Source organism: Azoarcus sp. TTM-91, assembly GCF_012911025.1.
GTDB lineage: Bacteria > Pseudomonadota > Gammaproteobacteria > Burkholderiales > Rhodocyclaceae > Azoarcus.
Genome location: NZ_WUEI01000023.1, coordinates 1 through 53,908, shown reverse-complemented (window position 1 = coordinate 53,908; position 53,908 = coordinate 1). Strand labels below are relative to the sequence as shown.

Annotated in this window: 60 protein-coding genes, 1 other RNA gene and 1 riboswitch (1 of these 62 cut by a window edge); of the genes, 20 read left to right on the top strand and 41 right to left on the bottom strand. The window is 68.1% G+C overall.

The features are described from left to right. Nucleotides 1-931 carry the 5' portion of a serine/threonine-protein kinase gene (locus GRF61_RS09285; protein ID WP_169150379.1) on the bottom strand. 434 nt of this gene lie to the left of the window's left edge, so the window shows 931 of its 1,365 coding nt (coding positions 1-931); it begins with the start codon at nt 929-931; its stop codon lies off the left edge, out of view. Nucleotides 932-1,105: 174 nt separating this feature from the next. Here GRF61_RS09285 and GRF61_RS09280 point away from each other — a divergent pair, with 174 nt between their 5' ends. From GRF61_RS09280 to GRF61_RS09245, 8 genes are all read left to right on the top strand, one after another. After that, nucleotides 1,106-2,425 carry a TRZ/ATZ family hydrolase gene (locus GRF61_RS09280; protein ID WP_169150378.1) on the top strand — a complete coding sequence of 440 codons (1,320 nt, stop codon included), beginning with the start codon at nt 1,106-1,108 and terminating at the stop codon, nt 2,423-2,425. A gap of 103 nt (nt 2,426-2,528) precedes the next feature. Beyond that, complete coding sequence (locus GRF61_RS09275; RefSeq protein ID WP_169150377.1) at nt 2,529-3,248, top strand: OmpA family protein; 720 nt, start codon at nt 2,529-2,531, stop codon at nt 3,246-3,248. 114 nt (nt 3,249-3,362) lie between these two features. Next, nucleotides 3,363-4,067 carry a bifunctional 2-polyprenyl-6-hydroxyphenol methylase/3-demethylubiquinol 3-O-methyltransferase UbiG gene (ubiG, locus tag GRF61_RS09270; protein WP_169150376.1) on the top strand — a complete coding sequence of 235 codons (705 nt, stop codon included), beginning with the start codon at nt 3,363-3,365 and terminating at the stop codon, nt 4,065-4,067. Then, on the top strand, nt 4,048-4,734 hold the full coding sequence (gph, locus tag GRF61_RS09265; RefSeq protein WP_169150375.1) for a phosphoglycolate phosphatase: 687 nt from the start codon (nt 4,048-4,050) through the stop codon (nt 4,732-4,734). The genes ubiG and gph overlap by 20 nt, the downstream gene beginning before the upstream one ends. A gap of 48 nt (nt 4,735-4,782) precedes the next feature. Next, nucleotides 4,783-5,160: a transfer-messenger RNA gene (gene ssrA / locus GRF61_RS09260) on the top strand. A gap of 319 nt (nt 5,161-5,479) precedes the next feature. Then, nucleotides 5,480-6,838 carry an MBL fold metallo-hydrolase gene (locus GRF61_RS09255; RefSeq protein WP_169150374.1) on the top strand — a complete coding sequence of 453 codons (1,359 nt, stop codon included), beginning with the start codon at nt 5,480-5,482 and terminating at the stop codon, nt 6,836-6,838. Nucleotides 6,839-7,284: 446 nt separating this feature from the next. Then, a complete protein-coding gene (locus tag GRF61_RS09250) occupies nt 7,285-8,067 on the top strand; it encodes an alpha/beta hydrolase (RefSeq protein WP_169150373.1) in 783 nt (260 codons plus the stop codon). A gap of 256 nt (nt 8,068-8,323) precedes the next feature. Beyond that, nucleotides 8,324-9,016: a DUF3334 family protein gene (locus GRF61_RS09245; protein ID WP_169150372.1), complete on the top strand. Its 693-nt coding sequence runs from the start codon at nt 8,324-8,326 to the stop codon at nt 9,014-9,016. Between the two features lie 270 nt (nt 9,017-9,286). Here the strand turns inward: GRF61_RS09245 and GRF61_RS09240 are convergent, their stop codons facing one another. Genes GRF61_RS09240 through flgB form a run of 12 tightly spaced genes read right to left on the bottom strand, consistent with a single transcriptional unit; the run spans nt 9,287 to nt 19,154 of the window. Further along, nucleotides 9,287-10,345, bottom strand: a complete 1,059-nt coding sequence (locus GRF61_RS09240) for a hypothetical protein (protein ID WP_169150371.1) — start codon at nt 10,343-10,345, stop codon at nt 9,287-9,289. A gap of 18 nt (nt 10,346-10,363) precedes the next feature. Further along, the gene (gene flgL / locus GRF61_RS09235; protein ID WP_169150370.1) at nt 10,364-11,275 is read right to left on the bottom strand and encodes a flagellar hook-associated protein FlgL; all 912 of its coding nucleotides are present in this window, start codon (nt 11,273-11,275) and stop codon (nt 10,364-10,366) included. An 11-nt stretch (nt 11,276-11,286) separates the two neighbouring features. Then, nucleotides 11,287-12,666, bottom strand: a complete 1,380-nt coding sequence (gene flgK, locus GRF61_RS09230) for a flagellar hook-associated protein FlgK (protein WP_169150369.1) — start codon at nt 12,664-12,666, stop codon at nt 11,287-11,289. A gap of 14 nt (nt 12,667-12,680) precedes the next feature. Continuing rightward, a complete protein-coding gene (locus tag GRF61_RS09225; RefSeq protein ID WP_169150368.1) occupies nt 12,681-13,121 on the bottom strand; it encodes a rod-binding protein in 441 nt (146 codons plus the stop codon). Nucleotides 13,122-13,130: 9 nt separating this feature from the next. Then, entirely contained in the window at nt 13,131-14,252 is a 1,122-nt protein-coding gene (locus GRF61_RS09220; RefSeq protein ID WP_169150367.1) for a flagellar basal body P-ring protein FlgI, read from the bottom strand. A 14-nt stretch (nt 14,253-14,266) separates the two neighbouring features. Beyond that, nucleotides 14,267-14,929 (bottom strand): flagellar basal body L-ring protein FlgH, encoded by a 663-nt coding sequence (flgH, locus tag GRF61_RS09215; protein WP_169150366.1) that lies wholly within the window; start codon nt 14,927-14,929, stop codon nt 14,267-14,269. Nucleotide 14,930: 1 nt separating this feature from the next. Beyond that, nucleotides 14,931-15,719: a flagellar basal-body rod protein FlgG gene (gene flgG, locus GRF61_RS09210; protein WP_169150365.1), complete on the bottom strand. Its 789-nt coding sequence runs from the start codon at nt 15,717-15,719 to the stop codon at nt 14,931-14,933. A 24-nt stretch (nt 15,720-15,743) separates the two neighbouring features. Next, nucleotides 15,744-16,469 (bottom strand): flagellar basal body rod protein FlgF, encoded by a 726-nt coding sequence (locus tag GRF61_RS09205; RefSeq protein WP_169150364.1) that lies wholly within the window; start codon nt 16,467-16,469, stop codon nt 15,744-15,746. Nucleotides 16,470-16,491: 22 nt separating this feature from the next. Further along, nucleotides 16,492-17,679 (bottom strand): flagellar hook protein FlgE, encoded by a 1,188-nt coding sequence (gene flgE, locus GRF61_RS09200; protein ID WP_169150363.1) that lies wholly within the window; start codon nt 17,677-17,679, stop codon nt 16,492-16,494. Between the two features lie 28 nt (nt 17,680-17,707). Continuing rightward, nucleotides 17,708-18,373, bottom strand: a complete 666-nt coding sequence (locus GRF61_RS09195; RefSeq protein ID WP_169150362.1) for a flagellar hook capping FlgD N-terminal domain-containing protein — start codon at nt 18,371-18,373, stop codon at nt 17,708-17,710. A gap of 2 nt (nt 18,374-18,375) precedes the next feature. After that, the gene (gene flgC / locus GRF61_RS09190) at nt 18,376-18,792 is read right to left on the bottom strand and encodes a flagellar basal body rod protein FlgC (RefSeq protein WP_169150361.1); all 417 of its coding nucleotides are present in this window, start codon (nt 18,790-18,792) and stop codon (nt 18,376-18,378) included. Nucleotides 18,793-18,794: 2 nt separating this feature from the next. Continuing rightward, nucleotides 18,795-19,154 carry a flagellar basal body rod protein FlgB gene (gene flgB, locus GRF61_RS09185; RefSeq protein ID WP_133587934.1) on the bottom strand — a complete coding sequence of 120 codons (360 nt, stop codon included), beginning with the start codon at nt 19,152-19,154 and terminating at the stop codon, nt 18,795-18,797. Between flgB and flgA the strand changes: the two genes are divergently transcribed. Next, a complete protein-coding gene (flgA, locus tag GRF61_RS09180; protein ID WP_169150360.1) occupies nt 19,153-19,884 on the top strand; it encodes a flagellar basal body P-ring formation chaperone FlgA in 732 nt (243 codons plus the stop codon). The genes flgB and flgA overlap by 2 nt on opposite strands. Here flgA and flgJ read toward each other — a convergent pair. The 17 genes from flgJ to GRF61_RS09095 form a co-directional block, all read right to left on the bottom strand. After that, nucleotides 19,869-20,663 carry a flagellar assembly peptidoglycan hydrolase FlgJ gene (gene flgJ, locus GRF61_RS09175; RefSeq protein WP_169150359.1) on the bottom strand — a complete coding sequence of 265 codons (795 nt, stop codon included), beginning with the start codon at nt 20,661-20,663 and terminating at the stop codon, nt 19,869-19,871. The genes flgA and flgJ overlap by 16 nt on opposite strands. Next, on the bottom strand, nt 20,650-21,075 hold the full coding sequence (gene flgN, locus GRF61_RS09170; protein ID WP_169150358.1) for a flagellar export chaperone FlgN: 426 nt from the start codon (nt 21,073-21,075) through the stop codon (nt 20,650-20,652). Before flgN ends, flgJ begins: the two co-directional genes overlap by 14 nt. Continuing rightward, nucleotides 21,072-21,353 carry a flagellar biosynthesis anti-sigma factor FlgM gene (flgM, locus tag GRF61_RS09165; RefSeq protein ID WP_169150357.1) on the bottom strand — a complete coding sequence of 94 codons (282 nt, stop codon included), beginning with the start codon at nt 21,351-21,353 and terminating at the stop codon, nt 21,072-21,074. The genes flgN and flgM overlap by 4 nt, the downstream gene beginning before the upstream one ends. Nucleotides 21,354-21,402: 49 nt before the next feature. Next, nucleotides 21,403-22,413, bottom strand: coding sequence for a flagellar motor protein MotB (locus GRF61_RS09160; protein ID WP_211165853.1), 1,011 nt, complete (start codon nt 22,411-22,413; stop codon nt 21,403-21,405). Then, on the bottom strand, nt 22,400-23,269 hold the full coding sequence (gene motA, locus GRF61_RS09155) for a flagellar motor stator protein MotA (RefSeq protein WP_169150356.1): 870 nt from the start codon (nt 23,267-23,269) through the stop codon (nt 22,400-22,402). Before motA ends, GRF61_RS09160 begins: the two co-directional genes overlap by 14 nt. Nucleotides 23,270-23,302: 33 nt before the next feature. Then, nucleotides 23,303-23,995 carry a FliA/WhiG family RNA polymerase sigma factor gene (locus GRF61_RS09150; protein ID WP_169150355.1) on the bottom strand — a complete coding sequence of 231 codons (693 nt, stop codon included), beginning with the start codon at nt 23,993-23,995 and terminating at the stop codon, nt 23,303-23,305. 2 nt (nt 23,996-23,997) lie between these two features. Further along, on the bottom strand, nt 23,998-24,459 hold the full coding sequence (locus GRF61_RS09145; RefSeq protein WP_169150354.1) for a flagellar basal body protein: 462 nt from the start codon (nt 24,457-24,459) through the stop codon (nt 23,998-24,000). Between the two features lie 6 nt (nt 24,460-24,465). Then, on the bottom strand, nt 24,466-25,596 hold the full coding sequence (locus GRF61_RS09140; protein ID WP_211165852.1) for a flagellar hook-length control protein FliK: 1,131 nt from the start codon (nt 25,594-25,596) through the stop codon (nt 24,466-24,468). Then, nucleotides 25,593-25,904 carry a hypothetical protein gene (locus GRF61_RS09135; RefSeq protein ID WP_169150353.1) on the bottom strand — a complete coding sequence of 104 codons (312 nt, stop codon included), beginning with the start codon at nt 25,902-25,904 and terminating at the stop codon, nt 25,593-25,595. Before GRF61_RS09135 ends, GRF61_RS09140 begins: the two co-directional genes overlap by 4 nt. After that, nucleotides 25,897-26,283, bottom strand: coding sequence for a flagellar export chaperone FliS (gene fliS, locus GRF61_RS09130; protein WP_169150352.1), 387 nt, complete (start codon nt 26,281-26,283; stop codon nt 25,897-25,899). The genes GRF61_RS09135 and fliS overlap by 8 nt, the downstream gene beginning before the upstream one ends. A gap of 37 nt (nt 26,284-26,320) precedes the next feature. Beyond that, nucleotides 26,321-27,694: a flagellar filament capping protein FliD gene (fliD, locus tag GRF61_RS09125; RefSeq protein ID WP_169150351.1), complete on the bottom strand. Its 1,374-nt coding sequence runs from the start codon at nt 27,692-27,694 to the stop codon at nt 26,321-26,323. Between the two features lie 87 nt (nt 27,695-27,781). Then, entirely contained in the window at nt 27,782-28,216 is a 435-nt protein-coding gene (locus tag GRF61_RS09120) for a flagellar FliJ family protein (RefSeq protein ID WP_169150350.1), read from the bottom strand. Continuing rightward, complete coding sequence (fliI, locus tag GRF61_RS09115; RefSeq protein ID WP_169150349.1) at nt 28,213-29,523, bottom strand: flagellar protein export ATPase FliI; 1,311 nt, start codon at nt 29,521-29,523, stop codon at nt 28,213-28,215. The genes GRF61_RS09120 and fliI overlap by 4 nt, the downstream gene beginning before the upstream one ends. Continuing rightward, nucleotides 29,520-30,206 (bottom strand): flagellar assembly protein FliH, encoded by a 687-nt coding sequence (fliH, locus tag GRF61_RS09110; protein ID WP_169150348.1) that lies wholly within the window; start codon nt 30,204-30,206, stop codon nt 29,520-29,522. Before fliH ends, fliI begins: the two co-directional genes overlap by 4 nt. Continuing rightward, the gene (locus tag GRF61_RS09105; RefSeq protein ID WP_169150347.1) at nt 30,203-31,231 is read right to left on the bottom strand and encodes a flagellar motor switch protein FliG; all 1,029 of its coding nucleotides are present in this window, start codon (nt 31,229-31,231) and stop codon (nt 30,203-30,205) included. The genes fliH and GRF61_RS09105 overlap by 4 nt, the downstream gene beginning before the upstream one ends. Continuing rightward, on the bottom strand, nt 31,206-32,921 hold the full coding sequence (gene fliF / locus GRF61_RS09100; RefSeq protein ID WP_169150346.1) for a flagellar basal-body MS-ring/collar protein FliF: 1,716 nt from the start codon (nt 32,919-32,921) through the stop codon (nt 31,206-31,208). Before fliF ends, GRF61_RS09105 begins: the two co-directional genes overlap by 26 nt. 25 nt (nt 32,922-32,946) lie before the next feature. Continuing rightward, nucleotides 32,947-33,300, bottom strand: coding sequence for a flagellar hook-basal body complex protein FliE (locus GRF61_RS09095; protein ID WP_248281169.1), 354 nt, complete (start codon nt 33,298-33,300; stop codon nt 32,947-32,949). A gap of 565 nt (nt 33,301-33,865) precedes the next feature. Next, nucleotides 33,866-33,966, bottom strand: a riboswitch (cyclic di-GMP riboswitch). Between the two features lie 387 nt (nt 33,967-34,353). Between GRF61_RS09095 and GRF61_RS09090 the strand changes: the two genes are divergently transcribed. From GRF61_RS09090 to GRF61_RS09060, 7 genes are read left to right on the top strand one after another with little or no spacing between them, the layout of a single operon-like run. Continuing rightward, on the top strand, nt 34,354-35,211 hold the full coding sequence (locus GRF61_RS09090; protein WP_169150345.1) for a FliM/FliN family flagellar motor C-terminal domain-containing protein: 858 nt from the start codon (nt 34,354-34,356) through the stop codon (nt 35,209-35,211). Between the two features lie 4 nt (nt 35,212-35,215). After that, nucleotides 35,216-35,587, top strand: a complete 372-nt coding sequence (locus GRF61_RS09085; RefSeq protein WP_169150344.1) for a FliM/FliN family flagellar motor switch protein — start codon at nt 35,216-35,218, stop codon at nt 35,585-35,587. Beyond that, nucleotides 35,584-36,423 carry a flagellar type III secretion system pore protein FliP gene (fliP, locus tag GRF61_RS09080; protein ID WP_169150343.1) on the top strand — a complete coding sequence of 280 codons (840 nt, stop codon included), beginning with the start codon at nt 35,584-35,586 and terminating at the stop codon, nt 36,421-36,423. The genes GRF61_RS09085 and fliP overlap by 4 nt, the downstream gene beginning before the upstream one ends. A gap of 19 nt (nt 36,424-36,442) precedes the next feature. Beyond that, entirely contained in the window at nt 36,443-36,715 is a 273-nt protein-coding gene (locus GRF61_RS09075) for a flagellar biosynthetic protein FliQ (RefSeq protein ID WP_133587976.1), read from the top strand. A 14-nt stretch (nt 36,716-36,729) separates the two neighbouring features. Beyond that, nucleotides 36,730-37,509, top strand: coding sequence for a flagellar biosynthetic protein FliR (gene fliR / locus GRF61_RS09070; protein WP_169150342.1), 780 nt, complete (start codon nt 36,730-36,732; stop codon nt 37,507-37,509). A gap of 3 nt (nt 37,510-37,512) precedes the next feature. Then, nucleotides 37,513-38,640 (top strand): flagellar type III secretion system protein FlhB, encoded by a 1,128-nt coding sequence (locus GRF61_RS09065; RefSeq protein ID WP_169150341.1) that lies wholly within the window; start codon nt 37,513-37,515, stop codon nt 38,638-38,640. A gap of 13 nt (nt 38,641-38,653) precedes the next feature. Then, the gene (locus GRF61_RS09060; RefSeq protein ID WP_169150340.1) at nt 38,654-40,741 is read left to right on the top strand and encodes a flagellar biosynthesis protein FlhA; all 2,088 of its coding nucleotides are present in this window, start codon (nt 38,654-38,656) and stop codon (nt 40,739-40,741) included. Between the two features lie 250 nt (nt 40,742-40,991). On the opposite strand, the gene GRF61_RS09055 is transcribed toward GRF61_RS09060, so the two are convergent. From GRF61_RS09055 to GRF61_RS09045, 3 genes are all read right to left on the bottom strand, one after another. Continuing rightward, nucleotides 40,992-41,984 carry a hypothetical protein gene (locus tag GRF61_RS09055; protein WP_169150339.1) on the bottom strand — a complete coding sequence of 331 codons (993 nt, stop codon included), beginning with the start codon at nt 41,982-41,984 and terminating at the stop codon, nt 40,992-40,994. Between the two features lie 121 nt (nt 41,985-42,105). Continuing rightward, nucleotides 42,106-42,987: a flagellin gene (locus tag GRF61_RS09050; RefSeq protein ID WP_169150338.1), complete on the bottom strand. Its 882-nt coding sequence runs from the start codon at nt 42,985-42,987 to the stop codon at nt 42,106-42,108. Nucleotides 42,988-43,219: 232 nt separating this feature from the next. After that, nucleotides 43,220-44,104, bottom strand: a complete 885-nt coding sequence (locus GRF61_RS09045) for a flagellin (protein WP_169150337.1) — start codon at nt 44,102-44,104, stop codon at nt 43,220-43,222. 253 nt (nt 44,105-44,357) lie between these two features. Between GRF61_RS09045 and GRF61_RS09040 the strand changes: the two genes are divergently transcribed. Together GRF61_RS09040 and GRF61_RS09035 are read left to right on the top strand one after the other, a co-directional pair. Continuing rightward, on the top strand, nt 44,358-44,642 hold the full coding sequence (locus tag GRF61_RS09040) for a hypothetical protein (RefSeq protein ID WP_211165851.1): 285 nt from the start codon (nt 44,358-44,360) through the stop codon (nt 44,640-44,642). A 98-nt stretch (nt 44,643-44,740) separates the two neighbouring features. After that, on the top strand, nt 44,741-45,019 hold the full coding sequence (locus tag GRF61_RS09035; RefSeq protein WP_169150336.1) for a hypothetical protein: 279 nt from the start codon (nt 44,741-44,743) through the stop codon (nt 45,017-45,019). On the opposite strand, the gene GRF61_RS09030 is transcribed toward GRF61_RS09035, so the two are convergent. Continuing rightward, nucleotides 44,988-46,190 carry a lytic murein transglycosylase gene (locus GRF61_RS09030; protein ID WP_169150335.1) on the bottom strand — a complete coding sequence of 401 codons (1,203 nt, stop codon included), beginning with the start codon at nt 46,188-46,190 and terminating at the stop codon, nt 44,988-44,990. The genes GRF61_RS09035 and GRF61_RS09030 overlap by 32 nt on opposite strands. A gap of 148 nt (nt 46,191-46,338) precedes the next feature. Here GRF61_RS09030 and GRF61_RS09025 point away from each other — a divergent pair, with 148 nt between their 5' ends. Together GRF61_RS09025 and GRF61_RS09020 are read left to right on the top strand one after the other, a co-directional pair. Next, a complete protein-coding gene (locus tag GRF61_RS09025) occupies nt 46,339-46,641 on the top strand; it encodes a hypothetical protein (RefSeq protein WP_169150334.1) in 303 nt (100 codons plus the stop codon). After that, on the top strand, nt 46,638-46,928 hold the full coding sequence (locus GRF61_RS09020; protein WP_169150333.1) for a type II toxin-antitoxin system RelE/ParE family toxin: 291 nt from the start codon (nt 46,638-46,640) through the stop codon (nt 46,926-46,928). Before GRF61_RS09025 ends, GRF61_RS09020 begins: the two co-directional genes overlap by 4 nt. A gap of 132 nt (nt 46,929-47,060) precedes the next feature. Here GRF61_RS09020 and cynS read toward each other — a convergent pair whose 3' ends face one another. The 7 genes from cynS to GRF61_RS08985 form a co-directional block, all read right to left on the bottom strand. After that, complete coding sequence (gene cynS / locus GRF61_RS09015) at nt 47,061-47,504, bottom strand: cyanase (protein ID WP_169150332.1); 444 nt, start codon at nt 47,502-47,504, stop codon at nt 47,061-47,063. Nucleotides 47,505-47,515: 11 nt separating this feature from the next. Beyond that, nucleotides 47,516-48,457, bottom strand: a complete 942-nt coding sequence (locus tag GRF61_RS09010; protein WP_169150331.1) for an ABC transporter ATP-binding protein — start codon at nt 48,455-48,457, stop codon at nt 47,516-47,518. 5 nt (nt 48,458-48,462) lie between these two features. Further along, a complete protein-coding gene (gene ntrB, locus GRF61_RS09005; protein WP_169150330.1) occupies nt 48,463-49,305 on the bottom strand; it encodes a nitrate ABC transporter permease in 843 nt (280 codons plus the stop codon). Nucleotides 49,306-49,308: 3 nt separating this feature from the next. After that, a complete protein-coding gene (locus GRF61_RS09000) occupies nt 49,309-50,670 on the bottom strand; it encodes a CmpA/NrtA family ABC transporter substrate-binding protein (RefSeq protein WP_169150329.1) in 1,362 nt (453 codons plus the stop codon). A gap of 20 nt (nt 50,671-50,690) precedes the next feature. After that, nucleotides 50,691-51,410, bottom strand: coding sequence for a DJ-1/PfpI family protein (locus tag GRF61_RS08995; RefSeq protein ID WP_169150328.1), 720 nt, complete (start codon nt 51,408-51,410; stop codon nt 50,691-50,693). Nucleotides 51,411-51,548: 138 nt separating this feature from the next. Then, nucleotides 51,549-52,262, bottom strand: coding sequence for a response regulator transcription factor (locus tag GRF61_RS08990; RefSeq protein WP_211165850.1), 714 nt, complete (start codon nt 52,260-52,262; stop codon nt 51,549-51,551). 13 nt (nt 52,263-52,275) lie between these two features. Next, a complete protein-coding gene (locus GRF61_RS08985; RefSeq protein WP_169150327.1) occupies nt 52,276-53,439 on the bottom strand; it encodes a PAS domain-containing sensor histidine kinase in 1,164 nt (387 codons plus the stop codon). Nucleotides 53,440-53,908: the final 469 nt, after the last annotated feature.

Genomic DNA, 53,908 nt, shown 5'->3' with positions numbered 1-53,908 from the left:
CCACATCCTCGAACTCGGTGAAGAAGGCCATCTTGCGCAACATGGAGAAGCGGCCGGTATCGGGCACCACTTCGGAGTCGTCCACAATCTTGTAGCGCACCGCGGCCAGATCCTTGGCGAAATCTGCGCCGTTCTTGTAGCGGGAATAGAGATCCTTCTCCAGCGCCTTGCGGATCACAGCATCCATCTGCTCCGGCACGTCGGGATTGAGCTGCGACACCGAGGGGGGATCGGCATTGACGATCTTGTACACCAGTTGCGCCGGATTCGAGGCCCGGAAAGGCAACCGGCCGGTCAACAGATGGAACAGCACCACGCCGAGGGAGTACAGATCCGTCTTCTGGTTCAAGGGATAGCCCTTGATCTGCTCCGGGCTCATGTATGCCGGCGAGCCGACGCCCATGATGAAGGTGGAGTCCGACTCGACCTTCTTGCTCACGTTCAGCGCCAGCCCGAAATCGGTGATCTTGACGTTGTCCTGATCGTCTACAAGGATGTTTGCCGGCTTGATGTCGCGATGGACGATGCCCTGGCGATACGCGTGGTCCAGCGCCATGCAGCACTTGAACACGATGCCTATCGTGCGGTGAATGGGCAGCAAACGCTCGAAGGAGCAGAAACGCTCCATGGATTCGCCGGGGAAATACTCCATCACCACGTAAGCCTGGTCCTGCTCAACCACCGCGTCGAAGATACGAATGATGTTCGGATGATCCAGGCGCGAGGCCACCGCCTTCTCGGCCTTCAGCAGCTTCAATAGACGCCGGTTCCACTTCGCCTCATCCTTCACCTTGTCGTCAAAGCGGATGTGCTTCACCGCAACCGGCTCAGGATAGTGGGGGTTCTCGGCAAGATAGACGGTCGCCGTCGCGCCGCGACCGATCTCTCTCACGATCCTGTACTTGCCGATCTTCTCCGGAATCTGGCCCATGGGCACAAGAGGGCTTAGAGCCCTGCTACTGAATGGATCGTGAATTGTGTCACGAAGCAGCAGCTATCGCCCATTTCCCCTCGGCGCGCCGACGCCAGGGCCGTTGCCTGTGCTTAAATCGAACCCTTGCAGCGCCGCCCCACTCCTTCGCCATTTTTTCTCCCGGAGACCGCCTTGAGCGAACGCGCCGACCTGCTCATCCACGCCCGCTGGATCGTGCCCGTCGAACCCGCAGACCTGGTGCTGGAGCAGCACAGCATCGCCATCAAGGACGGCCGCATCCTTGCGCTGCTACCCCAGCAGCAGGCCAGGCAACGCTACCTGGCCACCAAAGAGGTGGAGTTGCCCGATCACGTGCTGATTCCCGGCCTGGTCAATCTTCACACCCATGCCGCAATGAACCTGCTGCGCGGCTACGCGGACGACCTCCCGCTGATGCGCTGGCTGCAGGAGGCCATCTGGCCGGCCGAAGACAAGCACATCTCGCCTGGCTTCGTACGCGACGGCACCCTTCTCGCCGCGGCCGAAATGCTCAAGGGCGGCGTCACCACCTGCAACGACATGTACTTCTATCCGGATGCAGCGGCTGAGGCATTCGACACCATCGGGCTCCGGGCTGTCATCGGCATGACCATCACGGAATTCCCCACCCCTTACGCCAGTGACGCCGACGACTACCTGCGCAAAGGCCTCGCCGCGCGTGACCGTTGGAGAAACCATCCCAGACTGAGCTTCAGCCTTGCCCCGCATGCTCCTTACACCGTAGCCGACACCACGCTGGAGAGGGTCCGCAGCATCGCCGGCGAACTGCAAGCGCCTATCCACATTCACGTCCAGGAGACAGCCGGCGAAGTCAGCGACAGCCTGGTCGCCCATGGTTTGCGCCCTCTGGCCCGGCTTGAAAAACTGGGCGTCCTCGGGCCTGAAACCACTGCCGTCCACTCCGTGCATCTCGACGACAGCGACATCGACCGGCTCGCAAGACTGCATTGCAATGTTGCCCACTGCCCGACTTCCAATCTGAAACTTGCAAGCGGCATCGCACCGGTGGCCCGGCTAGTCGAAGCCGGCGTCAACGTCGGACTGGGCACCGATGGGGCCGCCAGCAACAACCGGCTCGATCTCTTCCAGGAGATGCGCCTTGCCGCCCTGCTGGCCAAAGCCAGCAGCCAGGATGCCGCCGCCGTACCCGCCCACCAGGCCTTGCGCATGGCGACCTTGAATGGCGCACGGGCCCTGGGGCTGGAGGACCGCGTCGGTTCCCTGCTCCCGGGCAAGCAGGCCGATCTATGTGCAGTAGTACTCAACGACCTGAACACCCGCCCCTGTTACGACCCGGTTTCCCACCTCGTGTATGTCGCCGGCCGGGAACAGGTTTCGCATGTCTGGATCGACGGCGAAGCCCGCGTGAATCAAGGCTCTGCGCTGTTGCAAATAAGCGACATTGAATTGCTCAGGCTCTCGGCGGTATGGCAAACTAAGCTCGTTAGTTGAACTAGATAAACTGGTTCAAATCCACGCGAAGACGGCATATAAAGCTGTTTTCTTTTGTTTTTGCAGCGGCATTTCCGATCTCTCGCCCTTCAAAGAGGAAACCATGATCAGACAAACCAAGAAACAAATGCTCATGATGGCCGCCATCGCCTCGATCGGCCTGACCGCTTCTGCTGCCTTCGCCCAGACGAAGGACGTCGTCGTCGATGGCAAGGGCGAGATTCCGTACGCCATCGATGCCCGCAACACCGTCGCTCGCAGCGGCACCGGCCTCTGCTGGCGCACCGGCTACTGGAGCCCCGCGGCTGCCAGCACTGCCAAAGCCGGCGAGTTCCCGGTCGGCTGCGAATGCGATAGCGACATCGTACCGAAGGAAAGCTGCGTGGCCCCGGTCGCCGCCGCTCCGGCTGCTGCCCCTGCCGCCGCTCCCCGTGCCGCTCTGGTTGCCGACAAGGTCAAGCTGTCCGCCGACACCCTGTTCGATTTCGACAAGGCCGTCCTGAAGCCGGAAGGCCGCAGCAAGCTGGACGAGCTGGCTTCTCAAGCCAAGGGCATCAAGCTGGAAGTGATCCTGGCCGTTGGCCACACCGACCGCCTGGGCTCCGACGCCTACAACCAGAAGCTGTCCGAGCGCCGCGCTGCCGCCGTGAAGACCTACCTGGTCAGCAAGGGTGTGGAAGCCAACCGCATCTACACCGAAGGCAAGGGCAAGAAGCAGCCGGTTACCGGCGCCCAGTGCAACAACGTGAAGAACCGCAAGGCCCTGATCGAGTGCCTGCAGCCGGATCGTCGCGTGGAAGTGGAAGTGATCGGCTCCAAGTAAGTCGAAGCCTTCACTGCGAAAAGCCCTGCTTCGGCGGGGCTTTTTCATTTCTGCGACTGGAACGCCGCTGTTGGCCCCTCAGTCAGAACCACCATGCTTTCTCAAGGATGTGAGATGAACGTAACCAACGCCGATCCGGCAGAACTGCAGAAATTCAGCGAGCTCGCCCATCGCTGGTGGGACCCCACTTCCGAGTTCAAGCCACTGCACGAGATCAACCCGCTGCGGCTGGACTGGATCGACAGTTGTGCCGCCCTGTCCGGCAAGAAGGTGCTGGATGTCGGTTGCGGAGGCGGCATCCTGTCCGAGAGCATGGCTGCGCGCGGCGCTCACGTCACCGGTCTGGATCTGTCGGAGAAAGCGCTGGGCGTTGCCAAGCTGCACCTTTTTGAAAGTGGCCAGAAAGTCGATTATCAATTGAGCAGCGCCGAGGCTTACGCAGCGGAGCACGCGGCGACCTTCGATGTGGTGACCTGCATGGAAATGCTGGAACACGTTCCCGACCCTGCCAGCACGATTACCGCCTGCGCACGCATGGTGAAACCGGGGGGCGACGTTTTCTTCTCCACCCTGAACCGCAATCTCAAGGCCTACCTGTTTGCCATCGTTGGCGCGGAGTATGTGCTGAAGCTGCTTCCGCGCGGTACGCACGAGTACGCCAAATTCATCAAGCCGTCCGAGTTGGCCCGCCATTGCCGCAATGCCGGCCTGAGTACACTGGAACTCATCGGCATGAGCTACAACCCGCTCACCAAGATATATTCCCTGGGTACCGATACCGATGTGAATTACCTCATCCATGCTCGTCGCCCCGCCTGACGCCGTTTTCTTCGACCTGGACGGCACGCTGGCCGATACCGCTCCCGACCTCGCCAGCGCCACCAATCGCCTGCTCGTTGAAGAGGGGCGCGAGCCCTTGCCGCTGGCAAAGCTCCGCCCCCACGTCTCACACGGCGCTACCGGCATGCTGCGCGCCGCGTTCTCGATCGAGCCCGGCACGGACGCCCATGCGCACTACTCCAAGCGCTTCCTGGCACATTACGAGCAGGCACTCTGCGTATCGACCCGGCTCTTCGACGGCATGGAGAAGGTTCTGCAGAGCCTGGAGGCCCATGGCATCAAGTGGGGAATCGTGACCAACAAGCGGCAGCGCTACACACTTCCGCTAATGGCCGCGCTGCAGCTGGACACGCGCGCGAGTTGCATCATCAGCGGCGATTCCGCTCCCAGCCCCAAGCCGGCCCCGGACACTCTGCTACTTGCCTGCTCTCAGGCAGGCGTCGCCCCGTCACGCAGTGTCTATGTGGGCGACGACCTCCGGGACATCCAGGCTGCGCGGGCTGCCGACATGCCGGCAATCGCCGCCGCCTACGGCTACCTGGGTGAGGCCCTCCCCGTGGAGCAGTGGGAGGCGGACGCCATCGTCGCCAGCCCTCTCCAGCTCCTTCAAACCCTGGCCCTCGGCGTGATAGACTCGCCCTCTTGAAATCTGGATGCCTAGCCTCATCTAGGTTCCAATGCATCACCGATCACTGGGGCCGACCTGGCTTCGACGTGGGTCGCGAAGCAGCGCAGTGCATACCGAGGACCAGTCACCTCGTAAATCCATCTGGGAAACTACAAACGCCAACGACGAGCGTTTCGCTCTCGCCGCTTAATCCCGGCGGGCGCTGCACCGACATGTCTCTGGGTCGGGTGGTTCCAGCGTAAGCTGGGCCGCTGCAGTGTCATTTACAGAGACTCGCGAGCAGGGCCGGGTTACTTGGCCCCGCAGCTAAAGGTAAGGTAACTCGCTTCTGGCCGGCCTGCTGACCGGCTAAGCCAGGAGTTAAATCCAAATAGGTCGGCTAAGTATGTAGAGCTGTCTGTAGAGGGCTTGCGGACGGGGGTTCGATTCCCCCCGGCTCCACCAGTACCACTGCCAACGCAGTCCGATGAAGGCCGGGACACCGAGAGAAATCGAGGTTCCGGCCTTTTTCTTTGTCCGTGCACATCCAGGGGATGTCCGGTTGGAGAGATGAATTCGGCTGCGCGGCCTGGCGCGCAGCCGCCCGGATCGAGGCAAGCCAGAAGCAGGCAGAATGTGCAGCCGAACCTGCCCGGCGTGGCCGGCAATCCACCGCCCCTCCCCGTCTCGGCAGAGGAACTCGGCGCCCGGTGCGGGCTCAATCAGCCACATCCGCGTGGCGGCCTGGCCGCCCTCCCACAAAGAAAACAAAAGGGAAATTCCAATGCTCACACTGACCAGCCTTGGCGGCGCCGGTACCGTCACCGGCTCCAAGCACCTGCTCACCTGCGGTGGCACCCGCATCCTGGTCGATTGCGGTTTGTTCCAGGGCCTGAAGAACTTGCGCGAGCTCAACTGGCAGCGCCTGCCGCTGTCGCCGCGTGACATCGATGCGGTAGTGCTCACCCACGCCCACCTGGACCACTGCGGCTACTTGCCCCGGCTGGTGCTGGACGGCTTCCACGGCAGGATCTTCGCCACTCCGGCCACCCGCGACGTTGCCGAACTCATCCTGCTCGACAGCGCCTGGCTGCAGGAGAAGGATGCCGAGTTCGCCAACCGCAAGGGCTTTTCCAAGCACAAACCAGCGCTGCCACTGTATCGCGTGCCGGACGCCGAGCAGGCGCTGGAGCGTTTCCGGCCGACACCGCTGCATCGTGAGACTGAACTGCCCGGCGGCGCGAAGCTGTTGTTCCGCCGCGCCGGCCATATCCTGGGTGCGGCCAGCGCGCAGATCGACATCGGCGGGCAACGCATCGTCTTCTCCGGGGATCTCGGCCGCGAGGACGACGCCATCATGCATGCGCCGGAGCAGGTGGCGGATGCGGACTACGTGGTGATCGAATCCACCTACGGAAACCGCCGCCACGACGCGACCGATCCTGTGGAGGCCCTCGGCAAAGTGGTGGAGCGCACGGTGCAGCGCGGCGGCACGGTGGTCATCCCCGCGTTCGCGGTCGGGCGTGCCCAGTCGTTGATCTACGATCTCTGGCTGCTGCGCCGGCAAGGCCGCCTGCAGAACGTGCCGGTCTACCTCGACAGCCCGATGGCCACCAGCGTCACCGAACTGATGCGCCGCCACCAAGGCGAGCACAAGCTCGCCGCCGCAGACTACGAAGCCGCGTGCGCCGCGGTAACTTACGTGCGAGACGTGGAGGCCTCCAAGGCGCTGTCAGCCAACCGCTATCCCAAGGTGATCATCGCCGCCAGCGGCATGGCGACTGGCGGGCGGGTACTGCACCACATCGCAGCCTTCGGCCCGGATCACCGCAGCACCCTGCTGTTCTCCGGCTTCCAGGCCGCCGGCACCCGCGGGCGCAAACTGCTCGAAGGCGCTCGCGAGGTAAAAGCCTACGGCCAGTGGATCACGGTGAACGCCGAGGTGACCGAGTTGCCCATGCTCTCCGCCCATGCCGACTGCGACGGCCTGCTCCACTGGCTTTCCGGCTTCCAGCGCCCGCCCAGGCGTGTCTTCATCGTCCACGGCGAAGCAGAGGCCTCCGAAGCGCTGCGCGAACGCATTCAGCGCGAACTCGGATGGGAAGCTGCCGTGCCACTGCAGGGCCAGGTCTTCGAGCTCTGAGGGTGGAGGGAAGCCGCCGGCGTTCCTTCAACACACGCCTGCAACGGCCGGCGATGGCCGCCAAAAGCCGTCACCCTGAGCAGCCATGCATGACCTGCCAGACGGCTGCCACCCGCTGGGGCAGAACCCCCGGGCTGGGAGCTAGCCCCCGGAGCGCAGCTCCGCCGTCGCCCGCATACCTTGCGTATCGCTTCTCAAGCTGGCGAAGGATGCCACCGAGAGCGTCGCACCGCCCCGAGCACCAGCCTGTCACTTGATTGACGTTAACGTCAACGCAATGCAAGAATCAGCTCCGACCGCAATGCCGCCCCGCCCTTGAGGCGCGGAACGCCGGTTCCCCCGAGCACGAGGAAAGGCCGGACCTTCAGCCGGGCCCGCCCTAGCCAAGCACAGAGAAACAAACCAAGACCAGCCCACAGCCGGCAGCCCACTTCAGAAAATCGACGATGACGCACACCGACACCCTGATCGAAGGCCCCAAGGGCCGCCTCTTTGTCCGTACATGGTCGCCCGAAGCGTCAGTCAGGAAGGCGCCCATCATCCTGCTGCACGACTCCCTCGGCTGCGTGCAGTTGTGGCGCGGCTTGCCGGAGGCCCTCGCACGGGCGACCGGCCGGCAGGTAGTGGCGTACGACCGGCTGGGCTTCGGCGAATCGGCGGCGCATCCGGGCAAGCTGGGCCTGGACTTCATCAACGCCGAGGCCGAAGGCGATTTCGACGCCCTCAGGTCGCAGCTGGGCCTGGAGCGCTTCATCCTGCTCGGCCACAGCGTCGGCGGCTGCATGGCAATCAACTGCGCCGCCCGCTTCGGCACCCATTGCGTGGCCCTGCTCACGCTGGCAGCCCAGGTCTTCGTCGAAGACCTGACCCTGCAGGGAATCAGCGCCGCCAAAACGCTGTTCGAGGATCCGAAGCAGTTGGAGCGCCTGCGCAAGTACCACGGCGACAAGGCGCAGTGGGTGCTGGACGCCTGGACCGGCTCCTGGCTCCACCCCGCCTTCTCGGCCTGGTCGCATGAAGCGGTGCTGCCGCAGGTGAAATGCCCGACGCTGGTCATCCATGGCGTGGAGGACGAATACGGCTCCGCCGCGCATGCCCGCCTGATCGCAGAACGGGTGGCTGGGCCGGTGCAGCTGGAAATCCAGCCCGGCACCGGCCATTTCCCCCACCGCGAGAACGAGGCGGCGGTGGTGGAGACGCTGGCCCGCTTCATTCAGCCGCTGGCCTGATTTCCGCTCGGCAGGAGCCATTGGCGACGCTGCCCGCGCTGGCGCCCCCTGCGCCCCTCACGACGGCGAAGCGATGCGATGAACTGGCGCCCTGCCCCGCCGGGCGAGTCCGGCGCAAGCGCTCTGTTCCCGCCGCGCCGCCACCGGCGAAAGCAGCCGATGCACGGATTTCTCACGCCTCGTTCCAGCTTGCCGCTAGCGCCGTGAGAAGCTGTGATATACCTAGCGCTTCCCACAACCATGGCATGGCGGAACAATGAGCACGCAGGAATATCCGGTGGTTTTCGGCACGGACGACATCCTTCGCAGCCTATGCGATTCGGTGACCAAGGTGCTGACGGTGGCGACGGAGAGCCAGGTCCGCTACGCCAATATGGTCCAGCGCATCAGCAAGACCTGCCTGAAGCCGGACATCGGCTGCTTCGTGCTGTTCGATGGCGGCTTCTCCGGCCTGGTGGTCATCAACTTCTCCGCCCATGCGGCGATGGAGCTGTACGAGCGCTACATGCTGAACATGGGGATGGCGAAGGAGGAGCTGGCGAGCGCCTTCACCTCGGACGAGGTCGGCAATGTGATGGGCGAGCTGATGAACCAGATCGTCGGCGACTTCACCGGCAAGGTATCGCGCGAGCTGCAGACCCACATCACCCAGAACCAGCCGAAGATGCTGGCGCTGACCAAGCAGGTGATCCTCAGCGTGGATACCCACCTGGACCAGCCGGAAGCACGCCGGGTCACCTTCTACACCGGCCGCAACAACATCTTTTACCTGGAGCTGGCGATAGACCGCACCGAGTTCATCCAGCTGAACGAATTCGCCGCCGCCGAAGAGCCGGACCCGGACGCACTGCTGGAGTCCGCCGGCCAGGAAACCGCGCCTTCCGGCCCGGCGACCAGCGCCATCAGCCAGGACGAACAGGACGAGCTGCTGAAGTCGCTGGGCATGTAAGTTCAGGAAGAAGAACGGCCCACCGTCACGCCTGGCGGTGGGCCGTTCTTCTTTCCCAGGGTCAGGAAAGACATCGGTCTGGCTCACCCCCGCCGGACGCAGGCAGGCGGGCAGACCGCTCGCCGTGCAGCAGCCTTCGCTTTGCCACCGCCCTGCATGGCCTGCCGTGGCGGCCTGCCGTGATCCCGGCCCGGCGGCTGCTCGCGCCAGCTTCCACTGGGAAGCGCGCGGTTTCCAGCGGGCCAGAGGGCAGCGCGGCCGCAATCCTGCTCAGGCGGCCATCCCCAGCAGGGCCATCACCCGGTCGCGGCTCACCGCCGTCAGCGCCGGCGCCACGGCGGCGAAGACGTTGAAATCCGGCTTCTCCGCCATCGCCTCGAAACGCTGGACAAAGGACGCCGCCCAGTCGGATTCGTCTGCCTCCGCCGCGCCACTCCCCACCTTATGCCGCGGCTGCATGCGCGCGTCCGCCTCGGCCAGGCCGCGGCTGATGGTGTTCCTGGCCTGGCGGATCAGGTCCAGCGCGGCGAGCACTTCCTGCAAGGTCTGGCGGGCGGCCTCGGTGTCGTCGGCGCGCCAGGACTGGGGCTGGATGGCGTCCGCCTCGGCTTCGGCACGCACCCTGTTGAACTGGCCGGTGGGGAAGCGCTGGCCGCCGCCCTTCACCGCCAGGGAGTCCCTTACCACCGGCCAGTCGCCCTCGGCGACCGAGAACACCAGGCTGCCACCGCTGCGCTCCACGCCCATGCCGATGGGCGCCAGCGCGCTCTGCAAGCGGCGCAACACAGCGGTTTCCCCGGCTGCCGGGTCCACCGCCACGCTCACCTGCTTGCCGGCGGCGGAGAAAGACAGCGTTTCCTTGTCGCCGCTGCGCAGGCTGTCGGCATCCAGGCCGCGGATACGGAAGCGCTGCTGGGCGCTGCCGGCCTGCACCACCTGGAGCTGGCCATCCAGCGTGCCGGCCGAAGCGGCGCCACGCTTGCGCCAGAGGGCGCTGAACTGGCGCAGTTGCTCAGCGAGCCTGGCATCGGCGGCGCTGGGCCCGGCGCCGCCATCGCTCTTCTCCGCCAGCTTGCCGCTCAGCGTGCTCTTGAGCGCCTGCAAGCGATTGCCGGCCTGATCGAGGAAGTTCAGCGCCTGCTGGGCACCGGCCACCTGCCGGTTCAGCTCGAAATCCAGGTTGCGCAGGCCGCCGCGGGTGGAGGGCAGCGAAGCCGCCTTCTGGCCGGCGGAAGTCGCCGGCGCGGTGCTGCGGCCGACTCCACCGTCACCAAAGGCGAGGCGGCGGCCGGAAGTGCTGGTGCCGGAGCCTAGCGCGGGAATCTGCATCGTCTATCCGCCCTCGCTTCAGAGGACGTCGAACAGGGACAGCTGGCTGACCGCGCCATAGGCTTTCTGCGTGGCCTGCAGGGCGACGGTGTAGCCGTTGAGCTTGACCGCCGCATCGCCGTAGTCCAGCTGGCCGAGGTCCAGCGCCGCCTGCTGGTTGGAGAGGCTGACGTTGGCGTGGTTGTTCTCCAGCGTGGCGAGGATGTTCTGCTGGCCGCCTAGGCGGGAGATGGTGGCGGAAACGATGTCCAGCGTGTCGTCCAGCAGGTCCAGCGTGCCGGTGACCTGCGCCCGCACCGCCGGGTCGTTCACGCTGGTGCCCGGGGTGCTCAGCACCTCCACCGTGCCTTCCATCGAGTTCAGCAGGCCGGCCAGTTCGGCGACGGTGACGTTGGCCGCCTGGGTGACGCCGTTGCCCACCATCACCCGCTGTTCGGCAGTGTTGCCGGTGAAGCTGTAGCGGGAGCCGACCGGCGCGGTGTCGTCGTAGGTGATGGTGGGCGTGTCGGTGAGCGTGCCGGAGAAGAGGTAACGGCCTTCCTGGTCCTTGGTGTTGGCGGTGTAGAAAATGCTCTCCGCCAGCGACTTCAGCGAGCTGGCCATGGCGGCGACGTCGTCCGGCGTGTTGGCGCCATCGGCCGCCCACACCATCAGGTCGTGGGCCTGCAGGATGTCGTTGGAGATGGCATCCAGGTGAGTCTCGTTCAGCGTCAGCCGGGACGACAGCGCGCCGATATTGTCGCGGTACTGGTCCAGCGCCGCCTCTTCGCGGCTGAGGCGGGACAGGCGGACGTTGGCGATGGGATCGTCCGAGGGCTTGAGCAGGCGCTGGCCGGTGGCCATCTTCTGCATGATCTCGCCCAGCCGCACGTTGGCGAGCTGCAGCGCGGTGTTCATCGTCGAGTGGTACTGGGTGCTGGCAATGCGCATCATCCTTCTCCTCAGCCCATGGCCGCCAGGGTGTTGTCGAACAGCTCGTTGGCGACGGCGATGACTTTCATGTTCGCCTGGTACATCTGCTGGAACTGGATGAGGCTGATGGCTTCTTCGTCCTCGTTCACCCCGCTGGTGGATTTCCAGCTTTCCTCCGCCTGGTTGCGCACGGTTTCGGCGGTGCTCATGGAGGTCTGGTTCTGCTGGCTGTCCATCGCCAGCTTGCCGACCAGCTGGGTGGCGGCGTCGGAGAAGGACACGGTGCCGATGGAACTCAGCGTGACCTGGCTGGACTGGATGCCGATGAGGTTCAGCAGGTTGCCGCTGTCGCCCGGCAGCGCCGGGTCGGAAGAGAAAGCCAGGTCGGCGGCGAGGAAACCGTCGCTCACCTTGAGGATGGACGAAGTGCTGGTGGCGTCGAACTCGAACAGCGGGCCGCCGGCGGCGCCGGCCGGCGTATAGCCGTCGGCCAGCAGGTCGTTCACCCGGGTGCTGAACTGGTTCGCCATTTCGGTGACGGACTCCATCAGCGGCACCAGCACCGTGTTCTCGAAATCGTTCAGGCCGCCCAACTCGCCGCTGAGTTTGTCGCCCTTCACCACGAAGGACTCCTGGGCGAAGCTGAGCTTCAGCGTCTGCGAGCCATCGAGGTTGCCTTCCAGGCCGAGGGTGCCGGCCAGCGAACCCACCACCAGCGGCTGGCCGCTGCGCAGGGAAATGCTGCGGGTGCCGTCGGCCTGGTCCACCACCTGCACGCCGACCAGCTTGGAGAGCTCATCTATCTTCAGGTCGCGCGCATCCACCAGGCCGGAGGTGTTGCCGCCGGTGGCCTGGGCGGCGGCGATCTGCTTGTTCAGATCGGCGATGCCGGCGCTGAGGCCGTTGATCAGCGACACCGTGGTGGCGCGTTGCTGGAACACCGCCTGGCGCTGGTTCACCAGCACCTGGTTGATGCTGTTGAAGCGCTGCGCCGCAGCGTCGGCGGCGCTGATGACCTGCTGGCGCAACGGGCTGGAGGACGGATCCACGCTGGCGGCGTTGAGCGCGGCGAAGAAGGCGTCCAGGCCGCTGTTGAGGTTGGAGGTGTCGTCGCCCATGACCTGTTCCAGCTGGGTCAGATAGGGCTGGGTGGTGCTGTACTGGCCGAGCGAGGAGTTCGCCTGCCACATCTGCACGCTTTTGTAGCCGTCGCTGAACCGCAGCAGCGAGGAAACGGTGACGCCGTTGCCGGCCGCCAGCACGCCGCCGGCCAGCGGCTGCACCGAGGACAGCAGCACGCCCTGGCGGGTGTAGCCGGGCGTCATCATGTTGGCGGCGTTCTGGCTGGTCATGTTGAGCCCGACCTGGGCGGCGAGCGCGCCGGACAGCGCGTTGTTGATCATGCTCATGGCGGTCTTCCTGTTCAGGGCGCGGGCGCCGTGCTGGCGTTCGCCGGCGCTTCCTGCTCATTCAGGGCGACCGCCGCGGCCGCCGGGTTAAATGCGGTGGCGGCGGCGAGCGCCGCGGTGTTCGTCGCCGCCAGCCGCTGCGGCTCGGCCGGCAGTATCTGGCGCAGGATGGCGTCCGCCACGCCGAAGGCGCGCTGGCCTGCGAGCACGTCCGCCACCACGCCGTCGGCCATGTCCAGCATGTCCTGGTTGATGCGGTTGCTGAACACGCTGTCCTCGCCCGCCATCTCGCGGGTCACCTTGCGCATCTGGCGCATCATCTCGGCGATGAAGAAGCCCTCGAAGCGCTCGGCGGCGTCTTCCGCCTTGGCGCGGTAGGCCGGGTCCAGCACCGGGGCTTCGGTGGTGGCGGTGGAAAGCAGGCCGGCCTTGTTGCCTAGGGTGTCGAGTTCCATGTGCTGTCCTCAGATGACGATGAGTTCGCCATCTATCGCGCCGGCCTGGTCCAGCGCCTGCAGGATGGCCATGACGTCGTCCGGCGTGGCGCCGGTGCTGTTCACCGTGTCGATGATGCTCTGCAGGCTCGCGCCGGCCGGCCACTTGAACATGCGCGGCGCGTCCTGCTCCACCGAGATCTGCGATTGCGGCGTGACCACCGTGTCGCCACGGCCGAAGGGCGCCGGCTGGCTCACCTGCGGCGCCTCCGAGATCACCACCTTGAGCGCGCCGTGGGAGATGGCGGCCGCCCTCACCCGCACGCCCTCGGCGATCACCACCGTGCCGGTGCGAGAGTTGAAGATGACCTTGGGCGTGGCCTCGCCCACGTCCACCTGCAGCCCTTCCAGCGAGGCGACGAAGGCCACCCGCTGGGTGGGGTTCTCCGGCGCCATCACGTCCACGCTGGTGGCGTCGCGGGTGGAGGCGATCTCGCCGTAGCGGCGGTTGATGGTCTGCACGATGTTGGTGGCGGTCTGGAAGTGCGGCCGCTTGAGGCTGAGGCGCACCGTGGGCCGGGTGTCGAAATCGCTCTCGATCTCGCGCTCCACGGTGGCGCCGTTGGGCACGCGGCCGGCGGTAGGCGTGTTCACCGTGACGTTGGAACCGCTGGCGCCCTGGGCGGACAGACCGGCGACCACCAGGTTGCCCTGCGCCAGCGCATACACCTCGCCATCGGCACCGCGCAGCGGCGTCAGCAACAGGGTGCCGCCGCGCAGGCTCTTGGCGTCGCCCAGCGAGGACACGGCGATGTCTATGGTCTGGCCCTTGCGGTAGCCGGGCGGGAACACCGCGCTGACCATCACCGTGGCGACGTTCTTCAGCCGGGTGCTGCTGCCGGTGGGCAGCTTCACGCCGAACTGCTTGAGCATGTTGTCCACCGACTGGCCGGCGAACTTCACCTGGGTGCTGTCGCCGGAGCCATGCAGGCCGACCACCAGGCCGTAGCCGATGAGCTGGTTCTCGCGCACGCCTTCCACGTTGACCAGGCTGCGCAGGGCCTGCGCGGCCTCGGCGGCGGTCGGCACCAGCAAGGGCGCGGCGGCGAGCAGGAGGCCGGCGGCGAGTTGGATGAAGCGTTGCTTGCGCATGGAAACCTCGGGGTTCAGAAGGGCATCCAGGGGCTGTTGAAGAGCCGCGTCAGCCAGCCGGCGGAGTTGGCGTCCGCCAGCGCGCCGCGGCCGGAATAAGCGATGCGGGCGTTGGCCACCCGCTGGGAGGAGACGCTGTTGTCGCTGTCGATGTCGCTGGCGCGCACATAGCCGCTGAGGCGGATGAATTCCTCGCCCTGGTTGAGGTAGAGGGTCTTCTCGCCCTCTACCCGCAGCAGGCCGTTGGGCAGTACCTCGTGCACCACCACGGTGATGGCGCCCTGCAGGGTGTTCTGCTGCGAGCTGGTGGCGGAGCCGTCGAACTCGCGCTCGGCGCTGGCGGAGGCATCGGTGCGCAGCGTGCGGTTGCCCAGGCTCAGCGGCGAGATCGAGAAGCTGCTGTCCTTGCCGTAGCTGGTGTTGGCGCGCTTGCTCGCCTGGGTGGTTTCGCGCAGCACCACGGTGAGCACGTCGCCGGGGCGGAAGGCGCGGCTGTCGGAGGTCATGGACCAGGGCGAATCGGAGATGAACACGCCGCCCGCCTGCCCCTTGCGCACCGGCGGCTGCAGCAGCGCCATGCGCAGGTCCTCGTCCGCCGCGGTGGGCGGCATGGGCTGCAGCGCGGTGCAGGCGGACAGCAGCGGCGGCAGCAGGCAGGCGAGCAGGCGGGTGTTCATGTCAGCGCACCGCCTGGGCGAGGTACTGCATCATGTTGTCGGCGGCGGAGAGCACCTTGGTGTTCATCTCGTAGGTGCGCTGGGCGGCGATCATGTCCACCATTTCCTCCACCACCTGCACGTTGGAGCCTTCGAGCGCGCCCTGCTTCAGCTTGCCCATGCCCTCCTCGCCCGGCACGCCTTCATTGGGCACGCCGCTGGCCACCGTCTCGCGGTAGAGGTTGTCGCCCAGCGCCAGCAGGCCGGCCGGGTTCACGAAGCTCGCCAGGGTGAGCTGGCCCAGTTGCTCCGGCGCGGCGGCGTTGGCGATGGTGGCGGAAACCACGCCGTTCTCGCCGATGGTGACGCCGGAGGCATTGGCCGGGATGACGATCTCCGGCACCAGCGGCAGCCCCTGGGCGGTCACCAGGCGACCGTCCGCATCCACCTGCAGCTGGCCGGCGCGGGTGTAGGCAATGTCGCCATTGGGCTGCTGCACTTGCAGGAAGCCCTGGCCGACGATGGCCACGTCCAGCGCCTGTTCGGTGGTCTGCAGGTTGCCGGTGGTGAACACCTTCTGCGTGCCGACCAGGCGGGTGCCATTGCCCAGCTGCACGCCGGAGGGCGCGGTGGTGTTGTCGTCGCGCTGGGCGCCGGGCTGCACTTCCACCTGATAGAACAGGTCTTCGAACACCACCCGGTCGCGCTTGAAGCCGACGGTGTTCACGTTGGCGATGTTGTTGGCGATGGCCTGCAGCTTGGCGTCCTGGGCCTGCACGCCGGTCTTGCTGATCCACAGTGCGGGATTCATGGTCTTGCTCCGTATGCCTGGTGGTTAATCGCGCATCAGGCGGTTGCCCGCCTCGGCCATGTCGTCGGCGGCCTTGTAGAGCCGCATCTGGATTTCGAAGTCGCGGTTGAGGTTCATGGTCGCCACCATCTCGCCGATGGCGGAGACGTTGCTGCCTTCCAGGTGGCCGCTGCGCAGGGTGACGGTGTCGTCCGCCGGCAGCTCGGCGCCATCGCGGGCGACGATGAGGCCAGCCTCGTTCTTGGTCAGCTCCGCCGCCTCGCCGCGCACCAGCCGCAGGCGGTCCACCGGCTGCATGTCGTTCTGCCCCGGCGGCAGGATGGAGAGGGTTCCATCCACGCCTATGCTCAGGCTGGTGTAGGGCGGCAGCACGATGGGGCCGCCGTCGCCCAGCACCGGGCGGCCATTCACCGTCAGCGCGCCTTCGCCATCCACCGAGAAGTTGCCGCTGCGGGTGTAGGCCTCGCCGCCCTGCCACTCCACCGCGAACAGGCCGTCGCCGACGATGGCGACATCCAGGTCGCGGCCGGTCTGGCGCATCACGCCCTCGCCGCCGGACACCGCGTTGGCCTGCAGCCGGCTCATGTGGCGGGAATCGTAGCCGTAGCCGCCCACCGCCTGGCTGGTGGCCAGTTCCAGGTCGGCGCGGAAGCCGCCGGTGTCGAGGTTGGCGAGGTTGTTGGCATGCACCTGCTGCGCCTTGAGGGCGCGTTCGGCGCTGCTCATCACCGTGTAGATCAAGGCATCCATGTGGGCGCTCCGGCGGGCTGGCTTACAGCGCCTGCATCAGGGTCTGCATCATCTCGTTCTCGGTCGAGATGACTTTGGTGTTGGCCTGGTAGTTGCGCTGGGCGGACATCAGGGTGACCAGCTCGGAGGTCATGTCCACGTTGGACTGCTCCAGCGCGCCGGCGGTGAGGCTGCCGGCGAGGCCGACGCCCGGCGTCGAGTACAGCGGCAGGCCGGAGGCGTTGGAGGTGGTCCAGCTGGTGTCGCTGATGGCCACCAGCGCGTCCTGATTGGGGAAGGTTGCGAGGACGAGGGTGCCCACCTTCAGCTTCTCGCCGTTGCTATAGGTGGCGAACACACTGCCGTCGGCGTCGATCTGCACGCCGCTCTGGGTGCCGGCGGCGTAGCCGTTGGCGGCGTTGGTGGTGGTGGTGGCGTCACCGCCGTACTGGGTGGTGCCGGTGTAATCCAGCGCCAGCGTCATCGGCTCGGCGCCGGTGGGCGTGCCGAGGTTCACGGTGACCGCGGCGGTCGGGCTCTGCAGCCGGCCTTCGGTGTCGAAGGTGAGCACCTCGGAGCCGACCGGGGCGCCGCCGTCGAAGGTGTAGTAGGCGGTGATCTCATTGGTGTCGGTCTTGACGAAGTACTGCGTCACCGTGTGCTTCACGCCCAGCGAGTCGTGCACCACCGACAGCACCGAGCTGTTGAAGGACTGCGGATCGGCCGGGTCGAAGGTGGCGACGGTGGGCACCGTCCAGTCCACCGACAGGTTGCCGACGTAATCCAGCGTGGTGCTGGCCTGGGCCGGGATCTGGCCGGTGGGAATCTGCAGGTTACCCATGGCGCCCAGCGCGTCGCTGCCTTCCACCGCGGCGTAGCCCTGCACCTTGCGGCCGAAGCTGTCCACCAGGTAGCCCTCCTTGTCCTTGGAGAACACGCCGACGCGGGTATAGACCTCGGTGCCGTCGGTATCGCGGGTGACGAAGAAGCCACCGCCGGTGATGGAGACGTCCAGGTCGCGGCCGGTGTTGAGCACGCCGCCGCCTATGCCCAGCGTCTGCGTCAGCGAGGACACCTCGGTGCCGGTGGGCTGGGTGCCGGCGTACATGGAGGCGAAGTTGGCGCGGCTGGACTTGAAGCCGTAGGTGCCGGAGTTGGCGATGTTGTTGCTGATGGTGTCCAGCTGGGTGTTGATGGCGTTGATGCCGGACAGGGCGATTTCGAAGCTCATGGTTGCATCCTCTCGAACCTGGGGTTGTTCAGTTGACGCTGCTGCCGTTGAAGGCGGTGATCGCGGTGCTGGAGATTTCGCCGAGGTTGGCGACGGTGAGCATCACCCCGGTGGTGGGCGACAGCCGCACCTTCTGCACCTGGCCGGTGATGCCGATGGCCGGCGTCTCGCCGCTGTCGGCAACCACGCTCATGGTGTAGCTGCCGGCCGGCAGCCCCAGCGCTTCCGGGTCGATGGTGAAGGCCACCTCGCCCGGCGCGTGGGTGCCCAGCTGCAGCTTGTAGGTGCTGCCGCCCTCGCCGGTGAGCACCAGCGTGGTCGCCGCGCTGGCGTTGCCCAGGGTGAAGCTGCCGCTCACCGGCTCGCCGGACAGGCTCACCGTGTCGGTGGTGACGGTGACCTGGGAGCCGACCTGGCCGCCCAGCGTCAGCACCTGCAGGCTCTCCAGCATGGAAGCGGTGACGCCGCTCTGGCTCACCAGGTTCTGCAAGGCCTCCATCTGGCTCAGCTGGGTGAGCTGGCCGACGAACTCGCTCGGGTCGGTCGGCTCCAGCGGGTTCTGGTTCTTGATCTGCGCCACCAGCAGGGTGGTGAACAGCTCGGACGGGCTGTCGTCCGTCGAGCTCATGGTGATGGCCGACGACGAACTGCTGCCGGTGGTGTTGCTGCCGTTGTTGCTTACCGCTGCTGCCATGATCAGTTCTCTCCCAGCCTGAGCAGCGACTGCTGCATGGATTTCACCCGGCCCAGCACCTCGACGCTGGATTCGAAGGCGCGCGAGGCGGCCATCATGTCGGTCATCTCCGCCACCGAATTGACGTTGGGGTAGAACACCATGCCGTCCTCGTTCGCCAGCGGGTTGTCCGGCTCGTAGGCCTGGCGCAGCGGCTCGGTGCTCTCCACCACGTCCAGCACCTGCACGCGGGCGCCGGCCACCTGTTCGCCGCTGCGCTCGTAGATGGAGGCGAACACCGGCTTGCGCGCGCGGTAGGTCTCGGTCTCGGTGCCGGAAGCGGTCTGGGCGTTGGCGAGGTTGCTCGCCACCGTGTTCAGCCGCAGGGACTGGGCGGTCATCGCCGAGCCGGCAATCTGCGCGATATTCCTGAATGACATGCTTATTGCCCCTCTATGGCCTTGGCCAGGCCCTTGAGCTTCATGTTGAGAAAGGTCAGACTTGTCTGGAAATCCGAGGCGTTCTGCGAGAACTGCGCCTGTTCCGTCCCCAGCTCCACCGTGTTGCCGTCCTGCGTCGGGTTGTTCGGCAGGCGATACAGCAGTTCGGTGTCGGCGGTGCCCAGCGACAGCCCTTCCCCACCGGCCACCTGCCGCAGCGTCGCGGCGAAGTCGATGTCCCGCGCCTGGTAGCCGGGCGTGCTGTCGTTGGCGATGTTGGACGCCAGGATCTTCGTCCGCTCCGCACGCAGCCGCAGCGCATCCGGATGCAGCCCCAAGGCCTTGTCGAAATTTATGCCCATGCGTTTACCTCATTCATCCCGGTTGTTCGAAGTCCTGCTCGGCCTGGCCTGCGCCAGCGCCCTGCCCGCCCTCGCCGCCAGCGAGGATCCGGTGGCCCGCGCCGCGCGCGAATTCCTGCTCGATCGCGCCACGCAGGCCGGGCTGGTGCAGCCGGAGGTGAGCCTCAAGCTCATCGCCGGCGACGGCGCGCCGCTTGCCTGCGCAAGCGCGCCGCGGGTGGAAGCGCTGGACACCCGCCACCCCAGCCGCATGCGGTACGCGGCGGTGTGCCCGGCCAGCGGCGAGCGGGCGGAATACGTGGTGCGCGCCGAGCTGTCGGCGCAGGTGGTGGTGGCGCCCGGCGGCATCGCCGCGCGCCGGCCCATCGCCGGGCACGAAGTGACGCTGGAGCGGCGCCCGCTGGTGGGCAGCGCCGAGGTCACCTCCGACCCGCAGGACGTCATCGGCCAGTCCGCCCGCCGCGCCATCCGCGCCGGGCAGGTGGTGGACCGCAAGCTGCTGATCGAGCCTGTGCTGGTGCGGCGCGGTTCGGCGGTGCGCATCGTGGCGCGCAACGGCCCGGTGCTGGTGACCGCCGCCGGCGAAGCGATGGAAGTGGGCCGCGCCGGCGACATCGTGAATGTGCGCAACACCACCACCGGCAACGTGATCCGCGCCCGGGTGACCGGCAGCAACGAGGTGGAACCGGCGGACATGCCCATCGCGCCTTCTCCTCAGTCCGCCCGCTGAAGCCGGCGGGCAATGCTCACCAGCTTGTCGGCATAGTCGGGATCGGTGGCGTAGCCGCCCTGCGCCAGCCCTTCGGCATAGGCGCGGGCGTCGCCGCCGGCGTTGAGTGCGCCGCGATAGCGCGGGTTGTCTGCCAGCAGCGCGGCGAAATCGCGGAAGGCGCTGGCCGGCGTCGGGTAGCTGCGGAAGCGCTCGGCGCGGCGCACCGCCACGCCCTCTTCGAATTCGGTGGTCTGCGCCTCCACGGTGGCGCCCTGCCAGCTGCTGCCGGCCTTGATGCCGAACAGGTTGTGAGTCTCGCGGCCATCGTCGCCGTGCAGCGGCCGCTGGCCCCAGCCGGATTCCAGCGCCGCCTGCGCGGCGACGATCTCCGGCGCCACGCCCAGCCGCCGGCCGGCCTCCCGCGCCCAGGGCGCGATGCGGCCGAGGAAGGCCTGCTGGTGCCCGGCCATGCCCTCCACCGCCAGGCCGGAAGCCGTGGCCCGCTCGACCGCGCGCAGCGCCGCCGTCTTCAGCGTGGCGGTGCGCTCGCCCTCCTCGTCCACCGCCGCGTTCTGCAAGCGGGCGCGCCACACCTGGCCGGCGGCGCTCAGCTCCAGCTCCTGCGAGCCCTTGGCGATGAAGTGCTGCACCTCGTCGCGCACGCTGCCCATCATGCTGCCGAAGCCGGCGCCGCCCGTCTGCGTGCTCGCTGGTGCGTTCAGTGGCAGCGCGATCTCGTCGCGGGCGGCGGCGATGCCGGCGGCGTAGGCGGAAGCGGCGGCGTCAGCGCGGAACATAGGTGTCGGCCTCGGTGTTCAGCACGCGCTGCATGATCTCGTGCTGTTCCATCAACAGATTGCAGTTGCGCTGGTTCATCGCCTTGCATTCGCGCACCAGCCGCTCCAGCCCCTGCCAGCTGGCCTCCAGCCGTTCGCGCGGGTTGGGCGGCAGCATGGCGAAGACGCGTTGCATGGCCTCGCTGCCTTTCTCCACCGACAAGCGCCCGGCCAGCGCCACCCGTTCCAGCCGCCGCGCTTCCAGCGTGCCGGCGAGGGCGACGATGGCCTCGCCCACCTCGGCGATGGCCCCGCTGCGGTGGCACACCGCGGCCTCGAACTGCTCCTGCAGCAGGCCGCGCAGCCGGTTGTAGTCGGCCACGTCGGCACCGATGCCGGCAGCCAGGCGCAACAACAGATCCTTGCGAGTCACCCGCGGCCTCCGTGGAAGCGCGCTATCAGCCCGGCCAGCTTGCCGGCGTCGAAGGGCACCTCGCCGCGTGCCAGCGCCTCGCGCAGGGCGGCGACCTTGGCCTGGTCGATGTCGGGCATGTCGCGCAGCGCCTGCAGCGCCGGCTGCAGCACGGCGGACTGCAGCTCGCCGGTGGCATTGGCCTGCGGCGTGGCGGCCTTGGCGCCGTCGCTGGCGGCGGCTTCGCTCACCGGCGCGATGGCCGGCGCCTGGGGGCCCGCGGAACCGGAAATCTTCATGGAATGGCCTCTTGCTCTGGTACGCATGTCATGTCCGCTCGTTCGCTGCTCAGCGCGCGCCCGCGCCGGCGCGGAACTGGCGGCGCAGCTGGTCTATCTGTGCGGCATCCGGCAGCGCCGAATCCACGCCCTCGATCAGCGGCGCGACCTTGTCCGGCACGCCGAACATCGAGGCCACCATCTGCGCCTGGCCGGTGGTGAGGATGAGGAGTTCGATGCGGCGGTTGATGCCGGCGGTGGAATCCTGGGTGTCCAGCGGCGCGCGCTCGGCCATGCCCACCACCTGCAGCACGCTGTGCGGGTTCATGCCGCCTTCGAGCAACTGCACCCGCGCCGCCATCGCCCGGTTGCTGGACAGCGACCAGTTGGACGGCGCGCCGAAGGCGCGCGACAGGAAGGGCTTGGAGTCGGTATGGCCGACGACGAGCATCTGGTTGTCGATCTGGGCGAACAGCGGCCCCATCTTGCGCAGCAGCTGCTTGAACTTCTCGCTGGGCACCGCGCTGCCGCGCTCGAACATGCCTTCGCGGTCGGTGTCGTGCAGCATCACCCGCAGGCCGTAGGGCGTCACCACCGTCTGCAGGTTGCCGGCGAGGCCGCTCTGCTCGCTCAGGCGGGCGAGGATGAGGGCCAGCTCCTGCAGGTCGGAGGCGGATTCGTAGTGGCTCTTCAAGCGCATGCGCGCCGGATCGGGGTCGATGTCGGTGTTGCCGATGTGCTTGCTGTTGCTGGTGGTCTCGCCGCGGCTGGGGATGGGCTCGCGCGGGATCAGGCTGCCGCTGGGCGCGCCTATCGGGTCGGGGATGCGGCGCTCGCCGCCCTCCAGCATGCTGGCGCTGGATTCTCGCAGGCTCTCCTCCAGCTGCTCCTTGTCGCGCGCCGCCAGCACCCACAGCACCAGGAAGAGGCACATCAGCGCCAGGCAGAAATCGGCGAAGGCCACCTTCCAGCTGCCGCCGTGGCCGCCATCGTCGTGCTTGCGCGAGACGCGCTTGACGACGGCTTCGCTGTGCTGCTTGTTGTTGTTCGCCATGGTCGCCGGGGCCTCAGCTGCGCGCATCCTGCAGCGCGTCTATCCAGGATTCGAGCTGGGCGAAGCTCGGCTTGATGTTGAGCTGCACCAGCCGGCGGCCGGCGTCGATGGCGAGCAACGGCGGCTTGCCGGAGACGTGGGTGACCAGCACCACCTTGACGCATTCCATGTTGGACATCTCCTGCGTCACCAGCTGCTTCATGACGTTGCTGAGCGGGTCGAGCACACCGTAGCAGAAGAAGATGCCGATGAAGGTGCCCACCATGGCGGCCGCCACCTTGGCGGCGATCTCCGCCGCGCCCAGGCCGTCGCCCACCGAGTTCATCGCCATCACGATGCCCAGCACCGCGGCCAGGATGCCGAAGCCCGGCATGGCCTCGCCGATCTTGTGCAGCGACTTGGAAGGCTGTTCCAACTCGTCGTGGATGGCCTCCAGTTCCTGCTCCAGCACACCCTCCAACTCATGGCCGCTGATCTTGCCCATGGCCATCAGGCGGAAGTTGTCCACGATGAAGGCGAGCAGCTTGGGCTCTTCCAGGATCAGCGGATAGCGGCGGAACAGCGGGCTGTCGTGCGGCGCCTCGACGTGGGCGTCCAGCGCCTTGAGGCCGCCGGCGGCCGTCTGCAGCAGTTCGTACATCAGCAGCAGCAATTGACGCTGGAAGTCCGGCCCCTGCTTGCGGCGCAACATCACCTTGCGCAGCTGGATGACCATCTCGGCCAGCACGTGGCGGGGGTTGCCGAGCACGATGGCACCGGTGGCCGCACCGACGATGATGATCAACTCCACCGGCTCCCAGATGACGTGCAGGGTTCCGCCGCCGAGCATGAAGCCGCCGAAGACGCATCCCAGCACGATGGCGATACCCAGGATCTGCTGCATGAATTGCTCCCGTTTCCTTTCAGTGTTGCGTCTTCATTCCAGGCAGGCCTTCATCTTGCGCAAGGCCCCCTTGTTGATCTGGCACACGCGCGCTTCGGTGAGGCCGAGCACGGCGGCGATTTCCTTCAGGCTGAGGTCGAACTCGTAGTACAGCTGGATGACGCGCTGCTCGCGCTCGTCCAGCGCCAGCAGCGCCTGCTCGATGCTGCGCCGGCGCACCAGCAGGGTTTCCGGCGTGGGGCGGTCGGAGGGCAGCTTGCCCATCTCGTTCATCATCTCGTCGAAGCTGGCCAGCATCTCGGCGCTCTCGGCCAGCTGGTATTCCTGGTAGGCCTCCACGCTGAGGCCCAGCGCCTTCATGATCTCGGCCTCGCTTGGCTCGCGGCCCAGGCGGCGGGTGAGCTCGCGCACCGCGTCGCGGTTGCGGTGGCTCTCCTGCCGCACCGAGCGCGGCCGCCAGTCCTGCCGGCGCAGCTCGTCCAGGATGGCGCCGCGCACCCGCATCGCCGCGTAGGCGCCGAACTTCTCGTCCGGCGTGCCATAGCGGCGCAGGGCGTCGAGCAGGCCCAGCAGACCGATCTGCTCCATGTCCTCGCGGTCTATCGCGCCGCCGCTCTGGGAATTGAGCTGGCGCACGATGCGCTTGACCAGCGGCGCGTAGGCGAGCAGTTGCGTCTGCTCGTCGGCGACGTCCTGGACTTCCGCGTAGCCGGTCTGCATGTCCATGGTCACTCGATGATGAGCTTGCCGATCATGGCTTCGACGAAGGGCTTGCCACCCGGCTCGCGGGCGTAGCCTTCGTCATAGGCCTGGTTGATGCCGGCGGCGAACTGGTCCACCGTCATCTGCCCGGCCTGCTCGAAGGTGTAGGCGGACATTGCCTTCACCGCGATGCTGCGCATCAGCGGCAGATGGGCCTTGGCGGTCTTCTCGCTCTCCAGCGGCGTCTTGAACACCAGGTCCAGCGCCAGGTAGTGGGACAGCGGCTCGCCCTCGCGGCCGCGCAGCATGACGATGACCTTGTCCAGGCTGACGTAGCGGTACTCGCGGGTATCCAGCTGCGGCTTCTGCTCCGCCACCTGCGGGGTGGCGCTGCGCGAGTTCAGCCACCACCAGGCGGCGCCGCCGCCGGCCGCCGCCATCAGGCTGCCGACGAGGATGAAGACGATGAGGAGCTGGGTTTTCTTCATCGCCGCTTACCCCTGCTCACCGCTCAGGGAGAAGCCCTGCGGCGCATGGCCGGCCTCGGCTTCGGCCAGGGCGCGGCCGGGTTCCTCGGCATTGCCTTCGGCCTGGCGCTGGCGCTGGCGGCCATCGCCGTCGCGGCCGGCGTCGGACACCTGCACGCTGACCTCGCTGAACTGGCGCAGCGCCGGGTCTTGCCGCAGGCTGTCGCTCAGCGCGTGCAGCTGGCGCAGCACATCGCCGTGGGTGGCGCTCAGATGCACCTGCAGCGCGCCACCTTCATGACGGACGACGATTTCCACCGTGCCCATCATCGGCGGGTCGAGGCGGATCACCGCCCGCTCGCTGCCGCGCGCGAGCTGCACCTCCAGCCGTTCGCCCAGCGCCTGGGCCAGCGGCTGGCGCCACTGGCTGGCTTCGCCATTGGGCAGCTTGAGGGTGGCGCTCTCGCCGGCGGCACCGCTGGCGCTGGCCGAGGCAACGGCAGCAGACACGGTGGTCGCAGCCGTCGCCGGCAGGCGTTCCACCGCGTTGCCTTCCGGCGCGGCGGCCAGCGCGGCGGCATTCCGTTGCGGCAGGCGTACCGCGGCGGCGGATGGCGGCAGATCAGCGGCCGTCATATTGCGGTTGGCCGCGGCCACCTCCTGGCGCGCCGGGGCGTCGAGGGTGTCCTGCGCCAGCGCCGCTGCGGCGGGCCGGGCGAGCGCGGCTACCGCGCCATCGTCATGGCCGGCGGACACGGTGGCTTCGCCGGTGGGCGCCGCCTGGGCGTTGCCGGTGGCGGCCGCGACCAGGGCGGCGACGATGGCGGCCACCGAGCCATTGGCGTCCATTGCCGGCGTGGCCGGCGTCTGCGCCTGCTGTGCGCCGTCGGCCGGGGTCTCGGCCTGCTTGCCCGCTTCGGCCTCCAGGCTGGCGCCCTGCTCCAGCGCCGGAGCGTCGCCTGCCGCCAGTTGGTCGGCCGCGCCCTGCAGCGCGGCGATGAAATCGCCGGCGGTCGTTGCGCCTTCATTCGCCGCCGTGTCGGGGGCGGTGGATCTGCCGGCGCCCGGCGCGGTCGCCAGCACCGCGCCGACGGCCGGCGCGGCGCCCTGGGCCGGCGCCTTCGCCGTGGCGCTGGCCACGTTCAACAAGGCATTCATGTGCGGCTCCCCTGCCATTCTTCGTTCATCGCGTAGGCCATCCAGCCTTCCTTGCTTTCCCGCATCTGTCCCAGCCGCCGGCCGGTGTCGGCGGTTTCGCGCGCGCAGTCGGCGCGGGCGGCGGCATGGGCGCGCTGCAGTTCATCCAGCGCGCGCTGCTCGGCGCTGCTCCAGGCGCCGTGCGCCGCCAGCTGCGGCAAGGCGGCGGCCAGCTCGCGGTCGACCCGGCCCAGGGTGTCCCAGTCCTTGTCGGCGGCGGCGGCGGCCAGTCGGCGCGCCAGGCGCAGCAGCGCTACCTGTCTATCCATGATTGGCCTGCATGCCTTGCCAGCCGTGGCGCAGGGTGGTGATGAGGCCGATGACCTCGTCCACCGCCACCACGTCCAGCGCATAGCCGGCGTGGTAGAGGCGCTGGGCGCAGTAGTCGTAGAGGCGGCCGAGATTGACGACGAGTTCGCTGCCGGCGTCGAAGTCCAGTGCGCTGGAGAGGCCGTTGAGGATGTTCACGCACTTGTCGAGGCTGATCGCCTTGGCCTCGTAGCGCTTGCTCTCGATGTGGGCGCGGGTGCGCGCCAGCTCTTCGAGCAGGCCGTCGGTGAGGATCAGCACCAGTTGCACCGGCGAGGCCTGGGCGGCCCGGGCGCCCAGGTTGACCTCGTGGTAGCTGCGATAGGCTTCGTGGTTCAAGCTCTTACCCCTCGTTGGATGTCTGCGCCGGCCAGCCTCAGCTGCTGCTGGTCGACAGGCTGCTGAACAGGCCGGATGTCTCGCTCATCTGCGCCGTCAGCGTCTGCAATTGGGTGAATTGGGCGAGGTAGCGCGCGTAGGCGCTGTCGTATTTGCGGTCGAGCTGGTCCTGGCGGGCGCTGAACTGCGACTGCTGCTTGGTCACCGTTTCCTGGCGCCGGGCGATCTGGCCGGAGGCGCTGTTGAGCCAGCTGTCCAGGTAGGTGTCGAAGTTGCCGAGCACGCCGGTCTGGTTGCCGGCGCGGGGGCTGCCGAAGAAGCTGTCCAGCTTGCTCGGGTCGGCCTCCAGCGCGGCTTCCAGCTTGTCGGTGTCCAGCGCCATGGTGCCGTCGCGGCCGATGCTGATGCCGAGCTCGCGCATGCTGACGCCACCGGCGCCGTCGCGGACGATGCCGGCCAGCCGGGTCTTGAGGGTGCGCACGCCGGTGTCGGAGGCGAACACGGCCGAGGCGGAGCCGGCGTCCGGGTCGCCGTAGGCGGTGAGATCGCCCAGCACCTTCATCAGCGCGTTGTAGGCGCTGACGAAGCTCTGCACCTTGGAGGTGGTGCCGCTGGTGTCGGTGCCCACCGTCAGCGTGGCCGGCGCGCTGCCCTCGCTCATCGCCTGGGTGAAGGTGACGCTGACGCCTTCGATGGCGGTGAAGGTGTTGGAGCTTTGCTCCATGCGCAGGCCGGAATCCTTGTTGCCCAGCCACACCACCGCGTCTTCCGCCTTCACCAGTTCGACACCGCCGCCGCCGAGCGCGGTCTTGAGCTCGCTGGCCGGCAGGCCGCTGGTGTCCAGCGTGATGGCGCCGTCGCTGCCGGTGGTGGCGGAGGTGAGCACCAGCTGGCTCTTGCCGCCACTGGTTACGACCATGGCGGAGACCTTGCCGCCGTTGTCCTCGGCGAGGTTGATGGCGCGCGCCACTTCGCTGGGCGAGAGCTTGCCGTCGCCGTCGCGGTCGGAGGCGGCGAGATCCACGGTGAAGCTGCTGCCGTCGCCCAGCTGGATGATCAGCGGGCCGCCGTTGATGACGTCGATGTCCGGCGGAATGTCTTCGAAGGCGAGCTGGTGCGCGGTGGCAACCTTCTCGACGAAGAAGGCGTAGCTGCCGGCCGCCGCGGTGGATGAGGCGGTGGCGGTGCCGACCGGGGAGGAGAAGCTGGCCGAGTACTGGGCCACGCCGGTCTTGACCGAGGTGAGGCCGGCCAGCGCGGTGTCGAAGGTGCTCAGCGCGCTCTTGAGCTTGGTCAGCGCGGTGGTGGTGCTGGTCGCCTTTGCCGTCTGGGTATCCAGCCGGGATTGGGCGTTCTGGGTGTAGTAGGTCGCCAGCGAGGCGGCCATCGAGGTCGGATCGATATCAGCCATGGAACTCTCCTGCCGAGGGGGAAACGGGGTCTGCCTTGGATAAGGCGACCATTTGCCCTCGCGACTGAAATCGGCGATATGCGCGGCTCATGGCTGGCCCCGCAGCCACACCTGGGCGGCCAGGTCGTCCTGCTGCTTCTGTTCCACCGCCCGCTCCTGGCGCTGCGCTTCGCCATGCTTGCGGGCATGCACCTGGTCCAGCACCTCGTGGCGGCGGGCGGCGGCGATCAGCGCCTGCTGCGCCAGCGCCATGTCGGCCTCATGCAGCGCCAGGTCCTCGCGATGGGCGGCGGCGATGGCGGTGACCGCCTGTTTGTAGTCGGCGCAGTTGAGCGCCAGCGCCGGGCTGGCGAGCCCGCTGGCGCCGACGCTGGCGCGCAGCTGCTCCAGCCGCTCCAGGTTGCCCAGGTAGCGGGCGCGCTCGCCCTGCCGGCTCGCCATGTCGGCGCTCAGGCGGTCGACCTCGCGGCTGCGCAGCTCGACCAGCCGCTTCAGGCTGTCCAAGGGCTTGACCATGCTCATGCCATCAACTCCTCGAGACGGGCACGGGTGGCCGCCAGCGGCGCCGCTTCATGCGTGCCCTGGCGCAGGAACTCTTCGATCGCCGGGTACAGCGCCACCGCGCGGTCGGTGGCCGGATCGGCGCCGGGCACGTAGGCGCCCAGCGGCAGCAGGTCGCGCACCTGGGCGTAGCGCGCCGCCATCTCCTTAAGCGCGCGGGCGGCCTTCTGGTGGGATTGCCCCGCCACCAGCGCCATGCAGCGGCTGATGGAGGCGGCGATGTCGATGGCCGGGTAGTGGCCGCGCTCGGCCAGCTCGCGCGACAGCACGATGTGGCCGTCGAGGATGGCGCGGGCGGTGTCCACCACCGGGTCCTGCTGGTCGTCACCCTCGGCCAGCACGGTGTAGATGGCGCTCATGCTGCCCTGCTCGTTCTCGCCGTTGCCGGCGCTTTCCACCAGCTGCGGCAGCAGGCTGAACACCGAGGGCGGATAGCCGCGGGTGGCCGGCGGCTCGCCCAGCGCCAGCGCCACTTCGCGCCGCGCCATGGCGTAGCGGGTGAGCGAATCCACCAGCAGCAGCACGTCGCTACCCTGATCGCGGAAATGGGCGGCGATGGTGTGGCACAGCTCGGTGGCCTTGAGGCGCATCAGCGGCGATTCGTCCGCCGGCGCCACCACCACGATGGCGCGCGCCAGGCCGGCCGGGCCGAGGGAGAGGTCGATGAACTCGCGCACCTCGCGGCTGCGCTCGCCGATCAGCCCGACCACCACCACGTCGGCGACGATCTGGCGGGTGATGAGGCCGAGCAGCACGCTCTTGCCGACGCCGGAGCCGGCCATCAGGCCGACGCGCTGGCCCTTGCCCAGCGTCAGCACGCCGTCGATGGCGCGCACGCCCACGTCCAGCGGCTCGCGCACCGGCCGCTTCTTCAGCGGATTGACGCGCGGTGGGCGCGGCTCCAGCACATGCTCGCCACTGAGGCGGCCGAGGCCGTCCAGCGGCTCGCCCAGGCCATTGACGATGCGCCCCAGCCAGGCGGGGCCGATGCTGGGGCCGGACTGTTCGGCGGCGGGCAGCACGCGGGCGCCGGTGGCCAGCCCGTCCGGCCGCTTGTAGGGCATGAGGTAGGAGACTTCGTTGCGGAAACCCACCGCCTCGGCGGCGATCCACTCGCCGCTGGCGGTTTCGATGCGGCAGCGCTGGCCGGTCTGCAGCGGGCAGCCGACGCTTTCCAGCAGCAGCCCGGAGGCGCCGACCAGGCGGCCGGTGGGGGTCGCCACCGGCACCGCGTCAAGTTCCAGCCGCCGCAGCGCCTCGCCTATCATGCGGCCACCTCGCCATCTTCGCTGGCCGGCAGCAGCTGGCTGGAAACCTGCTCCATGCAGGCTGCCAGGCGCTGGCGGCAGCCGGCGTCGGCTTCGCGGCCATCGGCCTTGATGCGGCATTCGCCCGGCTCCAGCCGCGGATCGGCGATCAACTGCCAGCGCGCCGCCCGCTCCGGGTCCAGCTCCTTGATGCGCTGCAGCTCTTCCGGGTTGAGGAAGACTTCCACGCCCTCGCGCGCCGGCGGCATGGTCGCCAACGTCTCGTCCACCAGCGCCAGCATCTGCACCGGCTGCAGCGCCAGTTCGCAGCGGATCACCTGGCGGGCGACCTTGCCCACCAGGTCGACGACCTCCTTGCGCAATGCGGCCTGGTAATCCGCCTGCAGGTGCCTGAGGCTCTCCAGCATCGCCTCCAGCGGCGCCGCCAGGCGCTCGAAGTCGGCGCGCACCGCCCGCATCGCTTCATCCCTGCCGCTGCGCAGCCCCTCTTCCCGGCCCTGGGCGCGGCCTTCCTCCAGGCCCTGGGCAAGACCGCTGCCGTGGCCTTCGCGGTAGCCGCGCTCCATGCCCTGCTGGAAGCCGTCGGCGAGCGCGGCCTGGATGTCGGCGACGGAGCCGCCGGCCGCCGCGCTGCTGCCGAGCTGCGACAGCGGCGGGAAGCGGTGCAGGCGGTAGCCTTTCATTCCACCACCGCCTCGGCGAACAGTTGGACCTCGATCTCGCCGGCATCCGCCAGCCCCTTCACCGCGTCCATGATCTCGCGCCGCGTCTGCTCGATGCGGCTGATGGGAACCGGGCCCATGCGGCGCATGGTGTCCTCGAAGGTCTGCGCCTGCCGGCGCGGCATGGACTGCAGCACCGCGTTGCGCACCGCCGGCTCGGCACCCTTGAGGGCGATGGCCCACTGCTCCAGCGGCACCTCCTCGATGATGCGGATGATGTTGGCTTCGCTCTGGCGGGAGAGGATGAAGAAGTCGTACATGCTGACCTCGATCTCCGACACCACCTCCGGATCGCGCGCCCGCAGCAGCTCCACCATCTGCTGGCGGTTGCCCGGCAGGCGGTTGAGGATCTCCGCCGCCTGGCGCACGCCTTCCACGCTGGCGCTCTGCAGGCCCAGGCTTTCGAGGCAGCGGTCCACCACCTCGTCCAGTTCTTCCAGCAACTCGCGGTCGATCTCGTTCAGGCGGGCGACGTTGAGCAGCACCAGGTCGCGGCTCTCCTCCGGCAGCGCATCGACCACGTCGCCGGCCAGCGCCGGCGGCAGGAAGGCGAGGAAGACCGCCTGCATGCGCACATGCTCATGCACGATGCGCTCGGCCAGCCACTTGGGCGAGGCCCACTGCAGCCGCGCCATCTTGGGCCGTATGGCGTCGCCGTAGATGGTGTTGAGCACGCTGTTGGCGATGTCGGCGCCCAACGCCAGATCCAGCGAGCGCTTGAGGTAGGAGCGCGAGGCGCCATGCACCCCGCTCTGCTCGCGGTAATCATCGAAGAAGGACTGCAGCGAGTGCTTGACCGTCTCCACCTTGATGCCGCTCATGCGCGACATCACCTGGGTGACCTCCAGCAACTCCTCGCGGGAGAAGCAGCGCAGCACCGCGGCGGCGGGCTCCTCGCCCATGCTCAGCAGCACGATGGCCGCCTGCTCCAGCGGGCTCGGCTTCCCGGGAACGACCAGCTCACCCGGCTTGTTCGGATCGGCCATGATTCTGCACCCATTGTTTGACGACTTCGGCGACGCGCTCCGGCTCCTTGCCGGCGAGCACCTTCAGGTGATCGACCATCACATCCACCGGCGACCCCGGCGGCGGCAGGTCGTAGTCCTCCAGCAGTGGCCGCACCGGCATGCCACCGGCACCGGCCGGCCCTGCCAGCGGAATGGCGGTGCTGCCGGCCAGGGCGGCTGCCGCTGCGCCTTCGGGCGCGGCCAGCGCGGCCGGTTCCGGCGTCACGTCGACTTCGGGCAGCGTGTTGATCGGTGGCGCCCAGCGCTGCTGCGCCAACCGCAGCAGCGGGCGGACGACGAGGAAGAAGGCCAGCAGCGCCGCCAGCGCGTACATCGCGTAGTTGGTGGCGTCGATGACGTTGTCGCGCTCCTGCCACCAGGGCAGCGCTTCCGGTGCCGCCGGGAAGGCCATCGCCGACACCGCCAGGGTGTCGCCGCGCTGGGCGTTGATGCCGAGGCCGCTGCGCAGCAGACGCTCCACGTCGGCCAGGGATTCCTGCGTCCAGCCGGCCCCGCCCGGCGCCGCCGCGGCATTGAGCACCACCGCCACGTTCAGCTTCTCCAGCCGGCCGCGGCTGCGCTGGATCTGGGTGATGCTGCGGTCGTAGGCGTACTGGCGGGTGGTGGCGTTCTTCTGCGCGGTGCTGGCATCCTGCGCGCCGCCGACCTGGCCGTTCTGGTTCTGCGGCGGGTTGCCCTGCACCGCCACCGGCCGGTTGCTGAGCGAGCCGGGCACGCCGACCGCCAGCGGGTCGCGGCCGCTTTCCTCGCGCATCGCCTCATTGGTGATGCGCGGCGTATCGCCATAGCGCTCGTGGGTTTCCTGCACGCGGTCGTTGTCCACCTCGGCGGTGACGCTGACGCGGTAGTTGTCCTCGCCCAGCACCGGCGCCAGCAGGTCACGCACGCCGCGGCGGGTCTCGTCCTGGAAGCGGCGCGCGGCCTCGCTGCCCTGGCTGGGATCGAAGCCATCGCTGAGGTCCACCTGGGCGGACAGCAGCCGGCCGCTCTGGTCCACCAGGCTGACGCGCTGCGGGTCCAGCCCGGTGGCGCTGTCGGCCACCAGCTTGATGATGGCGGCGATCTGCTCCGCCGCCAGTTGCCGCCCCGGCTTCAGCGTGACCACCACCGAAGCGGAACTCTTGCTGCCGTCGCTGACGACGAAGGAGGAGGATTTGGCGATGGACAGGTGCACCCGCGCGGCGGACACCGCGTCCAGCGTGGCGATGCTCTGCGCCAGTTCGCCCTCCAGGCCGCGGCGGAAGCGCACGTCCTGTACGAACTGGCTGACGCCCAGCGGATCGTTGCGGTCCATCAGTTCCAGGCCGGCGGGCAGCTGGGCGGTCACGCCCTTGCCGGCGAGCATCATGCGCACTTCGCCGAGGCGGTCTTCCGGCACCAGCACCTGGCCGGTCTCGGGATGCAGGCGGTAGGCCACGCTGGCGGCATCCAGCACCGCCATCATGTCGGCCACCGCGACCTTTTCGCCGTGGCCGAACACCGGCTTGTAGCTGGACTGGTCGCGCCACATGAACATCAGCACCAGCGCGGTCACGCCCACCGCCAGCGCCACCAGCGGCACCAGGCTGCGCAGCAGCGCGGGCGACAGCACCGGCACGGCGCCGGCCGGCCTGAGCCGGGAGAGTACGGGTTTGAGGGAGGCAATCACGGTCGCTTGTCCAGGTGTAGTGGAGTCAAAGCTGCAGCTTGATGAGCTCGTCCACCGCGCCCACCACCTTGTTGCGCACCTGCATCAGCATGGAGAAGGACAAGCTGGCCTCCTGGCTGGACAACATGGCGCCGACGAGATCGTCGCTGGCGCCGCTGTCCACCGCCTCGGCACGCTCGCCGGCGGTGCGGGACTGATCGTCCACCCCGCGCACCGCCTGCCACATCACGTCGGCGAAGTTCACTTCGGAAGCCGAGCCGAAGCCGGCCGGCAGGGTGGGCTTGAGCACCGGCAGGGCAAGCCCACCGGCGATGCCGGCAGCGTCGGCCCCCATCCGGGCGGCCTCGGCGCGGAGTACCGCATCCAGTCCCAACTGCATTGATCTCTCCTGTAGCGCCGTAATGAAAACCCCGGCGGCAAACAAATCAAAAAAGGCGTTTAAGAAAATCCGCGGATGGTCGCCTTATACCGAAGGCATCAATCGAGGGCGTGACTATATTGGGTCACGAAGTGAATCGGGAGATATATCGAAGCAATGTTAGAGAATCGTTAGAAAAGCAAATCTGCAATTCAATTCCATTCAGAAAACGTCAATCGCGCATCGTGCAAAAAATTGAAGCGCGAGAAATCCCCCTGCGCGGAATATTCATTCCGTGCAACATCCGCGATTCGGATCGCAATAAAAATACAGTGAATTGACCGCAGGGCAATAAACCGGACGGCATTAGCCCTGCCGCGCGAAGTCAGCGCAGCATCGATGCGAACATCAAGTGTATCCGGGTGGTTTCATGACGCTTTCCTTGTCGTGAGCTCTGCGATCCCATCGGGGAGCACACGCACGCGGAGAGGCCTCAGCTTCGCCAGAACGGCGGAATGACAGACTTGAACACCATCAAACCCTTGATTTAAAAAGGATTTGAAGCAAGCCAAGACGGTGGCTCAAGTCCGGCAACCCCGCTATCTTGACCCGCCCGCATGCCGCGGAAGGGTGTTAGACCGGAAGCTTTGCGACCCCGCCTTTCGTGCGGGTGTGCCCTAGTTGTATCTTCAAGTTACATGACGCTTACACATCCCGTCAAGCAGATGGACGAGTTTTTTTGCATTTTTTTCGCAGCGCACCATGACGCACCAATTTGAATCACGAAAATAAAGAACAGCACCAAGCGGGTTCATAAAATTGTCAACTTCCGCACCCCGCCTTTTTAATCTACCGCTTCTTCTTCAATTTCGTCCTATTTTTCCAGAACACGCATTATATTTAATTTTCCGTTATTGAAATTCGATCCAAATCCGAATTCGTGCGTATAGAATCGCGCCGAATCGGATCCGAACTCCAACCGAACGCCCAAGTATCGCTCCGCCGCATTTCGTGGAATCGCGCGAGACGCCCCGTCAACGGCAGGTCCAAAACGGCAGGTCATTACCGACGAGCATGAACACCACGCCTCCCACCGCCTCCGATCACTATCCGGTACTGGACCCGTGCTGCCTGGGGCGGCCGGTGCACTTGCTGGACAAGTTCACCGCGCTGTTGCGGGACGACCTCGCCGAGTTGCTGCGAACCCGGCTCAACCGCCGCTACCGCGCGAGCTTCCAGGTCGGCAAGGTTCAGCTGGCGCAGACGCCCGCCCTGCCGGCACGGCGCTGGCGGGTGTTCGACCATGGCGCCGGCCGCGTCGCCTTCTCGATGGACCGGCGGCTGCTGCTCAGCATCCTTGCTTACCGTTACGGCGCGGCCAGCGTGCCGGAGGCCGATGGCGAGCCCCAGCCGGAGACGGCGACCGAGGAACGGCTGTGCGGCTTGCTGGGCAAGCAGTTCGTCGCCACGCTGGCGCAGCGGGTGGCCCTGCTGCCGGGCGCGGACACCACCTGGAGCGCGGAAAGCGGCGAGCCGGCGGAGATCCCGCTGACTCCGCCGGTGGAGCGCACCTGGCTGCTGCGCGCCGAGCTGGTCGAGCCCGGCCACGGCATCTCCGGCGAGTTGCTGTTCGCCCTGGACGAGGCCTGGATGAGCCGCATCCTGCGCGGCGTCGCCCCCGCCGCCGAGCGCACCCGGCCCGGCAAGCTTCCGCCCAAGCCGCTGGCTGCCCGCCTGCCGCTGGTGCTGGTGGCGCGCCTGCTGGAAAAGGAGTTGCCGCTGGGCGCGTTGCTGGATGCCCGGGTGGGCGACGTGATTCCGATGCAGCTGGGCCCCACCGAAGTCCTCATCGGCAACTCCCTGCTGTTCCGCGCCGCGGTGGCGGAACACAAGGGCAAGCTCTGCCTGACCTCTTTCGAAGATGTGGAGTAATCACATGGAACTCACCGACAACGTCGAGATGGACAAGCTGCTGGAAGACTTCGGCGACGAGGCCGAGGCGGGGGCCGGGGCGGAGCTCCGCCCGGAGCCCGCGCCGGCCCGCCCGCGGCGCGACATGTCGCAGATGATGCGCAAGATCCCGGTGACGGTGACGCTCGAAGTCGGCGCCGCCCGCGTGTCGCTGCAGGATCTGATGGAGCTGGGCCAGGACAGCGTGCTGGAGCTGGACACCATCGCCGGCGAGCCGCTGGTGATCAAGGTGAACGGCACGCCGATAGGCCGCGCCGAGGTGGTGGTGGCGGGCGAGAACTACGGTCTCAAGGTGGTGGAACTCACCGATCTCGACCTGGGCACGCTCGCCCCATGACGCAGCGCCCGCCCGCCGGCGTGGCGCCAGGGCTGGCCCTGGCGCAGGCGCCGGCGCCTTCACCCGCGGCCGCCGGCCGCCCTTCCCGCCTGCCGGCGCTGTTCGCCTGCGCGGCGGCGCTGGGCCTGGCGCTGCTGCCGCAGCTCGCCGCGGCCGCGTCGGTGCCCATCATCGGCACCACGACCCAGGGCAATACCACCGATTTCACGGTGAAGACCCAGGTCCTCATCCTGATGACGCTGCTCGGGCTGCTGCCGGTGCTGGCGCTGATGATGACCAGCTTCGCCCGCTTCGTCATCGTGCTGTCGCTGCTGCGGCAGGCGCTGGGCCTGCAGCAGGGCCTGCCCAACCGCATCATCACCGGCGTCGCCCTCATCCTCACCCTGCTGGTGATGCGGCCCATCGGCGAGCACGTCTGGCTGAACGCTTTCATGCCCTATGACGAAGACCGCATCGGCCTGCAGGAAGCGCTGAAGATCGCCGAGGCGCCGCTGTCCCGCTTCATGCTGGCGCAGACGAGCAAGAGCGCGCTGGCGCAGATCTCCCACCTGGCAGGCGAAGGCGAGGTGGCCGACCCGGCGGACCACGCCTTCACCGTCAAGCTCGCCGCCTTCGTGCTGAGCGAGCTGAAGACCGCCTTCCAGATCGGCTGCATGCTGTTCATCCCCTTCCTCGTCATCGACCTGGTGGTGTCCTCGGTGCTGATGGCGATGGGCATGATGATGCTGTCGCCCCTGGTCATCTCGCTGCCGCTCAAGCTGCTGCTGTTCGTGCTGGTGGATGGCTGGACGCTGACGGTGAACACGCTGGTGACCAGCGTGAGGATGGTGTCCTGATGCGCGCCGGAGGCCGCCCGTGCTGACGCCCGACATCGCCACCGACCTCGTCGGCGAGAGCCTGCGGCTGGTCATGCTGATGGTGCTGCTGCTGATCGGCCCCGGCCTCATCGTCGGCCTGCTGGTGGCGCTGTTCCAGGCCGCCACCCAGATCAACGAGCAGACGATGAGCTTCCTGCCGCGCCTGCTGGTCACCCTGCTCGCCATCATGCTGATGGGGCACTGGCTCACCGGCGCGCTGATGGATTTCTGCGTGTCGGTGTTCCAGCGCGCGGCGCTGCTGGTCGGCTAGGCGCCGGGGCGGCGATGGAACTGGTGATGGGGCAGATGGTGCAGGCGCTGGGCGCGCTGTGGTGGCCCTTCTGCCGCACGCTGGCGCTGCTCAGCGCGGCGCCGATGATAGGCGAGAACATGGTGCCCATCAGCGTGCGCGTGCTGCTGTCGCTGGTGCTCGCGGTGGTGCTGCTGCCGGCGGTGCAGGCGCCGGTGGGGCTGGAGCCCATCTCCCTGGCGGCGGTGGTGGCCACCGCCGAGCAGGCGCTGATCGGCTTCGCGCTCGGCCTCGCCTTCCATCTCACCGTCGCCATCGTCATGGTGCTGGGCTACCTCATCGCCTCGCAGATGGGCCTGGCGATGGCGCTGATGAACGACCCGATGAACGGCACCTCGTCCGACGTCGTCTCCACCCTGCTCTACATCCTGGTGGCGCTGGTGTTCTTCTCCATCGACGGCCACCTGGTGCTCACCGGCGTGCTCGGCGCCAGCTTCCAGGCCTGGCCGGTGGGCGGCGGGCTGGCGGCCTTCATCGGCCAGCCGCTGGAGACGCTGGCCCATGCGGTGGCCTGGGTGTTCTCCGCCGCGCTGCTGCTGGCGGTGCCCATCGTGTTCTCCGCCTTCGTGGTGCAGCTGGGCTTCGGCTTCCTCAACCGGGTGGCGCCGGCCTTCAACCTGTTCTCCCTCGGTTTCTCCATGGTGGTGGTGTTCGGCGTGTTCATGCTGGCCTACCTGGTGCGCTTCATTCCGGCGCATTACATCCGCATGACCGAGCGGGTGCTGGAAATGCTCACCTACAGCATGGGGCGCTGAGCGATGGCCGATCAGTCCACCGGCGAGAAGACGGAAAAGGCCACGCCGCAGAAGCTGCGCAAGACGCGCGAGCAGGGCCAGGTGGCGCGCTCGCGCGACTGGGCCACCGCCGTCGGCCTGCTCATCAGCCTGCAGCTGGTGATGCTGCTGGCGCCCGGCTGGCTGGAGGATTTCCGCATGCTGCTGCGCCAGGGCTTCGCCGACCTCTCCGGCGACGGCAGCGCCATCGACAACGTCTGGTCCAACGCCTTCAGCGCGGCGCTGCTCCTGCTGCTGAAGATGGTGGTGCCGCTGACGCTGATTCCACTGCTGGTGTCGCTGGCCTCGGTATTCCCCGGCGGCTGGGTGCTCAGCGCCAAGAACCTGCAGCCCAAGCTGGAGCGGCTGAATCCGCTGGGCTATGCGAAGCGGCTGTTCAAGCCCAAGCATGTGGTGGAGGTGATCACCACCGCGCTGAAGGCGGCCACCATCGCCACGGTGCTCTACCACGTCACCCGCAGCAGCATGGCGGCCTTCCTGCACCTGCAGTCGCAGTCGCTGGACCAGGCGCTGATCCACGGCATGGGGCTGATGAGCAACGGCATCATGGCCATGTGCGCCGTCTTCGTCGTCTTCGCCCTCATCGATCTGCCGGTGCAGCGCCTGGTGTTCCTGCGCGAGCAGCGCATGAGCAAGCGCGACCTCAAGGAAGAACACAAGACCAGCGAGGGCCGGCCGGAAGTGCGCCAGCGCGTGCGCCAGCTGCAGATGCAGATGGCCCGCCGCAGCGTGCGCAAGGCGGTGCCCACTGCAGACGTGGTCATCGTGAACCCGGAGCACTACGCCGTCGCCCTGAAGTACGACGACCGCCGCGCCGAAGCGCCCTTCGTCGTCGCCAAGGGGGTGGACGAGATGGCGCTCTACATCCGCACGGTGGCCGCCGAGCACGGGGTGGAGGTCGTTCCGCTGCCGCCGCTGGCGCGCGCCATCTACAACACCAGCCAGGTCCATCAGCAGATTCCGGCGCCGCTCTACAAGGCGGTGGCGCAGGTGCTGACCTACGTGCTGCAGCTGAAGGCTTTCCGCGGCGGCCAGCGCCCCGGCGAGCCCTTGCTGCCCGGCGATCTGGCCGTTCCCACGCATCTGAGCTGAAGACGTTTACGCCATGAGCTACCTCGCCCGCCTCCTCGCCGACCTGCGCCGCTACCGCATCGTCGCGCCGCTGTTCCTGCTCGCCCTGCTGGCGATGCTGATCCTGCCGCTGCCGCCGGTGGTACTGGACGTGCTGTTCACCTTCAACATCGTGATGGCGCTGATCATCGTGCTGGTGAGCGTGACCGCCAAGCGGCCGCTGGATTTCTCGGTGTTCCCCACGGTGATCCTCGCCACCACCCTGCTGCGGCTGGCGCTGAACGTGGCCTCCACCCGGGTAGTGCTGCTGCACGGCCACGAAGGCACCCACGCCGCCGGCCAGGTCATCGAGGCTTTCGGCCATGTGGTGATAGGCGGCAACTTCGTCGTCGGCCTGGTGGTGTTCGTCATCCTGATGATCATCAACTTCGTCGTCGTCACCAAGGGCGCGGAGCGCATCTCCGAGGTCTCCGCCCGCTTCACGCTGGACGCGCTGCCGGGCAAGCAGATGGCGATCGACGCCGACCTCAACGCCGGCCTCATCAACCAGGAAAAGGCGCAGGCGCGGCGGCGCGAGGTGGCAGCCGAGGCGGACTTCTACGGCGCCATGGACGGCGCCTCCAAGTTCGTGCGCGGCGACGCCATCGCCGGCATCCTCATCCTGCTCATCAACATGGTCGGCGGCATCGCCATCGGCGCGCTGATGTACGACCTGTCGCTGGGCGACTCCTTCCGCCTGTACTCGCTGCTCACCATCGGCGACGGCCTGGTGGCGCAGATTCCGGCGCTGCTGCTGTCGGCCGCCGCCGCCATCATCGTCACCCGCGTCAGCGACGCCGGCGACTTCGAACAGCAGCTGGGCACCCAGCTGCTGGCCTCGCCCCAGGTGCTGTACGCTGCCGCCGCGCTGATGCTGGCGCTGGGCATCATCCCCGGCATGCCGTGGGCCACCTTCCTCACCTTCGCCGCGGTGCTCGCCTTCGTCGCCTGGCGAGTGAGCAAGCTGGGGCCACGGCCCGCGCCGGCGGACATGGAGGCGGTGGAGACCGCGCTGGTGGCGGAACGCCCGCCGGAGCTGGACTGGCGCGCCCTGCCCTTCGTCGAGCCGCTGGCGGTGGCGGTGGGCTACAAGCTGGTCGGCCTGATCGACCAGGCGCATGACGCGCCGCTGTCGCGCCGGGTGAAGGGCGTGCGCCAGACCATGAGCGAGACCCTGGGCATCCTGCTGCCGCCGGTGGCGATACGCGACGACCTCGCACTCAAGCCCAGCCAGTACGCCATCCAGCTCTCCGGCACCAGCGTCGCCCAGGGCGAGATCCTGGCCGACCGCCTGATGGCGATTCCCTCGCCCCAGGTATATGGCGAGGTGGACGGCATTCCCGGCATAGACCCGGCCTACGGCATGGCGGTGGTGTGGATCGCCGCGCAGGACAAGGCCCATGCGCTGGGCATGGGCTACCAGGTGGTGGACGGCGCCAGCGTGATCGCCACCCACCTCTCCAAGGTGATGCGCGACAACCTGCCGGAGCTGCTGCGGCATGAAGACGTACCAGCGCTGATGGAGCGGCTGGCGGCGCTGGCGCCCAAGCTCTCCGGCGCGCTGGAGAAGGCGCTCAACCACAGCCAGCTGCTCAAGGTGTTCCGCACCTTGCTGGCGGAGAACGTGTCGCTGAAGGACATCGTGCCCATCGCCACCACGCTGCTGGAGAACGCCGAGGCCACCAAGGAGCCCATCCTGCTCGCCGCCGAAGTGCGCTGCACCCTGCGCCGCCAGATCGTCGCCGGCATCGTCGGCAACAGCGGCGAGATGAAGGCCTTCAACCTCGGCGGCGAGCTGGAGAACATGCTGCTGGGCTCCCTGAACCAGGCCCGCCAGGCCGGCAAGGTGGCGCTGGACAACTTCCCGATAGACCCCAACCTGCTCGCCCAGCTGCAGAGCAACATGCCGCTGGCGCGGGAACAGATGAAGCAGCAGGGCACGCCACCACTGCTGCTGGTGATGCCGCAGGTGCGCCCGCTGCTGGCGCGCTACGCCCGCCTGTTCGCGCCGGGGCTGCATGTGCTGTCCTACAACGAGATTCCCGAGCAGCGGGAGGTGAGCATCGTGGGCTCGCTGGGGTGAGTTCGAGGTGCGGCGCTGGCTTGAGGGCGCTCAGCAAGAACGGCTGCGCCGGGTTTGAAGGCCTTCCCCTCTCCCGCGCCCCCTCTCCCACGTTCGGAGAAAACCGCTGCACCTGCAACTCTGCGGCGTTTTTTCGACGAGCTGCATCTGTTTGCAGGACTAGGGACTGGGGGCCGGGCAGAGGGGGCGGCCCGCCGGGATTGCTGCACGCAGCAATCCCGGCTCTTCCTCTCCTTCCCCCTCTACCCGCTCAAGCCCGCGCGCGGTTGTCCTTCGCCATCGCGCAACCCAGCAATACCACCGCCACTTCCGCCGCTGCCCGGAACAGGCCGGGCGCCAGGGCCGCTGCCGCGGTGCCGGGTGACAGACCGGCCAGCGCGGGCACGGTGATCGGCGGCTGGCCGTGCATCAGCGCCACCTTCAGCAGCCGCAGGTCGGCGCTGGCCATGGCGGTGGCGATGGCCGGCAGGGCATCGCGCACCGTCGGCATGCCTTCACGGCGCTCCACGCCCAGGCTGAGCTGCACGCCGCCTCCGCCGCCCTGCACCTGGATGACCACATGGCCGAGGCCGGGCAACACCAGTTCCAGCCGCAGCGCATAAGTGCGCAGCCGGCGCCGCGGCGGCGTGCCCTCCTCCTCTTCCACCGGCAGCACCCGCAGCATCGCCGGCACGCCGCCCCAGGCGAACACCGGGAAGATCCAGCGCTCCACCTGGGCCGGCGCCACGTTCGGGGCGGTGTCCGCCAGGCCGGCGGCGGGGGCGAACATGGCCTGCATGCCGGCGAGCTGCGCCCGCGCCAGCGGCTCGTCCATGCCTACACCCAGCACCAGGTGGCGCCAGCCCTGGGCCAACGTTGCCGGATCGGGCACATGCCAGGAGATCTGCCGCAGCGCGGCCTGATCCAGCCGCATGGCCGCCGGCTCGGCGTTCGCCGCCGGCGGGGCCGCCGCGCCGCCGCGTGCGCCGAGGTTGCCGAACAGCTCCAGTTCCAGCCGCGGCGCGGTCGAGAGCACTTTCAACATCAGCACGTCACCCGGGGCGAGATCCCGGCTGAGGCGCCCCAGGCCCCCCAGACGCAAGGACAGTCCATCCTCGGTGCGCGCCAGCAGATCGTCGCCCAGCGCCTCGGAGAAGGTCAGGCGCAAGGTGTCGCCGGCATTCGGCAATGACCTGGCTTCGTTGCCGCCATGGGGATGTATGGCCTGGGTATGGACGACCGCTGCAACCCGTCCCACGCTCATCTTCTAGCCCTCCACTTGCAGTCCGCACGCAGGCCGCGTGCGAAAAAAAAGCCGCCCGCGGCTGCGGTCGGCTCTGCCTTCGGACGGCCCCGCGAGCGCGGGGCCGCAAAACGCCGAGCGCTTACTGCATCAGGCTCAGCACCAGCTGGGACATGCTGCTGCTCTGCTTCAGCATCGAGGTGCTGGCCTGCATCAGCAGTTGCTTGCTGGTCATGTTGGCGGTTTCGCTGGCGTAATCCACGTCCATGATCCGGCTGCGCGCTTCCGTCGTGTTGGTGCTCATGTTCGACAGGTTGTTGTAGACATGGTCCAGCCGGTTGGACGCCGCGCCCAGCTGGGAGCGCAGCTCGCCCACGTCGTCCAGCGCATCGGCGATGGTGTCGATCATGCCGTTGGCCGCGGTGGCGTCGTCGATCTCGGTGCCGATGGCGGTGGGCGTGGTGGCGTTGTAGAAGGAGCTGATGCCGCCCAGCGCGGTATCCAGGCCGGTGAGAGCGGTGGAGGCGTCCACTTCCATGGTTTCGTCGGAGGTGGCGCCGATCTGGAAGGTCAGCGCGGCGGACAGCTTGCCGTCCGGGCCGCCGACGGCGCCGAACAGCTTCTCACCGCCGAAGGAGGTGTTGCCGATGATGTTGGCCAGTTCGGAGCCCAGGGCGTCGAACTCGGACTGCATCGCGGTGCGGTCGTCGTCGGTGGCCGACGCGGTGGCGGATTCGGTCGCAAGGTCCTTCATCCGCATCAGGATGTTGGTCACTTCCTCGAAGGCGCCTTCGGCGACCTGCATCATCGAGATGCCGTTCTGGGTGTTGCGCATCGCGACCGACATGCCGCGCGTCTGCGCCTCGAGACGAGTCGCGATCTGCAGGCCGGCGGCATCATCCATCGCCGAGTTGATCCGGTAGCCGGTGCCCAGGCGGGTCATCGAGGTGGACAGCGCCTTCTGGTTGCTGCCAACGGCGGCAGTCGTGGAGAGCGCGGCGGCGTTGGTGTGTAGGCTAAGCATGGCAAGTACTCCTGGCTGGGTTGGTGACGGGCGCCTGCTGCTCGCCCTCACTGATACAAGGCGACCCGGTGGCCTGCGGACTTAAACCGGATTGCGTGAAAAGAGCGCCCGGAGCCGGCGTTCGTTCACGCTGTCCGGCGGGCGACGGAGGCAAAAAAAAACGGCCGCCGCGGCGACCGTCTTTCCTTCTGCTTTCATGACATCCGGCTTGCCGCCGGAGGTCAGCGCAGACTTACTGCATCAGGCTCAGCACCAGCTGGGACATGCTGCTGCTCTGCTTCAGCATCGAGGTGCTGGCCTGCATCAGCAGTTGCTTGCTCGTCATGTTGGCGGTTTCGCTGGCGTAATCCACGTCCATGATCCGGCTGCGCGCTTCCGTCGTGTTGGTGCTCATGTTCGACAGGTTGTTGTAGACATGGTCCAGCCGGTTGGACGCCGCGCCCAATTGCGAGCGCAGGGAACCGACGTCGTCCAGCGCGTCGGCGATGGTGTCGATCATCGTGTTGGCGTCGGTGGCGGCGCTGATTTCGGTGCCGGCGGCCGGGGTGGCGGCGAACATGGTGCTGATGTCGGCCAGCGCGGTGGCGAGGTCGCCCAGCGCGTCACTGGCGTCGACTTCCATGGTTTCGTCGGAGGTGGCGCCGATCTGGAAGGTCAGCGCATCCGACAGCTTGCCGCCGGTGCCGTCCAGCGTGGTGCCGCTGCTGAACAGCTTCTCGCCGCCGAAGGAGGTGTTCTGGATGATGTTGGCCAGCTCGGAGCCGAGGGCGTCGAACTCGGACTGCATCGCGGTGCGGTCGTCGTCGGTGGCCGACGCGGTGGCGGATTCGGTCGCAAGGTCCTTCATCCGCATCAGGATGTTGGTCACTTCCTCGAAGGCGCCTTCGGCGACCTGCATCATCGAGATGCCGTTCTGGGTGTTGCGCATCGCGACCGACATGCCGCGCGTCTGTGCCTCGAGACGAGTCGCGATCTGCAGGCCGGCGGCATCATCCATCGCCGAGTTGATCCGGTAGCCGGTGCCCAGGCGGGTCATCGAGGTGGACAGCGCCTTCTGGTTGCTGCCAACGGCGGCAGTCGTGGAGAGCGCGGCGGCATTGGTGTGTAGGCTAAGCATGACAAGTACTCCTGGCGGTTTGGTGGCGGGGGCATAATGCAGTCGCCCTCCCTTTCCGAAGGCGACCCGCCAGACGGCGGACTTAAATCGACGCCGTATCAAACCACCTCACCACCCAACACTCAGGCTTCTGGATGCAGCTCTACCCCCATTCCTGCCACGCCCGCCGGCTGCGCTGCAATCAACCGGCGGGCGGCTTTCCGATACGCATGGCCGGCCCCACACCGGGTGCCGGCCGCAATCGGAGAGCATCATGGAAAACGAGCGAAAACGAACACGGGCGCTGCGCCGTCATCACCTCGCCCGCCTCAAGGCCCGCTGGCTGAGACGCGCCTGCCAGAACCCCTTTCCGCCCAGCTGGCGCCTGGCAGACGCCGAGCGTCAGCGCTACGCGGCCGTGCGCGCCCGTACGCCGGCGCCGTGCAGTTGCTGGATGTGCGGCAACCCCCGCCGCTGGGGTGAGCGCACCGTGGCCGAACGCCGCGACGCAATGGCTGCAGACGATGCGGAGCATGCGCTGCGGCAATCCTTGTCGTAAGCGCGCAACGTGCCGCGGCGCATGATGGCTAGCCGCCGCGGCCGCTTCTAGACTGGGGAATGCGGCCCGTCCGGGCCCGTCCCAGGAGAGAAAACAAGATGCGTACATTGCCCGCCCTGCTTGCCGCCGCCGTGATCGGCAGCGGCCTGTTCGCCACCGCCGCCTACGCAGCCGATGCGCCCGCAGGGGCCTGCACGGCGCGCGCCGACGAGAAGAAACTCGCCGGCGCCGCGCGCAGCAGCTTCCTGAAAAAGTGCGAGAAGGACGCCAACACCATGTGCTCCGCCAGCGCCACCGAGAAGAAGCTGGCCGGCGCCGCCAAGGCCAGCTTCGTCAAGAAGTGCGTCAGCGATGCGGTGAACGGCGCAGCGCAGTAAGGATCTTCTGCCCTGCGCGCCCGTCCGCCTCCAGGCCCAGCTCGCGCTGCACGGCCTGGATGGCCTCGCGGGTGCGCGCACCTATCATCCCGTCCGGGTTGCCGATGTCGTAGCCGCGGGCGATCAGCAAGGTCTGCAGCTCGCGCCGCTCGGCGCGCGACAGGCCGGCATCGTCGGTCGGCCACGGCGTGGCGAAGGGCTGGCCGCCGCGCAGGCGGTCCGACAGATGGGCGATGGCCAGCGCGTAGCTCTCGGCGGCGTTGTAGGAATAGATGGCGTCGAAGTTGCGGGTGACGAGGAAGGCCGGCCCCTGCGGCCCCGCCGGCAGCAACAGGCCGGCCGGCGTCGCGCCCGCCGGCAGCGCGCTGCCATCCACCTGGCGCAAGCCGCGCGCCGCCCACTCCGACATCGGCTTCTTGTTGCGCCGGCCGGCACCCGAGGTGTCCAGCCCCGCCGGCAGCTTCACCTCGAAGCCCCAGCGCTGGCCCGGCTGCCAGTTGGACTTGCGCAGGTAGTTGGCGGTGGAGGCCAGGGCGTCCGGCACGCTGTCCACCAGGTCGCGACGGCCATCGCCGTCAAAATCCACCGCCAGCCGCAGGTAGGTGGAAGGCATGAACTGGGTGTGGCCGAAGGCGCCCGCCCAGGAGCCGACCAGTCGCTCCGGCGCCATGTGCTCGTCCTGCATGATCTTCATGGTGGCGAAGAACTCGCCGCGGAAATAAGGCTGGCGGCGGCCGAAGCAGGACAGGGTGGACAGCGAGGTCAGCAGCGAGCGGCTGCCGAAGTTGCGCCCGTAGTTGCTCTCCACGCCCCACACCGCCACCACCGTGGCCGGATCGACGCCGTACTCCGCCTCCACCCGCGCCAGCACCGCTTGCCACTGCGCCAGCATGGCGCGGCCGTCGGCCACGCGCTCTTCGTCCACCAGCCCGGCGAGGTAATCCCAGATCGGGGTGACGAACTCTGGCTGGGCATCGAGCAGGCCGATCACCGCCATGTCCGGCTGCAGCGCGGCGGTGGCGGTGTCGAAGGTCGCGGCGGTGACGCCCTTGGCGGGCGCCTCACCGCGCAGGCGGGCGAGGCATTCGGAAAACTCGTCGGCCGCGGTGGCCGGAACGGAAAGCGGCAGGCAGGCGGCCGCCAGCGCGAGGCTCAGGATCTTGGCGTTCATGGGCCGGCATTTTAACGGCCGGGGAGCGCAGGGACGACCGCTGGAGAGATACGGATACAAGCGCGGGCCGGATGGCGCCGGGAGCGGGCGCGTTGAGCGCCCCGCCATCCCGGTAGTACCATTTCAATACCGAGATGGAGATCAGAGCATGCCCAATCTGTCCGTGAAGCTGGACGAAACGACGCGCCAGCGCCTGCAGGAAGCCGCCGCCCGCCAGGGGGTGACGCCGCATGCGCTGATGGTCAGGGCCATAGACCGCGAGCTGGAGCGCGCCGCCGCGCACGATGCCTTCGTCGCCCGTGCCTTGCAGGCGCGCGCTGACGTGGAGGCCAGCGGCACCGCCATCGACGGCCCCGCCTTCGCCGACTACCTGCGCAAGCGCGCCCGCGGCAAGGCGGCCCCCCGACCGGCGCCGCAAGCCCTGCTGCCCGCCGACGACAGCGAAGCATGACGCGCTGGCTGCTCGCACCCGAGGCAGCCGACGACCTGGAGCGCCTCACCGACTTCCTGCTGGAAGCCGACGCCAGCGCCGCCATCGAAACGGTGGATCTCATCCTCGATGCCCTGGCCATCCTCGCCCGCCATCCCCGCATCGGCCGCCCGCTGCCGCAGGGCCTGCGCGAACTGGTGATCTCCCGCGGCCAGTCCGGCTACCTGGCGCTGTACAGCTACGACGAGGCGGCGGACATCGCGCTGGTACTGGCGCTGCGGCACCAGCGGGAAGAGGACTATCTCTAGTTCGGACGACTCACCGCCGGCTGCACGCCGGAAGGAAAAACGCCGCGCTTGAAGGCGGCGGCGTTCCGTCCGGATGCACAGGCGCCCTCCACGCCCGCCCTGCGCCGGGCGGGCGTGGAGGAAAGCGCGACCTCAATACGTCTTGTACGGCAGGAACTTGCCGCTCATGGTGATGCTCACCCGGTCGCCCTTGGGGTCGGGCTCGCGCTGCAGGTCCATCTTGAAGTCGATGGCGCTCATGATGCCGTCGCCGAACTCCTCGTGGATCAGTTCCTTGAAGGTGGTGCCATACACGCTGATCAGTTCGTAGAAACGGTAGATCAGCGGGTCGGTGGGTACGGCGGTGGGCAGCGAGCCCTTGTAGGGCACCACCTGCAGCTGGGCGATGGCGGCCTCCGGCAGCTCCAGCGCGGCGCCGACGGCATTGGCCTGGGTTTCGGTGAGGGTCATCTGGCCGAGCAGCGCGGCGGTAGCCCACTCCTTGCTCTGGCCGACGATCTCGGCCAGCTGGGCCCAGGTGAATTTGTTCTTGAGCTTGGATTCCAGGATCAGGGCGGTGACTTCGTTGCGGGTCATGGGAGTCTCCTTCAGGCGGATGCGGATGACAGGGGTTTGAGCAGTGACACGGCGGCGGCCGTGCCGGCGGAAAGCGGGAGCACCTCAGCGCCGCCCTCCAGGCCGGGGCGGACCAGAGGCGGATTGCGCGGGTCGTGGGCCGCGGCGGCGGGCTCGCCGGCGGCGTAGTCGCGCGAGCGGTTCACCAGGAAATCCACCAGGTGATTGCGGATGCGGTAGTACTGCGGATCGTGGTGGATGGTGGCGCGGCTGCGGTCGCGCGGCATGGTGATGTCCACGATCTCGGCGATGCGGGCATGAGGCCCGTTGCTCATCAGCAGCACCTTGTCGGCGAGCAGGATGGCCTCGTCCACATCGTGGGTGATCATGAATACCGTCTGGTGGGTGGCCTGCACGATGGCGAGCAGCTCGTCCTGGATGGTGCCGCGGGTGAGCGCGTCCAGCGCGCCGAAAGGCTCGTCCAGCAGCAGCATCTTGGGCTGGATGGCGAAGGCGCGGGCAATGCCCACCCGCTGCTTCATGCCGCCGGAAAGCTCCGCCGGTTTCTTGTGCAGCGCATGGCCGAGGCCGACCATCTCCAGGTAGCGGATGCTGTGCGCCTCGATCTGCTTCGGCGTCCATTGCGGCCAGCGCGAGCGCACGCCGAACTCCACGTTCTTCAGCGTGCTGAGCCAGGGCAGCAGCGCATGGCCCTGGAACACCACGCCGCGGTCCAGCGAGGGGCCGCGCACCTCGCGGCCGTCCATGATGACCACGCCTTCGCTGGCTTCGTCCAGGCCGGCGAGCACGTTGAGGATGGTGGTCTTGCCGCAGCCGGAGTGGCCGACGATGCAGGCGAACTCGCCCTTGGCGATGCCGAAGTGGATGTTCTCGAACACCGTGTTGGCCGGCTTGCCGGCGGGACCGGGGTAGCGCTTGGCGAGCGCCTCGACCTTGAGGAAGGGCTGGGTCATTGCGCTCATTCCCGGTAGGTGACGGCGCGCGCGAGGCGGGCCAGCAGGGTATCCAGCGCCATGCCGATCAGGCCGATGAAGAGGATGGCGCTGATGATGTTGGCGATGGAGAGGTTGTTCCACTCGTTCCACACGAAGTAGCCGATGCCGGTGCCGCCGACCAGCATCTCGGCGGCGACGATGACCAGCCAGGCGATGCCGATGGAGATGCGCATGCCGGTCATGATGGTGGGCGCAGCCGCCGGCAGGATGACCTGGAAGGCGGTGCGCAGCCGCGACACCTCCAGCGTGCGGGCGACGTTGAGCCAGTCGCGGCGCACGCCGGCAACGCCGAAGGCGGTGTTCACCAGCATCGGCCACAGCGAGCAGATGAAGATGACGAAGATGGCGGAGATGCCGGAATCCTTGATGGTGTAGAGCGCCAGCGGCATCCAGGCCAGCGGCGACACCGGCTTCAGCACCTGGATGAAGGGGTCCAGCGCCTTGTAGATCAGCGGCGACATGCCGATCACGAAACCCAGCGGAATCGCCACCAGCGCCGCCAGGCCGAAGCCCAGCAGCACCCGGCCGATGGAGTACAGCAGCTGGATGCCGATGCCCTTGTCGTTGGTGCCGCGGTCGTAGAAGGGGTCGGACAGGTGCTCCCACAGCTTGGCACCGACCTCGCCCGGCGTCGGCATGGCCGACTTGGCGCCGGTGGAGGCGGCCTGCCCGACCAGGGCGGCGTACTCGGAATCCACCGTGGCCTCGGCGGCCGGCTGGTAGGTGGCGAGGTACCAGACGCCGACGAGCAGCGCGAGAAAGAGCGCTGACAGCAGCGGCGCCAGCCAGGGTCGGGCGGACTTCATGGCTCAGCCCCGCTTGATGGCGAAGCTGTCGACGTAGGCCGCCGGCTGCTTCGGGTCGAAGGTCTTGCCCATGACGACGATGGGCCTGGCCGGATCGGCGGCGGGCATGCCCAGCTCCTTCATCAGGCGGGCGGCGTCGGTGGCGAGGAACACCTCCTTCGCCACCTTGGCGTAATCCACCTCGCCCTTGAGCTGCCCCCAGCGCTTCATCTGGGTGAGGATCCACACCGCGAAGCTGTCGTAGGGGAAGGGGTCGAAGTCGATGCGGTTGGGGTCTTTCTTCACGTTGCCCAGGCCGTCGGCGTAGGTGCCGGTGAGCACCTGCTCCACCACCGTCACCGGCTGGTTGAGGTAGTTGGCCGGGGCGATGGCGGCGGCGATCTCCTTGCGGTTCTCGGCCTTGCGGGCGTAGGCGGTGGCGTCGAGGATGGACTTCAGCAGCGCGTGGTAGGTGTTGGGGTTCTGGGCGACGAACTCCTTGCTGGCGGAGAACACGCAGCAGGGGTGGCCGTCCCAGATCTCCTTCGACAGCAGGTGAATGAAGCCGACGCCGTCATACACCGCGCGCTGGTTCACCGGGTCGGGGGCGAGGAAGCCGTCGATGTTGTCGGCGCGCAGGTTGGCCACCATCTCCGGCGGCGGCACCGAGCGGATCTGCACATCGCGGTCCGGGTCCAGGCCGTGCTCCGCCAGGTAGTAGCGCAGCAGGTAGTTGTGCATCGAGTAGTCGAAGGGCACGGCGAACTTGAAGCCCTTCCAGTCCTTGGGATCGCGCTTGTCCTTGTGCTTCATGGCCAGCGTGATGGCCTGGCCGTTGATGTTCTCCACCGCCGGCGCGGTCCAGGGAATCGGGTTGGAGCCGGTGCCCGTGGAGATGGCCAGCGGCATCGGCGACAGCATGTGGGCAGCGTCGTATTCCTTGGCCAGCGCCTTGTCGCGGATTACCGCCCAACCGGCGGTCTTCACCACTTCCACGTCCAGGCCGTACTTGGAGTAGAAGCCCAGCGGGTGGGCCATGATGATGGGCGTGGCGCAGGTGATGGGGATGAAGCCCACCTTCAGCTTGGTCTTCTCCAGCGCGCCGGCGCCCTGGGCGAAGGCCTCCTTCGCCAGTCCCAGCGGGAACAGGGTGGAGACGGCGGCCAGCGCGGTGCCGGCGCCCACCGCGCGCAGGAAGCCGCGGCGCATCTCGTCTTGCGGAAACAGCGCGCGCATCACCGCGCCTTCCACCACGCGGTCCTGCAGCTGGCGCGCTTCCAGCGCCTCGGCATGGTCGTGCTCGGCCTGGCTGGCGTGGCGGCCGCAGGCGCAGCCGCTGCGGTGCAGGCGCACCCGGTGATCGAAGGGATTGCGGAAAGCGGACATGGGGGGCTCCTTGTGAAGGTTCAGGCGGACTTCAACAGCGGGGAAAGGGAAGCGGGCTGGGATGCGGACTGAGCGGCGGGCGCGCCGGCGGCGTATTCGATGTCGTGGGCGTAGCTGTCGTAGCCGCGCTGGTATTCCATGACGCGCGCCACCTCGCGCACGAAGCCTTCGTCGTAGCCGGCGCGGCGCAGCAGGTGCAGGCCCAGCTCCACGCCGGCGCTCATGCCGCCGGCGGTGACGAGGCGGCCGGCGTCCACCACCCGCGCATGGCTCACCCGGCAGCCGGGAGCGAGCTCGGCCAGGCGATCTATCGGCGTCTTGCCCAGGTGGGAGGCCTCGTAGCGGTCCGGCTCCTTGCGGTTGGTGGCCGGCAGGCCGTCGAGCAGGCCCATGCGGCCATACACCCAGGAGCCGGTGCCCACGCTGGCGAGCAGGCAATCCTCGGGCAGGCTGCGGATGTAGTCGTGCAGGCGGCGGTTGTGCATCTCCTGGCGCACGCCGGGGCCGCCGGGCAGCAGCAGCGCGTCCATCGCCGGGTTCTCGGCCAGGGCGTAGGCGGGCTGCACGGTGAGGCCGGCGCGGGTGCTCACCGGCCGCGCGCCCTCGGCGAGGATGAAGACCTGCAGCTCGGGGTCGAAGCGCTGGGCGGCGGCGAACACGCCGCAGGGGCCGGCGTAATCGGCGATCTCGGCGTCGCGGAAGAGATAGACGCCCAGTCTGAAACCCGGCTTGCGCAGCATGACGGCCCCTGTGGCTGACGGATGGCCTCATCTTGTGCGCCCCGCGCCGGCGCCGGTATCGCGGTTGTCGTGATCCGTTTGTAGTGCTGGCACTACACGCTGTGGCGGGGCGGCCCTGGCCAAACACCCGCCTCGGCCTCAGATCGGCAGCAGGTCCTGGCGGGCGGCGTAGGTCAGCAGCTCCACCATGCTGCGCACGCCCAGCTTGTCGAACACCCGGCTGCGGTAGGTGGAGATGGTGTTCACCGACAGCGACAGCTGTTCGGCGATCTCGGATATCGAGCGCCCCTGGGCCAGCAGCTTCAGCACCTGGAACTCACGGTTGGAGAGGGTTTCGTGCGGCGGCCGGGCTTCGTCGGCGCGCACGTTGCGGGCCAGCAGCTCGGCGATCTCCGGGGTGATGTAGACGCCGCCGCCGGCCACCTTGGCGATGGCGGCGAACAGGGTTTCCGGCGAGCAGCCCTTGTTGAGATAGGCAGCGGCGCCGGCGCGGATGGAGCGCACCGCGAACTGCGTCTCCGGATACACCGACAGCATCACCACGCCGGTGGCGGGAAACTCGCTGCGCACGGCCTTGAGCACGTCCAGGCCGTCACGGTCGCCGAGGGCGATGTCGAGCAGCACCACATCGGCACCGGCCGCGCGCAGCGCCCGCAGCGCGGCGGGGCCGTCCTCCGCCTCGCTCACCGCGCCGATGCGGCCGTCGCCGGCGAGGATCTGCGCCAGGCCGCGGCGGATGATCATGTGGTCGTCCACGATGAGCACGCGGATGCCACCGGCGCCCAGGCCGCTTGCGCGGCCGCCCATCGTCCGGCCTTCCCTGCCGTGGTCTTCCGCTACCGGCTTGTCCATGCTCCCTCCTCGCTCAGGCCAGCACGCCGGGCAGCCGCAGGCTGACCACGGTGCCGCGCCCCGGCTCGCTGTCTATGGAAAGCTCGCCGCCGATGGCGCGCGCCCGTTCGTGCATGCCCAGCAGGCCGAAGCTGGTGGGCTGGGCCGGCACCCGCATGCCGCAGCCATCGTCCTCCACCGCGATCACCAGGTCGCGGTCCAGCGCCCGCGCCAGCAGCGCCACCCGGCCGGCGCCGGCGTGGCGCTGCACGTTGGTGAGCACTTCCTGGACGATGCGGTAGACGGCGATCTCCGCCTCCCGCCCCAGCCGGCAGCGCTCCACCGCCGGCGGGCAGACGAAGCTGCAGCGCAGGCCGCCACGCGCCTGCACGTCCTGCAGCAGGCATTCCAGCGCCGCCCACAGGCCGAGGTGGTCGAGCACGCCGGGGCGCAGGTCGTTGAGGATGCGGCGCACCGCGCCCATGGCGGTGGCGCCGATCTCCAGCGCGGCGTCGATGTGGGCCAGCATCTCTGGCTGCTGGTCCAGGCGCTGGCGTAGCCAGTTCAGCTCCAGTTGCATGGCGGTGAGGGAGGCGCCGAGGTCGTCGTGGATGTCGCGGGCGATGTGGGCGCGCTCTTCCTCCCGCACCGAGTTCATGTGCGCCGACAGCCGCCGCAGGCCGTCGCGGGCCTGGCGCAGCTGCAGGTTGGCGGTGGACAGCTCGGCGGTGCGCTCGGCCACCCGCCGCTCCAGCTCGGCGTGCGCCACTTGCAGCGCGGCCTGGGTGCGTTTGCGCTCGGTGATGTCGGTGAAGGTGACCACCGCGCCCACCACCGTCTCGCCGTCACGTATCGGGTAGGAAGCGTATTCGGCCGGAAAGGCGCTGCCGTCGCGCCGCCACAGCACCTCGTCCTCCACCCGGCAGCCCTGGCCTTCCTTGAAGGCCTTGAAGATGCGGCAGTCGTGCACCGGCATCAGCGCCGCGTCCGCATGGGAGTGGTGGATGAGGTAGTGCATGTTGCGGCCCAGCACCTCGTCCGCGCTGTAGCCCAGCATCTCGGCGCCGGCGCGGTTGATGAAGATGCAGCGGCCGCGCAGGTCGATGCCGTAGATGCCCTCGCCCGCCGATTCGAGCAGCATCTCGAGCTGGCGCCGCCAGGCGGCGTGGTGGGAAAGCTGGTGAAGGTCGGCGAACATCGGTGGCTCCGCATGGGACCACGGAGCCCGCGCAAGAAAAGTGCCGGCCCGGCCGCCCTGCCCACCGGGCCGCGGACCGCGTGGGGCGGGACAGGGGCGGTGGCGCGTCGCAGCCATCGCTTGCCGCGGCGGAGCGGACACTCGGCATCGCCGGCAACCGCGGGGGCGAGCGCCTCGTCATCCGCCTTGCAGTGCGCCCTACACGCCCGGCGGCGGTGCGCATCCGGCCGCCGGCACCCGCCGGCCGGGGCAATCGTTCAGCTTCCGCTCAGCCTGGGCACACTCCCGCGGCCGCCCCCGCCGAGGCACCAGATGCGGGCACTGCGCCCGGGCCACACCCCAGGGCAGTGCGCGACAGGGGGGATGCGACCGGTTCCCCCTGCCCTCTCCGCGCTCAGGCGCCCAGCAGCGCCAGCGCCGCCGCATGCAGGGCCGGCGTGGCGGCGGCCACTACCCGCCCGTCCGAGCC

Coding starts and splice junctions, on each gene's coding strand:
- GRF61_RS09245 (WP_169150372.1), top strand. CDS start 8,324: ATGAGCACGCAGGAATATCCGGTGGTTTTCGGCACGGACGACATCCTT.
- GRF61_RS09065 (WP_169150341.1), top strand. CDS start 37,513: ATGGCCGATCAGTCCACCGGCGAGAAGACGGAAAAGGCCACGCCGCAG.
- GRF61_RS09090 (WP_169150345.1), top strand. CDS start 34,354: ATGAACACCACGCCTCCCACCGCCTCCGATCACTATCCGGTACTGGAC.
- GRF61_RS09220 (WP_169150367.1), bottom strand. CDS start 14,252: ATGCGCAAGCAACGCTTCATCCAACTCGCCGCCGGCCTCCTGCTCGCC.
- GRF61_RS09135 (WP_169150353.1), bottom strand. CDS start 25,904: ATGGATAGACAGGTAGCGCTGCTGCGCCTGGCGCGCCGACTGGCCGCC.
- GRF61_RS09035 (WP_169150336.1), top strand. CDS start 44,741: ATGCGTACATTGCCCGCCCTGCTTGCCGCCGCCGTGATCGGCAGCGGC.
- GRF61_RS09055 (WP_169150339.1), bottom strand. CDS start 41,984: ATGAGCGTGGGACGGGTTGCAGCGGTCGTCCATACCCAGGCCATACAT.
- flgC (WP_169150361.1), bottom strand. CDS start 18,792: ATGTCATTCAGGAATATCGCGCAGATTGCCGGCTCGGCGATGACCGCC.
- GRF61_RS09085 (WP_169150344.1), top strand. CDS start 35,216: ATGGAACTCACCGACAACGTCGAGATGGACAAGCTGCTGGAAGACTTC.
- GRF61_RS09275 (WP_169150377.1), top strand. CDS start 2,529: ATGATCAGACAAACCAAGAAACAAATGCTCATGATGGCCGCCATCGCC.
- flgH (WP_169150366.1), bottom strand. CDS start 14,929: ATGAACACCCGCCTGCTCGCCTGCCTGCTGCCGCCGCTGCTGTCCGCC.
- flgE (WP_169150363.1), bottom strand. CDS start 17,679: ATGAGCTTCGAAATCGCCCTGTCCGGCATCAACGCCATCAACACCCAG.
- GRF61_RS09255 (WP_169150374.1), top strand. CDS start 5,480: ATGCTCACACTGACCAGCCTTGGCGGCGCCGGTACCGTCACCGGCTCC.
- GRF61_RS09030 (WP_169150335.1), bottom strand. CDS start 46,190: ATGAACGCCAAGATCCTGAGCCTCGCGCTGGCGGCCGCCTGCCTGCCG.
- ntrB (WP_169150330.1), bottom strand. CDS start 49,305: ATGAAGTCCGCCCGACCCTGGCTGGCGCCGCTGCTGTCAGCGCTCTTT.
- GRF61_RS09140 (WP_211165852.1), bottom strand. CDS start 25,596: ATGAATGCCTTGTTGAACGTGGCCAGCGCCACGGCGAAGGCGCCGGCC.
- fliR (WP_169150342.1), top strand. CDS start 36,730: ATGGAACTGGTGATGGGGCAGATGGTGCAGGCGCTGGGCGCGCTGTGG.
- fliH (WP_169150348.1), bottom strand. CDS start 30,206: ATGAAAGGCTACCGCCTGCACCGCTTCCCGCCGCTGTCGCAGCTCGGC.
- GRF61_RS09105 (WP_169150347.1), bottom strand. CDS start 31,231: ATGGCCGATCCGAACAAGCCGGGTGAGCTGGTCGTTCCCGGGAAGCCG.
- flgK (WP_169150369.1), bottom strand. CDS start 12,666: ATGAGCATGATCAACAACGCGCTGTCCGGCGCGCTCGCCGCCCAGGTC.
- ubiG (WP_169150376.1), top strand. CDS start 3,363: ATGAACGTAACCAACGCCGATCCGGCAGAACTGCAGAAATTCAGCGAG.
- flgL (WP_169150370.1), bottom strand. CDS start 11,275: ATGCGCATTGCCAGCACCCAGTACCACTCGACGATGAACACCGCGCTG.
- GRF61_RS09160 (WP_211165853.1), bottom strand. CDS start 22,413: ATGCGCGCAGCTGAGGCCCCGGCGACCATGGCGAACAACAACAAGCAG.
- GRF61_RS09020 (WP_169150333.1), top strand. CDS start 46,638: ATGACGCGCTGGCTGCTCGCACCCGAGGCAGCCGACGACCTGGAGCGC.
- GRF61_RS09010 (WP_169150331.1), bottom strand. CDS start 48,457: ATGACCCAGCCCTTCCTCAAGGTCGAGGCGCTCGCCAAGCGCTACCCC.
- GRF61_RS08995 (WP_169150328.1), bottom strand. CDS start 51,410: ATGCTGCGCAAGCCGGGTTTCAGACTGGGCGTCTATCTCTTCCGCGAC.
- GRF61_RS09050 (WP_169150338.1), bottom strand. CDS start 42,987: ATGCTTAGCCTACACACCAACGCCGCCGCGCTCTCCACGACTGCCGCC.
- GRF61_RS09150 (WP_169150355.1), bottom strand. CDS start 23,995: ATGGACATGCAGACCGGCTACGCGGAAGTCCAGGACGTCGCCGACGAG.
- flgB (WP_133587934.1), bottom strand. CDS start 19,154: ATGGGCATAAATTTCGACAAGGCCTTGGGGCTGCATCCGGATGCGCTG.
- GRF61_RS09000 (WP_169150329.1), bottom strand. CDS start 50,670: ATGTCCGCTTTCCGCAATCCCTTCGATCACCGGGTGCGCCTGCACCGC.
- motA (WP_169150356.1), bottom strand. CDS start 23,269: ATGCAGCAGATCCTGGGTATCGCCATCGTGCTGGGATGCGTCTTCGGC.
- GRF61_RS09060 (WP_169150340.1), top strand. CDS start 38,654: ATGAGCTACCTCGCCCGCCTCCTCGCCGACCTGCGCCGCTACCGCATC.
- GRF61_RS09250 (WP_169150373.1), top strand. CDS start 7,285: ATGACGCACACCGACACCCTGATCGAAGGCCCCAAGGGCCGCCTCTTT.
- GRF61_RS09225 (WP_169150368.1), bottom strand. CDS start 13,121: ATGGAACTCGACACCCTAGGCAACAAGGCCGGCCTGCTTTCCACCGCC.
- GRF61_RS09095 (WP_248281169.1), bottom strand. CDS start 33,300: ATGCAGTTGGGACTGGATGCGGTACTCCGCGCCGAGGCCGCCCGGATG.
- GRF61_RS09240 (WP_169150371.1), bottom strand. CDS start 10,345: ATGCAGATTCCCGCGCTAGGCTCCGGCACCAGCACTTCCGGCCGCCGC.
- gph (WP_169150375.1), top strand. CDS start 4,048: ATGCTCGTCGCCCCGCCTGACGCCGTTTTCTTCGACCTGGACGGCACG.
- flgM (WP_169150357.1), bottom strand. CDS start 21,353: ATGAAGATTTCCGGTTCCGCGGGCCCCCAGGCGCCGGCCATCGCGCCG.
- GRF61_RS08990 (WP_211165850.1), bottom strand. CDS start 52,262: ATGGACAAGCCGGTAGCGGAAGACCACGGCAGGGAAGGCCGGACGATG.
- GRF61_RS09205 (WP_169150364.1), bottom strand. CDS start 16,469: ATGGATGCCTTGATCTACACGGTGATGAGCAGCGCCGAACGCGCCCTC.
- GRF61_RS08985 (WP_169150327.1), bottom strand. CDS start 53,439: ATGTTCGCCGACCTTCACCAGCTTTCCCACCACGCCGCCTGGCGGCGC.
- GRF61_RS09040 (WP_211165851.1), top strand. CDS start 44,358: ATGGAAAACGAGCGAAAACGAACACGGGCGCTGCGCCGTCATCACCTC.
- GRF61_RS09195 (WP_169150362.1), bottom strand. CDS start 18,373: ATGGCAGCAGCGGTAAGCAACAACGGCAGCAACACCACCGGCAGCAGT.
- flgA (WP_169150360.1), top strand. CDS start 19,153: ATGCGTTTACCTCATTCATCCCGGTTGTTCGAAGTCCTGCTCGGCCTG.
- cynS (WP_169150332.1), bottom strand. CDS start 47,504: ATGACCCGCAACGAAGTCACCGCCCTGATCCTGGAATCCAAGCTCAAG.
- GRF61_RS09025 (WP_169150334.1), top strand. CDS start 46,339: ATGCCCAATCTGTCCGTGAAGCTGGACGAAACGACGCGCCAGCGCCTG.
- fliD (WP_169150351.1), bottom strand. CDS start 27,694: ATGGCTGATATCGATCCGACCTCGATGGCCGCCTCGCTGGCGACCTAC.
- fliP (WP_169150343.1), top strand. CDS start 35,584: ATGACGCAGCGCCCGCCCGCCGGCGTGGCGCCAGGGCTGGCCCTGGCG.
- flgJ (WP_169150359.1), bottom strand. CDS start 20,663: ATGTTCCGCGCTGACGCCGCCGCTTCCGCCTACGCCGCCGGCATCGCC.
- GRF61_RS09045 (WP_169150337.1), bottom strand. CDS start 44,104: ATGCTTAGCCTACACACCAATGCCGCCGCGCTCTCCACGACTGCCGCC.
- fliI (WP_169150349.1), bottom strand. CDS start 29,523: ATGATAGGCGAGGCGCTGCGGCGGCTGGAACTTGACGCGGTGCCGGTG.
- GRF61_RS09145 (WP_169150354.1), bottom strand. CDS start 24,459: ATGAAGAAAACCCAGCTCCTCATCGTCTTCATCCTCGTCGGCAGCCTG.
- GRF61_RS09120 (WP_169150350.1), bottom strand. CDS start 28,216: ATGAGCATGGTCAAGCCCTTGGACAGCCTGAAGCGGCTGGTCGAGCTG.
- flgG (WP_169150365.1), bottom strand. CDS start 15,719: ATGAATCCCGCACTGTGGATCAGCAAGACCGGCGTGCAGGCCCAGGAC.